The sequence below is a fragment of the Pseudomonas sp. REP124 genome (assembly GCF_020164475.1).
Taxonomy (GTDB): Bacteria; Pseudomonadota; Gammaproteobacteria; order Pseudomonadales; family Pseudomonadaceae; genus Aquipseudomonas.
In genome coordinates, this window is the sequence record NZ_JAIQWX010000008.1 from 1 (window position 1) to 57,671 (window position 57,671).

52 protein-coding genes and 1 other RNA gene (1 of these 53 running past the window's edge) are annotated in these 57,671 nt (G+C 61.3%); 16 read left to right on the forward strand and 37 right to left on the reverse strand.

Features of this window, described 5'->3' with window-relative positions:
- The first annotated feature begins 371 nt into the window (after positions 1 to 371).
- The 6 genes from K9857_RS03505 to K9857_RS03530 all read left to right on the forward strand — a co-directional run bounded on the left by K9857_RS03505 (position 372) and on the right by K9857_RS03530 (position 8,827).
- Entirely contained in the window at positions 372 to 1,532 is a 1,161-nt protein-coding gene (locus K9857_RS03505) for an efflux RND transporter periplasmic adaptor subunit (protein ID WP_175377818.1), read from the forward strand.
- Positions 1,529 to 4,630 carry a multidrug efflux RND transporter permease subunit gene (locus K9857_RS03510; protein ID WP_224533518.1) on the forward strand — a complete coding sequence of 1,034 codons (3,102 nt, stop codon included), beginning with the start codon at positions 1,529 to 1,531 and terminating at the stop codon, positions 4,628 to 4,630. Before K9857_RS03505 ends, K9857_RS03510 begins: the two co-directional genes overlap by 4 nt.
- A 9-nt stretch (positions 4,631 to 4,639) precedes the next feature.
- Positions 4,640 to 5,317, forward strand: coding sequence for a heavy metal response regulator transcription factor (locus tag K9857_RS03515; protein WP_007916978.1), 678 nt, complete (start codon positions 4,640 to 4,642; stop codon positions 5,315 to 5,317).
- Positions 5,307 to 6,671 carry a heavy metal sensor histidine kinase gene (locus K9857_RS03520; RefSeq protein WP_224533519.1) on the forward strand — a complete coding sequence of 455 codons (1,365 nt, stop codon included), beginning with the start codon at positions 5,307 to 5,309 and terminating at the stop codon, positions 6,669 to 6,671. The genes K9857_RS03515 and K9857_RS03520 overlap by 11 nt, the downstream gene beginning before the upstream one ends.
- Positions 6,672 to 6,794: 123 nt before the next feature.
- The gene (locus K9857_RS03525; protein WP_224533520.1) at positions 6,795 to 7,019 is read left to right on the forward strand and encodes a hypothetical protein; all 225 of its coding nucleotides are present in this window, start codon (positions 6,795 to 6,797) and stop codon (positions 7,017 to 7,019) included.
- Positions 7,020 to 7,324: 305 nt separating this feature from the next.
- Complete coding sequence (locus K9857_RS03530; protein ID WP_224533521.1) at positions 7,325 to 8,827, forward strand: sensor domain-containing diguanylate cyclase; 1,503 nt, start codon at positions 7,325 to 7,327, stop codon at positions 8,825 to 8,827.
- 181 nt (positions 8,828 to 9,008) lie between these two features.
- Here the strand turns inward: K9857_RS03530 and lpxC are convergent, their stop codons facing one another.
- The 18 genes from lpxC to rsmI form a co-directional block, all read right to left on the reverse strand.
- Positions 9,009 to 9,920 (reverse strand): UDP-3-O-acyl-N-acetylglucosamine deacetylase, encoded by a 912-nt coding sequence (gene lpxC, locus K9857_RS03535; RefSeq protein ID WP_175377813.1) that lies wholly within the window; start codon positions 9,918 to 9,920, stop codon positions 9,009 to 9,011.
- Between the two features lie 112 nt (positions 9,921 to 10,032).
- Positions 10,033 to 11,226, reverse strand: coding sequence for a cell division protein FtsZ (ftsZ, locus tag K9857_RS03540; RefSeq protein ID WP_224533522.1), 1,194 nt, complete (start codon positions 11,224 to 11,226; stop codon positions 10,033 to 10,035).
- Positions 11,227 to 11,331: 105 nt separating this feature from the next.
- Entirely contained in the window at positions 11,332 to 12,591 is a 1,260-nt protein-coding gene (ftsA, locus tag K9857_RS03545) for a cell division protein FtsA (RefSeq protein WP_224533523.1), read from the reverse strand.
- 15 nt (positions 12,592 to 12,606) lie between these two features.
- A complete protein-coding gene (locus K9857_RS03550; protein ID WP_175377810.1) occupies positions 12,607 to 13,473 on the reverse strand; it encodes a cell division protein FtsQ/DivIB in 867 nt (288 codons plus the stop codon).
- Between the two features lie 4 nt (positions 13,474 to 13,477).
- Complete coding sequence (locus tag K9857_RS03555) at positions 13,478 to 14,458, reverse strand: D-alanine--D-alanine ligase (protein ID WP_224533524.1); 981 nt, start codon at positions 14,456 to 14,458, stop codon at positions 13,478 to 13,480.
- Positions 14,455 to 15,915, reverse strand: coding sequence for a UDP-N-acetylmuramate--L-alanine ligase (murC, locus tag K9857_RS03560; protein ID WP_224533525.1), 1,461 nt, complete (start codon positions 15,913 to 15,915; stop codon positions 14,455 to 14,457). The genes K9857_RS03555 and murC overlap by 4 nt, the downstream gene beginning before the upstream one ends.
- Positions 15,908 to 16,978: an undecaprenyldiphospho-muramoylpentapeptide beta-N-acetylglucosaminyltransferase gene (gene murG / locus K9857_RS03565; RefSeq protein WP_224533526.1), complete on the reverse strand. Its 1,071-nt coding sequence runs from the start codon at positions 16,976 to 16,978 to the stop codon at positions 15,908 to 15,910. The genes murC and murG overlap by 8 nt, the downstream gene beginning before the upstream one ends.
- Positions 16,968 to 18,185: a putative lipid II flippase FtsW gene (gene ftsW / locus K9857_RS03570; RefSeq protein WP_411961538.1), complete on the reverse strand. Its 1,218-nt coding sequence runs from the start codon at positions 18,183 to 18,185 to the stop codon at positions 16,968 to 16,970. Before ftsW ends, murG begins: the two co-directional genes overlap by 11 nt.
- Complete coding sequence (murD, locus tag K9857_RS03575) at positions 18,182 to 19,528, reverse strand: UDP-N-acetylmuramoyl-L-alanine--D-glutamate ligase (RefSeq protein ID WP_224533527.1); 1,347 nt, start codon at positions 19,526 to 19,528, stop codon at positions 18,182 to 18,184. The genes ftsW and murD overlap by 4 nt, the downstream gene beginning before the upstream one ends.
- 5 nt (positions 19,529 to 19,533) lie before the next feature.
- The gene (gene mraY, locus K9857_RS03580) at positions 19,534 to 20,616 is read right to left on the reverse strand and encodes a phospho-N-acetylmuramoyl-pentapeptide-transferase (protein WP_015096766.1); all 1,083 of its coding nucleotides are present in this window, start codon (positions 20,614 to 20,616) and stop codon (positions 19,534 to 19,536) included.
- On the reverse strand, positions 20,616 to 21,983 hold the full coding sequence (locus tag K9857_RS03585; protein ID WP_224533528.1) for a UDP-N-acetylmuramoyl-tripeptide--D-alanyl-D-alanine ligase: 1,368 nt from the start codon (positions 21,981 to 21,983) through the stop codon (positions 20,616 to 20,618). The genes mraY and K9857_RS03585 overlap by 1 nt, the downstream gene beginning before the upstream one ends.
- Positions 21,976 to 23,439, reverse strand: coding sequence for a UDP-N-acetylmuramoyl-L-alanyl-D-glutamate--2,6-diaminopimelate ligase (locus K9857_RS03590; RefSeq protein WP_224533529.1), 1,464 nt, complete (start codon positions 23,437 to 23,439; stop codon positions 21,976 to 21,978). Before K9857_RS03590 ends, K9857_RS03585 begins: the two co-directional genes overlap by 8 nt.
- On the reverse strand, positions 23,439 to 25,178 hold the full coding sequence (locus K9857_RS03595) for a peptidoglycan D,D-transpeptidase FtsI family protein (RefSeq protein WP_224533566.1): 1,740 nt from the start codon (positions 25,176 to 25,178) through the stop codon (positions 23,439 to 23,441). Before K9857_RS03595 ends, K9857_RS03590 begins: the two co-directional genes overlap by 1 nt.
- Positions 25,178 to 25,471 (reverse strand): cell division protein FtsL, encoded by a 294-nt coding sequence (gene ftsL / locus K9857_RS03600; protein WP_224533530.1) that lies wholly within the window; start codon positions 25,469 to 25,471, stop codon positions 25,178 to 25,180. Before ftsL ends, K9857_RS03595 begins: the two co-directional genes overlap by 1 nt.
- On the reverse strand, positions 25,468 to 26,415 hold the full coding sequence (rsmH, locus tag K9857_RS03605) for a 16S rRNA (cytosine(1402)-N(4))-methyltransferase RsmH (protein ID WP_411961539.1): 948 nt from the start codon (positions 26,413 to 26,415) through the stop codon (positions 25,468 to 25,470). Before rsmH ends, ftsL begins: the two co-directional genes overlap by 4 nt.
- Positions 26,412 to 26,867 (reverse strand): division/cell wall cluster transcriptional repressor MraZ, encoded by a 456-nt coding sequence (gene mraZ, locus K9857_RS03610; RefSeq protein WP_175377800.1) that lies wholly within the window; start codon positions 26,865 to 26,867, stop codon positions 26,412 to 26,414. Before mraZ ends, rsmH begins: the two co-directional genes overlap by 4 nt.
- A gap of 354 nt (positions 26,868 to 27,221) precedes the next feature.
- Positions 27,222 to 27,575, reverse strand: an RNA gene (gene rnpB, locus K9857_RS03615) — RNase P RNA component class A.
- A gap of 75 nt (positions 27,576 to 27,650) precedes the next feature.
- Positions 27,651 to 28,523 carry a 16S rRNA (cytidine(1402)-2'-O)-methyltransferase gene (rsmI, locus tag K9857_RS03620; protein WP_224533531.1) on the reverse strand — a complete coding sequence of 291 codons (873 nt, stop codon included), beginning with the start codon at positions 28,521 to 28,523 and terminating at the stop codon, positions 27,651 to 27,653.
- A gap of 209 nt (positions 28,524 to 28,732) precedes the next feature.
- On the opposite strand from rsmI, the gene K9857_RS03625 reads away from it, so the two are divergent.
- The 4 genes from K9857_RS03625 (at position 28,733) to K9857_RS03640 (ending at position 32,176) form a co-directional block, all read left to right on the forward strand.
- On the forward strand, positions 28,733 to 30,544 hold the full coding sequence (locus K9857_RS03625; RefSeq protein ID WP_224533532.1) for a penicillin-binding protein activator: 1,812 nt from the start codon (positions 28,733 to 28,735) through the stop codon (positions 30,542 to 30,544).
- Complete coding sequence (locus K9857_RS03630) at positions 30,544 to 30,906, forward strand: YraN family protein (RefSeq protein WP_175377797.1); 363 nt, start codon at positions 30,544 to 30,546, stop codon at positions 30,904 to 30,906. Before K9857_RS03625 ends, K9857_RS03630 begins: the two co-directional genes overlap by 1 nt.
- A gap of 101 nt (positions 30,907 to 31,007) precedes the next feature.
- Entirely contained in the window at positions 31,008 to 31,601 is a 594-nt protein-coding gene (locus tag K9857_RS03635) for a phosphoheptose isomerase (RefSeq protein WP_095192986.1), read from the forward strand.
- Complete coding sequence (locus K9857_RS03640) at positions 31,598 to 32,176, forward strand: BON domain-containing protein (protein WP_175377795.1); 579 nt, start codon at positions 31,598 to 31,600, stop codon at positions 32,174 to 32,176. Before K9857_RS03635 ends, K9857_RS03640 begins: the two co-directional genes overlap by 4 nt.
- A gap of 68 nt (positions 32,177 to 32,244) precedes the next feature.
- On the opposite strand, the gene K9857_RS03645 is transcribed toward K9857_RS03640, so the two are convergent.
- The 7 genes from K9857_RS03645 to rplM all read right to left on the reverse strand — a co-directional run bounded on the left by K9857_RS03645 (position 32,245) and on the right by rplM (position 37,133).
- On the reverse strand, positions 32,245 to 32,658 hold the full coding sequence (locus K9857_RS03645) for a ClpXP protease specificity-enhancing factor (RefSeq protein ID WP_110964812.1): 414 nt from the start codon (positions 32,656 to 32,658) through the stop codon (positions 32,245 to 32,247).
- Positions 32,659 to 32,674: 16 nt separating this feature from the next.
- A complete protein-coding gene (locus K9857_RS03650) occupies positions 32,675 to 33,292 on the reverse strand; it encodes a glutathione S-transferase N-terminal domain-containing protein (protein WP_007989864.1) in 618 nt (205 codons plus the stop codon).
- Between the two features lie 150 nt (positions 33,293 to 33,442).
- Positions 33,443 to 34,225, reverse strand: coding sequence for a cytochrome c1 (locus K9857_RS03655; RefSeq protein WP_224533533.1), 783 nt, complete (start codon positions 34,223 to 34,225; stop codon positions 33,443 to 33,445).
- Positions 34,225 to 35,436 carry a cytochrome b gene (locus K9857_RS03660; RefSeq protein ID WP_224533534.1) on the reverse strand — a complete coding sequence of 404 codons (1,212 nt, stop codon included), beginning with the start codon at positions 35,434 to 35,436 and terminating at the stop codon, positions 34,225 to 34,227. The genes K9857_RS03655 and K9857_RS03660 overlap by 1 nt, the downstream gene beginning before the upstream one ends.
- Entirely contained in the window at positions 35,436 to 36,029 is a 594-nt protein-coding gene (petA, locus tag K9857_RS03665) for a ubiquinol-cytochrome c reductase iron-sulfur subunit (protein ID WP_224533535.1), read from the reverse strand. Before petA ends, K9857_RS03660 begins: the two co-directional genes overlap by 1 nt.
- Before the next feature lie 268 nt (positions 36,030 to 36,297).
- A complete protein-coding gene (rpsI, locus tag K9857_RS03670) occupies positions 36,298 to 36,690 on the reverse strand; it encodes a 30S ribosomal protein S9 (RefSeq protein ID WP_119427677.1) in 393 nt (130 codons plus the stop codon).
- 14 nt (positions 36,691 to 36,704) lie between these two features.
- Positions 36,705 to 37,133 (reverse strand): 50S ribosomal protein L13, encoded by a 429-nt coding sequence (gene rplM / locus K9857_RS03675; protein ID WP_110964818.1) that lies wholly within the window; start codon positions 37,131 to 37,133, stop codon positions 36,705 to 36,707.
- Positions 37,134 to 37,377: 244 nt separating this feature from the next.
- Between rplM and K9857_RS03680 the strand changes: the two genes are divergently transcribed.
- On the forward strand, positions 37,378 to 38,418 hold the full coding sequence (locus K9857_RS03680) for an NADP(H)-dependent aldo-keto reductase (protein ID WP_224533536.1): 1,041 nt from the start codon (positions 37,378 to 37,380) through the stop codon (positions 38,416 to 38,418).
- Positions 38,419 to 38,563: 145 nt separating this feature from the next.
- Here K9857_RS03680 and K9857_RS03685 read toward each other — a convergent pair whose 3' ends face one another.
- Positions 38,564 to 39,700, reverse strand: coding sequence for an acyl-CoA dehydrogenase family protein (locus tag K9857_RS03685; RefSeq protein ID WP_224533537.1), 1,137 nt, complete (start codon positions 39,698 to 39,700; stop codon positions 38,564 to 38,566).
- A 222-nt stretch (positions 39,701 to 39,922) separates the two neighbouring features.
- On the opposite strand from K9857_RS03685, the gene K9857_RS03690 reads away from it, so the two are divergent.
- From K9857_RS03690 to K9857_RS03705, 4 genes are all read left to right on the forward strand, one after another.
- On the forward strand, positions 39,923 to 40,843 hold the full coding sequence (locus tag K9857_RS03690) for a GlxA family transcriptional regulator (RefSeq protein ID WP_224533568.1): 921 nt from the start codon (positions 39,923 to 39,925) through the stop codon (positions 40,841 to 40,843).
- 255 nt (positions 40,844 to 41,098) lie between these two features.
- The gene (locus K9857_RS03695) at positions 41,099 to 41,986 is read left to right on the forward strand and encodes a nitrilase family protein (protein ID WP_224533538.1); all 888 of its coding nucleotides are present in this window, start codon (positions 41,099 to 41,101) and stop codon (positions 41,984 to 41,986) included.
- A 13-nt stretch (positions 41,987 to 41,999) separates the two neighbouring features.
- A complete protein-coding gene (locus K9857_RS03700; RefSeq protein WP_224533539.1) occupies positions 42,000 to 43,184 on the forward strand; it encodes a hypothetical protein in 1,185 nt (394 codons plus the stop codon).
- 35 nt (positions 43,185 to 43,219) lie between these two features.
- A complete protein-coding gene (locus tag K9857_RS03705) occupies positions 43,220 to 44,215 on the forward strand; it encodes an asparaginase (RefSeq protein ID WP_224533540.1) in 996 nt (331 codons plus the stop codon).
- 144 nt (positions 44,216 to 44,359) lie between these two features.
- Here the strand turns inward: K9857_RS03705 and zapE are convergent, their stop codons facing one another.
- The 3 genes from zapE to K9857_RS03720 form a co-directional block, all read right to left on the reverse strand.
- Entirely contained in the window at positions 44,360 to 45,454 is a 1,095-nt protein-coding gene (gene zapE, locus K9857_RS03710) for a cell division protein ZapE (protein ID WP_224533541.1), read from the reverse strand.
- A gap of 90 nt (positions 45,455 to 45,544) precedes the next feature.
- The gene (locus tag K9857_RS03715) at positions 45,545 to 46,900 is read right to left on the reverse strand and encodes a tryptophan--tRNA ligase (RefSeq protein WP_224533542.1); all 1,356 of its coding nucleotides are present in this window, start codon (positions 46,898 to 46,900) and stop codon (positions 45,545 to 45,547) included.
- 24 nt (positions 46,901 to 46,924) lie between these two features.
- On the reverse strand, positions 46,925 to 47,569 hold the full coding sequence (locus K9857_RS03720) for an alpha/beta hydrolase (RefSeq protein WP_224533569.1): 645 nt from the start codon (positions 47,567 to 47,569) through the stop codon (positions 46,925 to 46,927).
- A 144-nt stretch (positions 47,570 to 47,713) separates the two neighbouring features.
- On the opposite strand from K9857_RS03720, the gene K9857_RS03725 reads away from it, so the two are divergent.
- The gene (locus K9857_RS03725; RefSeq protein WP_224533543.1) at positions 47,714 to 48,148 is read left to right on the forward strand and encodes a YhcB family protein; all 435 of its coding nucleotides are present in this window, start codon (positions 47,714 to 47,716) and stop codon (positions 48,146 to 48,148) included.
- A 216-nt stretch (positions 48,149 to 48,364) separates the two neighbouring features.
- Here the strand turns inward: K9857_RS03725 and K9857_RS03730 are convergent, their stop codons facing one another.
- The 8 genes from K9857_RS03730 to K9857_RS03765 form a co-directional block, all read right to left on the reverse strand.
- Positions 48,365 to 49,750, reverse strand: a complete 1,386-nt coding sequence (locus K9857_RS03730; protein ID WP_224533544.1) for an aspartate aminotransferase family protein — start codon at positions 49,748 to 49,750, stop codon at positions 48,365 to 48,367.
- A 20-nt stretch (positions 49,751 to 49,770) separates the two neighbouring features.
- Positions 49,771 to 51,243, reverse strand: coding sequence for an NAD-dependent succinate-semialdehyde dehydrogenase (locus K9857_RS03735; RefSeq protein ID WP_224533545.1), 1,473 nt, complete (start codon positions 51,241 to 51,243; stop codon positions 49,771 to 49,773).
- A 269-nt stretch (positions 51,244 to 51,512) separates the two neighbouring features.
- Positions 51,513 to 51,992: an Lrp/AsnC family transcriptional regulator gene (locus K9857_RS03740; RefSeq protein WP_175377780.1), complete on the reverse strand. Its 480-nt coding sequence runs from the start codon at positions 51,990 to 51,992 to the stop codon at positions 51,513 to 51,515.
- A gap of 153 nt (positions 51,993 to 52,145) precedes the next feature.
- Positions 52,146 to 53,147 (reverse strand): N(2)-acetyl-L-2,4-diaminobutanoate deacetylase DoeB, encoded by a 1,002-nt coding sequence (gene doeB, locus K9857_RS03745; protein WP_224533546.1) that lies wholly within the window; start codon positions 53,145 to 53,147, stop codon positions 52,146 to 52,148.
- Between the two features lie 3 nt (positions 53,148 to 53,150).
- Positions 53,151 to 54,341, reverse strand: coding sequence for an ectoine hydrolase DoeA (gene doeA / locus K9857_RS03750; protein WP_224533547.1), 1,191 nt, complete (start codon positions 54,339 to 54,341; stop codon positions 53,151 to 53,153).
- 54 nt (positions 54,342 to 54,395) lie between these two features.
- Positions 54,396 to 55,388, reverse strand: a complete 993-nt coding sequence (eutC, locus tag K9857_RS03755; protein WP_224533548.1) for an ectoine utilization protein EutC — start codon at positions 55,386 to 55,388, stop codon at positions 54,396 to 54,398.
- Between the two features lie 36 nt (positions 55,389 to 55,424).
- On the reverse strand, positions 55,425 to 56,396 hold the full coding sequence (gene eutB, locus K9857_RS03760) for a hydroxyectoine utilization dehydratase EutB (protein WP_224533549.1): 972 nt from the start codon (positions 56,394 to 56,396) through the stop codon (positions 55,425 to 55,427).
- A 106-nt stretch (positions 56,397 to 56,502) separates the two neighbouring features.
- Positions 56,503 to 57,671 carry the 3' portion of a PLP-dependent aminotransferase family protein gene (locus K9857_RS03765; protein ID WP_224533550.1) on the reverse strand. Its footprint extends 226 nt past the window's final position, so only the last 1,169 of its 1,395 coding nucleotides appear in the window; its start codon lies off the right edge, out of view; it ends in the stop codon at positions 56,503 to 56,505.

Consider the following 57,671-nt stretch of genomic DNA (forward strand, 5'->3'; position numbering starts at 1 on the left):
CACACATCGAGAGGAGGTGCAGCGAAGCAAACCGGAGGCGATGCCCCCGGATGGATGCCGGAGCGAAGGGATCCCGAGCCCCAGCGAGGGACCGAACGTCGGGGCGAGACCTTTTGGTTACTTTTGGCTGGGCCGGCATTCCGGGCGTTTGCCAAAAGTGACCCGACCGTCAGGGCGGAACCGACAGCCGCCGTTACCGCAGCAATGGATATACCCCCAATCCCCCCCCCCCTGGTCGGCCCAGAGGCCGCCAAGACCAAAGCGCAGAGAAAACTGACAACGCCGTCAGTTAGCAGTCACCTTCCTGACCGCCAAACAGGTTTATAAAGGAACATACCAATCCTATAACCCTGCCCTGGCGCCTCTCCCGAATGCGAATCCAGCAAAAGCCCGTCCTGCTCGTCGCCCTTCTGATCCTCCTGGCAGCGCTGGGCCTGTGGTATGCCACCAAACCCGCCAAGACCAAACTCGCCGCGCCCAACGCCATCCCCGTGCGGGTGATCAACGTCGCCGAAAAAGACGTGCCCCGCTACGTCAGCGGCATCGGCTCGGTGCTGTCGCTGCACAGCGTCGTGGTCCGTCCGCAGATCGACGGCATCCTGACCAGAATCATGGTCAAGGAAGGCCAACTGGTGACCAAGGGCGACCTGCTGGCCACCATCGACGACCGCTCGATCCGCGCCAGCCTCGACCAGGCTAGGGCGCAGCTCGGCGAGAGCCAGGCGCAACTGCAAGTGGCCCTGGTCAACCTCAAGCGCTACAAACTGCTGAGCGTCGACGACGGCGTCTCGAAACAGACCTACGACCAGCAACAGGCACTGGTCAACCAGCTCAAGGCCACCGCCCAGGGCAACCAGGCCTCGATTGACGCTGCTCAGGTGCAACTGTCCTACACCCAGATTCGCTCCCCGGTCACCGGCCGCGTCGGGATTCGCACGGTGGACGAAGGCAACTTCCTGCGCATGACCGACACCCAAGGCCTGTTCACCGTCACCCAGATCGACCCGATTGCCGTGGAGTTCTCCCTGCCGCAACAGATGCTGCCGACCCTGCAGGGCCTGATCAGCGATCCGCAGCACGCCCCGGTCAAGGCCTACATCGGTGCCGATACCGACGGTGAAACCGGCAACCTGCTGGGCGAAGGCCACCTGACTCTTATCGACAACCAGATCAACGCCAACACCGGGACCATCCGCGCCAAGGCCGAATTCAACAACGCCTCGCAGAAGCTCTGGCCGGGCCTGCTGGTGACGGTAAAAATTCAGACAGCCCTCGACAAGGATGCGCTGGTGGTGCCGCCCACTGTCGTACAGCGCGGCCTGGATCAGCCGTTCGTCTACCGCGTCCAGGGCGACAAGGTGGAAACGGTCCCGGTGGAAATGGTCTACCAGACCAGCGGCCAGAACATCATCAAGGGCGTGAAGCCCGGTGACGTACTGGTCAGCGACGGCCAGTCGCGGCTCAAGCCCGGTTCCACCGTGCAAGTGCTGACCGAGCCCGCGCAAGTGGTGCAATCGGAGGCCGCGCAATGAAAGGCCACGGTTCGGTATCGGCCTGGTGCATCGACCACCCGGTAGCCACGGTGCTACTGACCTTCGCCCTGGTGCTGCTGGGCGTCATCGCCTTCCCGCGGCTGCCGGTGGCGCCCTTGCCCGAAGCGGAATTCCCGACCATCCAGGTGGCGGCGCAACTGCCCGGCGCCAGCCCGGAAACCATGGCATCTTCGGTAGCCACGCCTCTTGAAGTGCAGTTCAGCGCCATTCCCGGCGTGACCCAGATGACCTCGAGCAGCGCGCTTGGCTCGACCAACCTGACCCTGCAATTCACCCTCGACAAGAGCATCGACACCGCCGCCCAGGAAGTGCAGGCGGCGATCAACACCGCCGCCGGCAAGCTGCCCAAGGACATGCCGAACCTGCCGACCTGGCGCAAGGTCAACCCGGCCGACAGCCCGGTGCTGATCCTCAGCGTCAACTCGTCGCTGATGCCCGGCCCCGAACTCAGCGACTTGACCGAAACCCTGCTGTCCCGTCAGATCAGCCAGATCGACGGTGTAGGACAGGTCAACATCACCGGTCAGCAACGTCCGGCGATTCGCGTCCAGGTCTCGGCGGACAAACTGGCGGCCATCGGCCTGACCCTGGCCGATATCCGTCTGGCGATTCAGCAGACCAGCCTCAACCTGGCCAAGGGTGCGCTGTACGGCGAGTCGAGCATTTCCACCCTGTCCACCAACGACCAGTTGTTTCATCCCGAGGACTACAGCCAACTGATCGTGTCCTACAAGGACGGTGCACCGGTCCACCTCAAGGACGTGGCCAAGGTGGTCAACGGCTCGGAAGATGCCTACGTCCAGGCCTGGGCGGGTTCGCAGCCTGGGGTCAACCTGGTGATCTTCCGCCAGCCGGGGGCCAACATCGTCGAGACCGTGGACCGCATTCAGGCCGCACTGCCGGGCCTGGAAGCGATGCTGCCGGCCTCGGTGCAGGTCAAGACCCTGATCGACCGCACTCAGACCATCCGCGCCTCGCTGCATGAAGTGGAAATCACCCTGCTGATCGCCATCATGCTGGTGGTGGCGGTGATGGCGCTGTTCCTGCGCCAGCTGTCGGCGACGCTGATTGTGTCGGCGGTGCTCGGCGTTTCGCTGGTTGCCAGTTTCGCCCTGATGTACGTCATGGGGTTCAGCCTGAACAACCTGACCCTGGTGGCGATCGTGGTCGCCGTGGGCTTTGTGGTCGACGATGCAATTGTGGTGGTGGAGAACATTCACCGGCATCTGGAGGCCGGCGACGGCATGCGCGAGGCGGCGATCAAGGGCGCCGGGGAAATCGGCTTCACCGTGGTCTCGATCAGTTTCTCGCTGGTGGCGGCGTTCATTCCGCTGCTGTTCATGGGCGGCGTGGTCGGGCGGCTGTTCAAGGAGTTCGCCCTGACCGCGACCTCGACCATTCTGATTTCGGTGGTGGTGTCCCTGACCCTGGCGCCGACCCTGGCTGCGCTGTTCATGCGCGCCCCGGTGCACGATGCCCACGCTAAACCGGGCTTCGGCGAACGCCTGCTGGCCCTGTATGAGAAAGGTCTGCGCCGCGCGCTGGTGCATCAGAAACTGATGCTCGGCATATTCGGCCTGTCGGTAGCCCTGGCGGTTGGCGGATACATCTTCATTCCCAAAGGCTTCTTCCCGGTGCAGGACACCGGTTTCGTCCTCGGCACCACCGAAGCGGCCGCGGATATTTCCTACGGCGACATGGTGAAAAAACACCTGGCGATGGCCGAAATCGTCGCGGCCGACCCGGCGGTCCAGACGTTCTCGCACTCGGTCGGCGTCTCGGGCAGCAATCAGACCATCGCCAACGGCCGCTTCTGGATCGCCCTGAAAAAACGCGGCGATCGCGATGTGTCCGCCAGTCAGTTCATCGACCGGATTCGCCCGCAACTGATGAAAGTCCCCGGCATCGTCCTGTACCTGCGCGCCGGCCAGGACATCAACCTCAGCTCCGGCCCGAGCCGTGCCCAATACCAGTATGTGCTCAAGAGCAACGACGGCGCGGTGCTGAGCACCTGGACTCAGCGCCTGACGGAAAAACTGCGCGGCAACCCGGCGTTCCGCGATGTTTCCAACGACTTGCAACTGGGCGGCAGCATCACTCACATCAGCATCGACCGCAGCGCCGCGGCGCGCTTCGGCCTGACCGCCAGCGATGTCGACGAAGCGCTGTACGACGCCTTCGGCCAACGCCAGATCAACGAATTCCAGACCCAGGTCAACCAGTACAACGTGATTCTGGAACTGGACACCAAACAGCGCGGCAAGGCCGAAAGCCTCAACTACTTCTATTTGCGCTCGCCGCTGAGTGGCGAGATGGTGCCGCTGTCGGCGCTGGCTCGCTTCGATGCGCCCACCGTCGGCCCGCTGTCCATCGCCCACGACGGCATGTTCCCGGCCGCCAACCTGTCGTTCAACCTCGCCCCCGGCGTGGCGCTGGGCGATGCGGTGATCATGCTCGACCAGGCCAAGGCCGACATCGGCATGCCGGTGGCGATCAGCGGCAACTTCCAGGGCGCGGCCCAGGCGTTCCAGAGTTCGCTGGCCAGTCAGCCATGGCTGATCCTCGCGGCGCTGGTGGCGGTGTACATCATTCTCGGCGTGCTCTACGAGAGCTTCGTGCACCCGCTGACCATCATCTCGACCCTGCCGGCGGCGGGACTCGGTGCGGTGATCATGCTGTGGATTTGCGGCCAGGACTTTTCGATCATGGCGCTGATCGGCCTGGTGCTGCTGATCGGTATCGTCAAGAAGAACGGCATCCTGATGATCGACTTCGCCCTGGAGGCGCAGCGCAAGGGCGGCCTGTCTCCGGAGGACGCGATCTTCCAGGCCTGTCTCACGCGGTTCCGGCCGATCATCATGACCACCCTCGCCGCCCTGCTCGGCGCCCTGCCGCTGATGCTCGGCTACGGCACCGGCGCCGAGCTGCGCCAACCGCTTGGGATCGCGGTGGTCGGCGGCCTGTTGGTTAGCCAGGCGCTGACGCTGTTCACCACGCCAGTCATATACTTATGGCTCGAGCGGCTATTTCATCGGCCCAAAACCACGCCCGTACCGGCGCTGGCGACCACAGACTGAGGCGGGGTCATGCGTGTCCTGATTATCGAAGACGAAGAAAAAACCGCGGACTATCTGCACCGCGGCCTGACGGAACAGGGTTACACCGTGGACCTGGCCCGCGATGGCGTGGAAGGCCTGCACCTGGCGCTGGAAAGCGACTACGCGGTGATCGTCCTCGACGTGATGCTGCCGGGCCTCGATGGCTTCGGCGTACTGCGCGCGCTGCGTGCGCGCAAACAGACACCGGTGATCATGCTCACCGCCCGCGAGCGCGTCGAAGATCGCATCAAGGGCCTGCGCGACGGTGCCGACGACTACCTGGGCAAACCCTTTTCCTTCCTCGAACTGGTGGCCCGCCTGCAGGCGCTGACCCGTCGCAGCGGCGGCCACGAACCGGTGCAGGTGAGCATCGCCGACCTGTGGATAGATCTGATCAGCCGCAAGGCCACCCGCGCCGGCACCCGCCTGGACCTGACCGCCAAGGAGTTCTCGCTGCTCAGCGTGCTGGCCCGGCGTCAGGGTGAAATCCTTTCGAAAACCGCCATCGCCGAGATGGTCTGGGACATCAATTTCGACAGCGACGCCAATGTCGTCGAAGTCGCGATCAAGCGTCTGCGGGCCAAGCTCGACGGCCCCTTCGATGAAAAACTGCTGCACACCATCCGTGGCATGGGTTATGTGCTGGAGAGCCGTGGTGTCCAGTAACAGCATCGCCCTGCGCCTGAGCGGCATGTTCACCCTGGTGGCGCTGCTGGTGTTCCTGTTGATCGGCTGGGCGCTGTACCAGCAGGTCGACAAGGGCCTGGGCCTGCTGCCCGAAGCAGAGCTGGATGCGCGTTACAGCGTGCTCGAATCCACGGTCGGGCGCTACGGCACGCCGGAGCATTGGGTGAAGATCAACAACAAGCTCAAGCTGCTCGGCGAAGAGGACAAGCGCATCAGTTTCTGGATCACCAGCGGAGATCCTCACTACGAATACGGCAACCTCACGCCGCAGATCCGCGAGTTTGCCCAAGGCCCGCTGGGCATGCGCGACATGTCCCTGCCCGGTCAGCCCTACCCGCTCAAAGTGCTGGTCAGCCAGTTCCCGGCCAAGGACCAACGACCGCCGCTGCGCTTCATGATCGGTATCGATACCGAGACGTTTTTCCACACCCAGCATCAGTTGCTGATCGCACTGATCAGCCTGGCGATTGTCGGCGTGCTGCTGGCCTCGGCCCTGGGTTACTGGGTGGCGCGGATCGGCCTCAAGCCGCTGATCAAACTGTCCCAGGAGGCCCAGCGCCTGGCGCCGCCGCTGCGTTCCGGACGCTTGCGACTGTCGCCGTTGCCGCCGGAATTGAATCAGTTCGTCAACTCGTTCAACGCCACTCTTGAGCGGGTCGAACAGGCTTACTCGCGGCTTGAATCCTTCAACGCCGACGTCGCCCATGAACTGCGTTCGCCATTGACCAACCTGATCGGCCAGACCCAGGTGGCGCTGACCCGGGGGCGTTCGGCGGAACATTATTTCGAGGTCCTGCAATCGAACCTCGAGGAGCTGGAGCGGCTGCGCTCGATCATCAATGACATGCTGTTTCTGGCCAGCGCGGACCAGGGCAGCAAGGCGACCAAACTCACCTCCACGTCCCTGGCCGATGAGGTGGCGACGACCCTGGAGTACCTGGATTTCATCCTCGAAGATGCCCAGGTTCAGGTGCAGGTCAGCGGCGATGCCCAGGTGGAAATCGAGATCGCCCATCTACGGCGGGCGCTGATCAACCTGCTGAACAATGCGGTGCAGCACACCGAGCCGGGCCAGGTGATTCAGGTGCAAATCCAGGCCGAGGAGCATCGGATCAGCATCGGCGTGGCCAACCCGGGTTCACCGATCTCCAACGAACACCTGTCACGGCTGTTCGAGCGTTTCTACCGGGTCGATGCCTCGCGCAGCAATAGCGGGCACAACCACGGCCTGGGGCTGGCGATCGTCAAGGCGATCGCGTTGATGCATGGCGGGGATGTGTTCGTGCGCAGTGACCACGGGATGAATACCTTCGGGATTCATTTGCCGGTTTGAGAAGGCTGCGATCTTTGCTTTTCACGTAACAGTCCTTTCATGAATCCGCTCTTTTTCCCATCGGCCGACATCCTTATCTTTGCTCGCACCAAACAGCACTTGCCAAGCAAGAAGGTTTTAAAGATGTCCAACAGTATGGGTATTGCCAGCGCTTTCGTTTTGTCCTCGTTGATCGCTTCTCCTTTCGTCATGGCTGAAGAGTCGCAAGCGTTCGTCGCCCAGAACGCCGCACGCGCCGCCGCTTACGAAGAGCACCAGACCGAGATGACGGCCAAGGCTCAGCAAGCCACTCAAGCCCCGCAGGCCTCCAGCTCCCAGTCTCGGGGCGAAGTCCTGAAGGACAGCTGATCCCCGCACATCGCACCAGTTTCCCCCGACATTTTCACGGCTCTTCCCGTGAAAATTGTCACCAGGGCCGCCCTCACCAGCGGCCTTTTTTTCGTTTGTTATTACAGTCATCGCAACGATTCGCGTTGCCCCATGGACGACGTATTACCTGTGGGAGCGTGGCTTGCCCGCGATGGTTGTTAACGATAACGCTGGAAACCTGATGCCCCGGGTTATCGTTGACCACCATCGCGAGCATGCTCGCTCCTACAGGGATCGGGGTATGGGGCTACGCTTAGTCAGTCACTCCCGCAGACCTGTGCCCCATGACCGTACGCCGTACCCCTCAACGTGCAAGCAGCGCCGGGCGGCCCGAGCTTCTGGTGATTCTCGGCAGCAGCCTGACCGTCATCGCGATTATCGCCATCGTCACCTTTCTGCTGATTCGCGAACACGCCAACGCTCATCAGACCGCCACCCGCAGCGCGACCACCATCGCGCAACTGATCGACGCCGATGTGCTGCGCACGGTGGAACTCTACGACCTGACCCTGCAAGGCCTGATCGCCGCCGCGCACAGGGATGATCTGAAGCAGGTGTCGGCGCAGGTTCGCCAACTGGTGCTGTTCGACCGCTCCGCCACTGCGCGCTTCAAAAGCGACATCCTGTTGCTCGACAAGCATGGCGAGGTGCTCGCCGACTCCTCATTGATCGAGCCCAAGCCGGGCAACTTCGCCGACAGGGAATACTTCCTCGCCCATGCCTTCAATCGTGACGTCGGCCTGTTCATCAGCCGCCCGTACAAGACCCGCTGCGACTGCGAGTTCAACGACGAATGGCAAATAAGTTTCAGCCGGCGCGTATCCTCGGCGAGCGGTGAGTTCCTGGGCGTCGCGGTGGCTTCGATGCGTCTGGAGTACTTCGAGCAGTTGTTCAACAGCCTGGACATCGGCACCGACAGCACCCTGGCCATCATCAATGACGACGGCTTGCTGCTGGCACAGAAGCCTTTTCTGCAAGGCAGCTCGATCGGCAAGAGCTATGCCGGCCGGCCCAACGTCGTGCGTATGCTGCGGGAGCGCAGCGGCAGCTTTGACAGTGTGTCGAGCGTTGACCAGCGGCAACGGCTGTATACCTTCAGCCGGGTCGGCAACTTGCCGCTGACGGTAATCGTCGCCCTGTCCGGCGATGAAGTGTTCGCAGCCTGGAAACGCACGGCGATTGTCATCAGCGGCGCCACCGGGGTTCTGTGTCTGGCGTTGTTGTGGCTGACCTGGCTGCTCTGCCGCGAACTGCGTTTGCGCCACTGCATCGAGAAGGAGCTTGAACAACTGGCGGCCACTGACGCGCTGACCGGCGTGGCCAACCGTCGGACCCTCGATCAGACCCTGCGCCATGAATGGTTCCGCGCACAGCGCTCCGGCAAACCAATGTCGGTGCTGATGATCGATGCCGACCACTTCAAGGCCTTCAACGACCGTCATGGTCACCCGGCAGGCGATGAAGCCTTGCGCTCGCTGGCCGAGGTCATCAGCGCCAACGTCCACCGCCCGACCGACCTGGTGGCCCGCTATGGGGGCGAGGAGTTTTCGGTGATCCTGGCGGAAACCGACAACGACGGCGCCCGGCAGATCGCCGAGCGCATTCGAGAACAGGTCGAAGAATTGCCGGTGGTAGCCGGTGATGAACGGCCCATGACAGTGAGCATCGGCATCAGTACCTGGACCACCGCCAGTGATATCAGTCTTGAGCAGCTGCTGTTTGCAGCGGACAAGGCGCTGTACCAGGCCAAGGATGGAGGGCGTAATCAGGTATTCAGCCTACCTTGACCCCTGTAGGAGCGAGCATGCTCGCGATGGTCTCCAACGATAACGTGGGAAACCTGATGCCCCGCGGTGTTCCGTCCTCCATCGCGAGCATGCTCGCTCCTACAGGGGGTCGAGACCAAATTTCGGAAATAAAAAAAGGCCACCCGAAGGCAGCCTTTAAAAAACTAGAGAGGTTTTTTACTTACACGGCCGCAACAGGGCGCATGTAAGAGATCGGTGCAGTGCTGGCGTCTTCAAACGTCACGACTTCCCAGGCATCTGTCTGCTCAATCAACTTGCGCAGCAGCTGGTTGTTCAGTGCGTGGCCGGACTTGAAGCCCTTGAACTCACCAATCAGGCTGTTGCCCAGCAGGTAGAGGTCACCAATTGCATCGAGAATCTTGTGCTTCACGAATTCGTCTTCATAGCGAAGGCCGTCTTCGTTCAGTACGCCATCGGAGTCAACCACGATCGCGTTTTCAACGCTGCCGCCGAGTGCGAGGTTGTGCTTGCGCAGGTACTCGATGTCACTCATGAAACCAAAGGTACGGGCGCGGCTGACTTCTTTTACGAACGAAGTGCTGGAAAAATCCACGCTTGCACTTTGTGTGCGGTTACGGAAAACCGGGTGATCGAAATCGATCTCGAAGCTCACCTTGAACCCGTCGAAAGGGACGAAAGTGGCGCGCTTGTCGCCGTCTTCCACTGTCACTTCCCGCAGGATGCGGATGAACTTCTTGGCTGCGTCCTGTTCTTCCAGGCCAGCCGACTGAATCAGAAATACGAAGGGTCCAGCGCTACCATCCATGATCGGGACTTCGGACGCGGAGAGCTCGACGTAGGCGTTATCGATGCCCAGGCCAGCCATGGCCGAGAGCAAGTGCTCCACCGTGTCCACTTTCACGTCACCGTTGACCAGCGTCGTCGACATGGTTGTCTCGCCGACGTTGGCTGCACGAGCCGGGATCTCGACCACAGGATCGAGGTCGGCACGGCGAAAGACGATTCCGGTGTCGATCGGTGCAGGCTTGAGGGTCAGGTAAACCTTTTCCCCGGAGTGCAGGCCTACACCTGTGGCACGGATAATATTTTTCAGTGTGCGTTGTTTAATCATGGCTTGGGCCGCTTCAGCGCAATTTGCGAACTGGTATCAACAAAGGCTGGCGATGATAGCAGACCACGCCTTTGCTGAACACCAATCACCTTCATAGCCCTGATACATTTCATCAATCGGCCTGACGACGCAGGAAAGCCGGGATGTCCAGGTAGTCCAGATCATCTTGCGGATTCAGCTTCGCGGCAGCCGCAGCACCGGCCTGAGCCTGGTTGCGCATGACGGTCGGACGGTCCAGGTCACGGTAGTTCACCGCTGGAGCTTCCTGACGAACAGGGGCCTGTTGTTGTGGCTGTGGAGCCATGGTGGTGTGAACGGTATTGTCGATCACCTTCATCGGCTTCTCGATTTTCGCGCCCAGACCGGTGGCGACCACGGTGACGTGCAGCTCGTCGCGCATGTCCGGATCGATAACGGTACCGACCTTGACCATGGCGTGCTCGGAAGCGAAGGCTTCGATGATGCTACCCACGTCGGAGTACTCACCCAGGGACAGGTCAGGACCGGCGGTGATGTTCACCAGGATGCCGCGTGCACCTTGCAGGTTCACGTCTTCGAGCAACGGGTTGCGAATGGCCGCTTCAGTGGCTTCGCGAGCACGGTTCGGACCGCTTGCGCAGCCGGTACCCATCATCGCCATGCCCATTTCGCTCATCACGGTACGCACGTCGGCGAAGTCGACGTTGATCATGCCCGGACGCTTGATGATGTCGGAGATACCGCGAACGGCACCGGCCAGTACATCGTCAGCCTTGGCGAAAGCCGACAGCAGGCTTGCGTCTTTACCCAGGATGGTCAGCAGCTTCTCGTTGGGAATGGTGATCAACGAGTCGACGCTTTCGGACAGCAGACGAATGCCTTCGTCGGCCAGCTGCATACGCTTGCGGCCTTCGAACGGGAACGGACGGGTCACCACCGCAACGGTGAGAATGCCCATTTCCTTGGCCACTTCGGCGATGATCGGCGCAGCACCGGTACCGGTACCGCCGCCCATGCCAGTGGTGATGAACACCATGTTGGTGCCCTGCAGGACCTCGGCGATGCGCTCACGATCTTCGAGAGCGGCCTGACGACCCACTTCAGGGTTGGCGCCGGCGCCCAGACCTTTGGTCACGCCGGTACCCAGTTGCAGGATGGTCCGCGCGCTGATGCTCTTCAGCGCCTGGGCATCAGTGTTGGCGCAGATGAATTCGACGCCTTCAATGTTGCTCTTGACCATGTGATTCACGGCGTTGCCGCCGCCACCGCCTACACCGATAACTTTAATGACCGGGCTTGCGGGGATGTTGTCTACGAGTTCGAACATTTTCCCTCTCCTTTACGTTCTCTAGTTTTTTTCGCCTACTGCTTTTACTGCCTGTCACTTCTACCGCTCTTTCTCGCCGCTTGAAGCTCGCGGCTCGAAGCTGCTTTAAAAGTTGCCCTGTACCCAGCTCTTGATGCGATCGAGCAAGGCGCCTTTCGGCTCTTCGTTGCTGTAGCTGTCGCGGCTGCCGATACCCGAGAACGAAATGCCATCGGATTGTTTCTGCAGGCCGTACATCAACAGGCCAACGCCAGTGGAATAAATCGGGTTGCGCACCACGTCATCCAGACCGTTCACGCCATGCGGCACGCCCAGGCGTACCGGCATATGGAAGATTTCCTCGGCCAGTTCAGTGGCGCCTTCCATCTTCGCGGTACCGCCGGTCAGCACGATGCCGGCCGGGATCAGGTCTTCGTAGCCGCTGCGACGCAGTTCGGCCTGGATCAGCGTGAACAGCTCGTCGTAACGCGGCTCGACCACTTCGGCCAGGGCCTGACGGGACAGCTCGCGCGGAGGACGGTCGCCAACGCTTGGCACTTTGATGGTTTCACCGGCACCGGCCAGCTTGGCCAGGGCGCAGGCATAGCGAATCTTGATTTCTTCGGCGTACTGGGTCGGGGTGCGCAACGCCATGGCGATGTCGTTGGTCACCTGATCGCCGGCGATCGGGATCACCGCAGTGTGACGGATCGCACCTTCAGTGAAGATCGCGATGTCGGTGGTGCCGCCGCCGATGTCCACCAGGCAAACGCCCAGCTCTTTTTCGTCGTCGGTCAGTACCGAGTACGCGGACGCCAGTTGCTCGAGAATGATGTCGTCGATTTCCAGGCCGCAGCGGCGCACGCATTTTTCAATGTTCTGTGCGGCGTTGACGGCGCAGGTGACCACGTGGACCTTGGCTTCCAGACGCACGCCGGACATGCCCAGAGGCTCGCGAACGCCTTCCTGGTTATCGATCACGTAGTCCTGCGGCAGGGTGTGCAGGACGCGCTGGTCAGCGGGGATCGCCACGGCCTGGGCGGCGTCGAGAACGCGCTCCAGGTCGGCGGAGCTGACTTCGCGATCACGGATCGCCACGATGCCGTGGGAATTCAGGCTTCGGATGTGATTGCCGGCCACGCCAACGAAGGCCGAGTGGATGCGGCAGCCAGCCATCAGCTGCGCTTCTTCGATAGCGCGCTGGATCGACTGCACGGTGGACTCGATGTTCACCACCACGCCCTTCTTCAGGCCACGGGAGGGGTGAGTACCGATTCCGACGATATTCAGCGTGCCGTTGTCCTCGACCTCGCCTACCAGCGCCACCACCTTGGAGGTGCCGATATCGAGACCGACGATCATTTTGCCGCTTTGCACGTTTGCCATGGGTCCTGCCTCTTCTTAATTCTTCGCGACAGCGGGTTGGGCTGCCGGAGGCGCTACAGGTTCCCGCCAGCCAACAGCAAGGCCGTTGGCGTAGCGCAGATCGATGCGCGCAATGTTCGTAATCTGTTCTTTAAGCGTCTTGTCGTAGATGGCGATGAAACGGCGCATCTTTTCTACCTGGTTGCCGCGTCCCAGCAGCAGCTCGATGCCGGGGCCCGCGCTGCCGGGGCCGGTGGTCAGAAACCAGCTGCCTCGGTCACGCAACTCCAAACGTGCGATGGAGAAGCCCAGCGGCCTGAGCATCTGACTCAGTACCTGGTATTGCTGCATCACCTGCTGCTGGGCCCGTTGTGGGCCGAACAGCTGCGGCAGGTGTTCGTAATTGGCCAGTTCACGCGGCGTGAACGCCTGACCCTGGTTATTCAACAGCGACTCATCGCCCCAACGAGCCACCGGCAGTTGCTCTTCGAGGCGAATCACCACCTGATCCGGCCATACCCGGCGCACTTCGGCGTGGGCGATCCATGGCATCTGTTCCAGCTCGGTGCGCATGCTCTCAAGGTCGATGGTGAAGAAGCTCGACGCCACGTACGGGGCGATTCGCTGCTGCACCGCCTGCTGGCTGATGTAGCTCAGGTCGCCCTGAACGTTAATCTTGGTGATCGGTCGGTCGGCGTACGGCATCAAACGCTGCGCGCCTTCGTAAGTACCGAACCCCAATGCCACCAACAGCACCGGCCAGAACAGGCTTTTCAGAAAGCCGAAATTGGCTTTGGGCAGGCGCGCGGACATCGGCTCTTTGGCCACCATTCGGCTGGCACCCCGTGGCACCGGCTTGCGGCCGGTAGCGGGAGGCTGATGTCTCAACTGTGCGCCTTGCATGGTCTTAACCTCGCGACTCTTGCTTGTCGGCGGCGTTGCGGGCAACGCTTTCGGCGAGAATGGCCAGAACCAGTTGCTGGAAATCCAGACCGGCGGCACGGGCCGCCATCGGCACCAGGCTGTGATCGGTCATGCCCGGTGCGGTGTTGACTTCCAGGAACCAGAACTGCCCGTCGGCGTCCTGCATCACGTCCGCCCTGCCCCAGCCGGCGATACCCAGCGCCTCACAGGCTTTGGCCGTGAGGTCCATGAGTTCCTGTTCCTTGGCACTGTCCAGCCCGCACGGAATGCGGTACTGGGTATCGTTGGCGATGTACTTGGCGTCGTAGTCGTAAAAGCTGTGGGTCGTGCCCAGGGCAATCGGAGGCAACACCTGGTCACGCAGGGTGGCGATGGTGAACTCCGGACCATGAATCCATTGCTCGACCAACACTTGCGAATCATAGGTACTGGCCGCTTTCCAGGCGTCGATCAACTCGGACGCGGAAGTCACTTTGGCCATCCCGATACTTGAACCTTCATGGGCCGGTTTGACGATCAAAGGGAAGCCCAGTTCCGCGGCGGCGGAAATACAATCGGCCTCGCTGCTCAACACCGCGTGACGTGGCGTCGGAATACCCAGGCTGTGCCAGACCTGCTTGGTGCGAAGCTTGTCCATGGCCAGGGCCGAGGCCAGGATGCCGCTGCCGGTGTACGGAATGCCCAGGCATTCGAGCAGGCCCTGCATGCTGCCGTCTTCACCGCCACGACCGTGGAGGATGATGAAGGCGCGGTCGATCTTTTCGTTCAGCAGACGCTGCAGCAGGTCATCGCCGACATCGAGACCGAACGCATCCACACCGGCGCTCTGCAGCGCATCGAGGACAGCGTTGCCCGATTTCAGGGAGACTTCGCGCTCGGCACTCTTGCCGCCGAACAGCACGGCGACGCGGCCGAAATCCTTCGGCGCGACGGTGGAGACGAGGTTGGCGTAGGCAGCGGTCATTTCAACTTCCCCTCGACCGGCGCAGCCACGGCGCCGGTGAACAACGGACTCTTCAACAAACTCGGGGCAAGGCCGCCGACATCACCGGCGCCCTGGCACAGCAGGATGTCGCCGGCACGCAGCAGCGGCTTGACCAGTGGTGCCAGGTCGACGCCACGCTCGATGTAGATCGGGTCGAGCTGGCCGCGCTGGCGGATGCTGTTGCACAGCTTGCGGCTGTCGGCACCCGGAATCGGCTCTTCGCCGGCCGGATAGACTTCCATCAACAGCAGGACGTTGGCGTCGGCCAGTACATTGACGAAATCGTCGTACAGATCGCGCGTGCGGCTGTAGCGGTGCGGCTGGTAGACCATCACCAGACGGCGCTCCGGCCAGCCACCGCGCACGGCCTTGATCACCGCCGCGACTTCGGTCGGGTGGTGGCCATAGTCATCGACCAGCATCACGTTGCCGCCTTCGACCGGCAGTTCGCCGTAGACCTGGAAGCGCCGGCCGACGCCCTGGAAGCCCGACAGGCCCTGGACGATGGCTTCATCGCTGACGCCTTCGTCGCTGGCGATGCAGATGGTCGCCAGTGCGTTGAGTACGTTGTGGTTGCCCGGCATGTTCACCGAGACATCCAGCGGCTCGCGATCCGGACGCAGCACGGTGAAGAAGGTCTGCATGCCCTGCTGACGCACATTGATGGCGCGCACGTCGCAGTCTTCGCCGAAACCGTAGGTCACGGTCGGACGCTTGACCTGAGGCAGGATTTCACGCACGACCGGGTCGTCCAGGCAAACCACGGCCAGACCATAGAACGGCAGGTTATGGAGGAATTCGACGAAGGTTTTCTTCAGTTTGTTGAAGTCACCGTCGTAGGTTGCCATGTGGTCGGCATCGATGTTGGTGACCACAGCGACCAGCGGCTGCAGGTGCAGGAAACTGGCATCGCTTTCGTCGGCTTCGGCGATCAGGTAACGGCTGGTGCCGAGCTGGGCATTGGTGCCCGCTGCATTCAGACGGCCACCGATCACGAAGGTCGGATCCAGGCCACCGGCGGCAAACACCGAAGCGATCAGGCTGGTGGTGGTGGTTTTGCCGTGGGTACCGGCGACGGCGATGCCGTGGCGATAGCGCATCAGCTCGGCCAGCATCTCGGCGCGCGGCACCACAGGGATGCGGCGCTCCAGGGCGTTGGCGACTTCCGGGTTGGAGGTGTTGACGGCGCTCGACACTACCAGCACGTCGGCAGCGGCAGCGTTCTCGGCGCGGTGGCCGATGAAGATCTGCGCGCCGAAGGATTCCAGGCGCTCGGTAACCGGTGAAGCTTTAAGGTCCGAGCCGGACACTTCATAGCCCAGGTTCAACAGCACTTCGGCGATCCCGCACATGCCCACGCCGCCGATACCGACGAAGTGGATGCGACGGATGCGGCGCATTTCCGGTTGTGGCATGGCTTTCTGATTCTCAACCATGGGCCACCTCCAGGCAGGTATCGACCACGTTACGGGTGGCATCGGGTTTTGCCAGGCGGCGGGCCGCAGTGGCCATATCGTTCAGTCGTTGCGGTTGCATCAGGACCTCTGTCAGGCGCGCGGCAAGATCCGCTGCGCCGGTCGTTCTTTGCGGCATCAGGAAGGCAGCGCCTTCACGGGCCAAATAATCGGCGTTGCGGGTCTGGTGATCGTCGATCGCGTGGGGCAAGGGCACCAGCATCGAGGGCAGACCGGCGGCAGCCAGTTCACTGATGGTCAATGCGCCTGCGCGGCACACCACCAGGTCGGCCCAGCCATAGGCTTGGGCCATGTCTTTGATGAAAGGCTGCACCTGCGCTTCGACGCCAGCCGCGCGATAGCGCTCTGCAGTCACTTCATCGTGGTTTTTGCCGGCCTGATGGAACACTTCCGGGCGCAGGTCGGGAGCGACTTGCGACAGGGCTTCAGGCAGCAACTTGTTCAACGGCTCTGCCCCCAGGCTTCCGCCCAGGACCAGCAAACGCGCCTTGCGACCGCCCAGGGCGGCTCGCGGTGTTTCGAGGAACAGCTCGGTGCGCACCGGGTTACCGGTGGTCCGTCGGCTGCTCGACAGGGTAAAGGTGTCGGGGAACGCTTCACAGACTCGAGCGGCCAACGGCACCAGCAACCGATTGGCGGTACCGGCCACGGCGTTCTGCTCGTGAACGATCACCGGCACACCAGCCAGTTTGGCGGCGACACCGCCAGGACCGGTCACATAACCACCGAATCCGACCACGCAGACCGGCTGCAACTGGCGAATGATCGCCCGTGCCTGCCAGACCGACTTGAGCAGCATGAACGGTGCCTTGAGCAGCGACAGCTTGCCCTTGCCCCGCAGGCCGCTGGCGTTGATACGGTGCAGTTCGATGCCGGACATCGGCACCAGTTCGTTTTCGATGCCGCGCGGCGTGCCGAGCCAGTGCACGGTGTAACCGCGCGCCTGGAATTCGCGGGCACAGGCCAGCGCCGGGAATACGTGGCCGCCGGTACCGCCGGCCATGATCAATACGTTAGCGCCCATGATTCGGCTCCTCGGCGAAGTCGCTCTCATGGAATTCCATCTCTTCGCTGCCCAGGTGGGTTCGACTCTCCCACTCGATGCGCAGCAGCAGGCCAAGACAGGCACAGCAGATCACCAGCGAGCTGCCGCCATAACTGAGGAAAGGCAAGGTCAGACCCTTGGTCGGCAGCAGACCGACGTTCACCCCGATATTGATCAGAAATTGACCAATCCACAGGAACGACAGGCCGTAAGCGACATAGGCCGCAAAGAACTGTTTGGCTTTCTCGGCCCACAGGCCGATGTACATGCCACGAATACAGACGAAGACGAACAGCGCGACCGTGCACAGCGAGCCCACGGCGCCCAGTTCTTCGGCAAGGACGGAGAACACGAAGTCGGTGTGGGCTTCCGGCAGGTAGAACTGCTTCTGCACGCTGTTGCCCAGGCCGACGCCCAGCCACTCGCCGCGACCGAAGGCGATCAGCGCCTGGGACAATTGATAACCGGCACCGAACTGGTCGGCCCAAGGGTCGGCAAAGTTGGTCAGACGCGCCATACGATAGGGCTGCATCTGAATCAACAGCACCACGGCACCGACCGCCAACACCACCATCAGGGAGAAACGGAACAGCCCGACCCCGCCCAAGAACAGCATCGCCGCTGCGGCGCCCATCATCACGACGGTGGCACCGAAGTCCGGCTCCATCAGCAGCAGACCCGCCATCGGCAGCAGCACGATGAACGGCTTGAAGAAGCCCATCCAGCTCTCGCGCACTTCTTTCTGACGACGTACCAGGTAACCGGCCAGATAAATCACCACGAACACCTTGGCGATTTCGGACGGCTGTACGTTAAAGAAGCTGAAGCCGATCCAGCGCATCGAACCGTTCACCTCACGGCCGATGCCCGGAATGATCACCATCACCAGCAGGCCGAAGGCACCAATGAGCATCAACCAGCCCAGGCGCTGCCAGGTGGCGATCGGAATCATCATGGTGACGATGCAGGCACCAAGGCCCAGCACCACGTAGATCAGGTGACGAATCATGTAATACAGCGGGCTGCCCGACTGCACGGCCGCCACTTCGGTCGATGCCGAGGCGATCATGATCAGGCCCAGACCCAACAGCGCCAGGCAACCGGCGAGCATCGGGAAGTCGAGATCGATACCGCGTCCGGTAATCAGCGGTGATGGATACGGCTTAATGATGCCCTTCAGGCTCATGCCAGATCCTCCACGGCGCGGACGAACTGGTGACCACGGTCTTCGTAGTTCTTGAACATGTCGAAGCTGGCGCAGGCTGGCGACAGCAGCACTACATCGCCCGGCTGGGCAGCGGCGCGGCACTGTTCAACGGCTTCGACCAGAGAGCCTGCGCGAATCAGCGGCACGGCGTCGCCAATGGCTTCACCGATCTTGTCGGAATCACGGCCCATCAGAATGACGGCGCGGCAGTTGGCGGCCACCGGACCACGCAGATCCTTGAATTCGGCACCCTTGCCGTCGCCGCCGGCGATCAGCACGATCTTGCCGTCGATGTCCGCGCCAAGACCTTCGATGGCAGCCAGGGCGGCGCCGACGTTGGTGGCTTTGGAATCGTTGTAGTAGCCGACGCCATCCAGGTCACGGACCCACTGGCAACGGTGTTCGAGCCCGGCGAAGTTGCGCAGGGCCGAGAGCATGGCATCGAACGGCAGGCCGACCGCATGGCCGAGGGCCAGGGCCGCCAGGGCGTTGGACTGATTATGGGCGCCGCGGATTTTCAGCTCGCGCACCGGCATCAGGTTCTGGAATTCGAAGGCCAGGTATTTCTCGCCATCTTCCTCACGCAGACCGAAAGCCTTGAAGTCCGGCTTGGTCAGTCCGAAGGTCCAGCAAGGCTGGCCCTCGCCCATCAGCGGACGGCTGAGGGCGTCCTGGCGATTGACCACGAACTGTTTCGCGCCACGGAAGATCCGGTGCTTGGCCAGATGGTAGGCCGGCAGGCCGCTGTAGCGGTCCATGTGGTCTTCGCTGATGTTGAGCACGGTCGCGACTTCGGCGTTGAGTTGGTCGGTGGTTTCCAGCTGGAAGCTCGACAACTCCATCACGTACAGCTCGACGTCGTCGCGCAGCAGGTCCAGCGCCGGCGTGCCGAGGTTGCCGCCGACGGCGACGCGCTTGCCGGCCGCGGCCGCCATTTCGCCGACCAGGGTGGTCACGGTGCTTTTCGCGTTGGAACCGCTGATGGCCACGATCGGCGCCTTCGCGTTACGCGCGAACAGCTCGATGTCGCCGGACAGCTTCACGCCACGGGCAGCTGCAGCCTGCAGGGCCGGAGTCGCCAGCGCCAGGCCGGGGCTCACGTAGAGCTCGTCGGCACGGCACAGGAACTCTACATCCAGCTCGCCACAACGCACTTCCACGTGCGGATAGTCACGTTTGAGCGTGGCCAGTTCCGGTGGATTTTCCCGCGTATCGGCCACGGCAAACGCCACGCCCCGGTTCGCCAGGAAGCGAACCAGGGACATGCCGCTCTTGCCGAGGCCGACAACGATGCGGAAGTGGTCAGAAGCTATCAGGGACACGGGTTCTACCTCAGCTTCAGCGTGGCAAGGCCGATCAGCACGAGAATCACGGTGATGATCCAGAAACGGACGATCACGCGCGGCTCGGGCCAGCCCTTGAGTTCAAAGTGGTGGTGAATCGGAGCCATGCGGAACACACGGCGACCGGTCAGCTTGAAGGAGGCGACCTGAATGACGACAGACAGGGTTTCCATCACGAACACGCCGCCCATGATGAACAGGACGATTTCCTGACGGACGATCACCGCGATGGTGCCCAGCGCGGCACCCAGTGCCAGTGCGCCGACGTCACCCATGAAGACTTGTGCCGGGTAGGTGTTGAACCACAGGAAGCCCAGGCCCGCACCGATCAGTGCGCCGCAGAACACGATCAGTTCGCCCGCGCCCGGTACATAAGGAATCAGCAGGTATTCGGCGAACTTCACGTTACCCGACAGGTAGCAGAAGATCCCCAGGCCACCGCCGACCATCACGGTCGGCATGATCGCCAGGCCGTCGAGGCCGTCGGTCAGGTTGACCGCGTTGCTCGAGCCGACGATCACGAAGTAGGTCAGGACGATGAAGCCTGCGCCCAGCGGAATGCTGTAGTCCTTGAGCATCGGCAGGATCAGGGTGGTTTCCACCGGTGTGGCGGCAGTCATGTAAAGGAAGATCGCCGCGCCCAGGCCGAACACCGATTGCCAGAAGTACTTCCAGCGACTCGGCAGACCACGGGAGTTCTTCTCGATCACCTTGCGATAGTCATCGACCCAGCCGATGGCGCCGAACAGCAGGGTGACCAGCAGAACCACCCAGACATAACGGTTGCTCAGGTCAGCCCACAGCAGGGTGCTGACGCCGATCGAAGACAGAATCAGGGCGCCGCCCATGGTCGGGGTGCCCGACTTGGACAGGTGCGATTGCGGACCGTCGTTGCGAACGGACTGGCCGATCTGACGGTTCTGCAGGGTGCGGATCATCCACGGGCCATAGCACAGCGACAAAACCAGCGCGGTCAGTACACCGAGAATCCCGCGCAGGGTCAGGTACTGGAAGACCGCGAAGCCTTTGTAGAACTGTTGCAGATACTCCGCTAGCAGCAGCAGCATTAATGTTTCTCCAAACTGGAACCGCACAGTGCGGCAACGATGTTTTCCATCGCTGCGCTGCGCGAGCCTTTGATCAAAATGGTGGTGTTTGTGTCTTGCTCGGCGCCAAGCGCCTTGATCAGTTCAGCCTGCGTGCTGAAGTGATAAGCCTGTGGGCCGAAGGCGTCGACGGCGTGCTGCATCATCGGTCCGACGGCGTACAGCGCGGAAACCTTGCCACGGGCGTATGCGCCCACGTCGCGGTGCCCCTGCTGCGCCCAATCGCCCAATTCGCCGATATCCCCGAGCACCAGGACGGTGCGGCCGGAAAAGCCGGCGAGTATATCAACGGCGGCGCACATCGAGGTGGGGTTCGCGTTGTAAGTGTCATCGATCACACGCATGCCATTGCTGGCCAGTTGCGCGACGGTGCGGCCCTTGACCGGCTGCACCGCGCCAAGGCCCGTGGCGATGCCGAACAGCGACACGCCCAATGCATGGGCGGCAGCCGCGGCGGCCATGGCGTTGGCGACGTTATGGGTGCCGAGCAGATTCAGTTGAACATGCTCCACACCTTCAGGCGTGTGCAGGTTGAACGACGGGCAGCCGCGCGCGTCGGTCGCCAGGTCACTGGCGTAAAAGTCGGCTTGGCTGTTGGTCAGAGCGAAGGTCAGCACCTTGCGACCATCTGCGCGCTTCTTCCAGATTTCGAAGGCCTTGTCGTCAAGATTGAGAACGGCGACGCCATCGGCTGCCAGCCCTTCAATGATCTCGCCTTTGGCTTCGACGATCTTTTCCGGACCGCCGAACTCGCCAACGTGGGCGGTCCCGGCGTTGTTCAGAATGGCCACGTGGGGTTTGGTCATGCCGACGGTGTAGGCAATTTCACCCAGACGCGAAGCGCCCAGCTCGATGACCGCGGCAGTGTGTTCCGGTGCCAGTTCGAGCAGAGTCAGCGGCGCGCCGAGGTCGTTGTTCAGGTTGCCACGGGTAGCCAGCACCGAACCGCGGGTGCGCAGGATGCTCGCGAGCATTTCCTTGACCGTGGTCTTGCCGCTGGAACCGGTGATCGCAGCCACTGGCTGGGTAAATGCGGCGCGGTTCAACGCACCGAGTTGCCCCAGCGCCTGACGGGTATCGCTGACCAGCAATTGCGGCAGGGTGCTGTCCTTGATTTCGCGCTCGACCAATGCCGCAACGGCGCCTTTGGCCGCCACGTCGTTCAAGTAGTCGTGACCGTCGAAACGCGGACCGGTAAGGGCAACGAACAACTGGCCCGGCTTGATAGCGCGACTGTCAATGCTGACGCCGTCGAAGCTGGCATCGGCGCCGATCAAACGGCCATTGAGCGCACTGGTCAGTTCGCTGACTTTCAGAGCCTTAAGCATGGGCCACCTCCCAGGCGGTCAGGGCATGATCAGCCTCGACCAGATCGGAGAAGGCGTGGCGCACGCCGTTGATTTCCTGGTAGTCCTCGTGGCCTTTGCCCGCTAGGACGATCACGTCATCGGCCGAAGCTTCAGCGACCAACTGGGCTATCGCCTTGCCACGACCGGCCACGAAAGTGACTTTATCCACAGTCGCAAATCCGGCGCGGATGTCATCGAAAATGATTGCCGGGTCTTCGGTACGCGGGTTGTCGTCGGTGACCAGGACGCCATCGGCCAGACGCTCGACCACTTCAGCCATCAGCGGGCGCTTGCCGCGATCACGATCGCCACCACAGCCGAACAGGCACAGCAAACGGCCTTTGACGTGGGGACGCAGAGCGGTCAGGACTTTTTCCAGGGCATCCGGGGTGTGGGCGTAATCGACCACCACCAGAGGCTGAGTGCCGCCGCCCAGGCGCTGCATGCGACCGGCCGGACCTTCGAGCTTCGGCAATACCTTGAGGATTTCGTCGAGGGCATAGTCCAGGCCGAGCAAGGCACCGACGGCAGCCAATACGTTGCTCAGGTTGAAACGGCCGAGCAAGGTGCTGCGCAGGTGGTGTTCGCCCTGAGGCGTTACCAATGTGGCGCGCACGCCTTCGTCGTCGAAAGTTGCTTCGCGGCAATAAAGGTAGGCGCTGCTGTCGAGCAGACTGTAAGTGATCAGTCGCGATTCACGTTTCTCGGCAGCCAACTGGCGGCCGAAATCGTCATCGAGGTTAACCACCCTGCATTTCAAATCGTTCCAGGCAAACAGCTTGGCCTTGGCTTCGCCGTAGGCCTGCATGGTGCCGTGGTAATCCAGGTGATCCCGGGAAAGGTTGGTCATCACCGCCACGTCGAAGGCCAGCGCGGTGACCCGGCCCTGGTCCAGACCGTGGGACGAAACTTCCATGGCGACGGCCTTGGCACCGGCCTTTTTCAGGTCGCCGAGGGTCGCTTGCATGGCAATCGGATTCGGCGTGGTGTGCAGGCCGCTTTCCAGCGCGCCGTAGAAACCGCAGCCCAGGGTGCCGACGATGCCGCAGTGCTGACCGAGCAGGTCTAGCGCCTGGGCGACCAGTTGGGTCACGCTGGTTTTGCCGTTGGTGCCGGTCACACCGACCATGTTCAGGTGGTGGCTGGGCTCGCCATAGAAGCGGCCCGCGATATCCGACAGTTGCGCCGCCAGGCCTTTGACCGGAATCAATGGCACTTCGGTGATCGGCAGCACGGTGGCGCCTTCGACTTCATAAGCCACGGCAGCAGCGCCGCGCTGCAAGGCGTCGGCAATGTGCGCACGGCCGTCGAACTTGCCGCCCGGGACCGCGAGGAACAGATCGCCTGCGCGGACATTGCGGCTGTCGAGCGCCAATTCACGGATCAACAGATCGTGGCCGGCGTGGGGAAAGATTTTATTCAGACTCAATGACATCAGCCGCGCCCTCCATTGGCTTTCAGCGGAACGACCGGGGTGGCGTTGACTTGTTGAACAGGTGGCAGGTTGTCGGGGGTGACGTTCATCAGGCGCAGGGTCCCGGACATCACGCGGCTGAACACCGGCGCCGATACCAGGCCACCGAAGTAACCGGCCTTGGTCGGTTCGTCGATGACCACCACGATGGCGTAACGCGGATCGTTCATCGGCCCGAAACCGGCGAACAGCGAGCGGTAGGAGTTCTCGGCGTAGCCTTTGGTGCCGACCGAAGTTTTACGCGCGGTCCCCGACTTGCCGCCCACGTGATAAGCCGGCACCTGGGCACGGAACACACCGCGCGGGGCTTCGATCACTTGTTGCAGCATGCCTTGCATGGTTTTCGCGACGGTTTCCGGCAGGACCTGGGTGGTCTGCGGCGCCTTGTCGGTTTTGATCAGCGTCAGTGGCGCCAGACGACCGTTGTTCGCCAGGGCCGAGAAGGCATGCACCAGCTGGATCGCGGTCACGGAAATACCATAGCCGTAGGACAGCGTGGCCGTCTCGGCCTTGCGCCACTCGCGGTAGTTCGGCAGGTTGCCGACACGCTCACCCGGGAAACCGAGGCCGGTGTCCTGGCCGAGGCCGAGTTTCTGCGCCAGACGGAAGATGGTTTCGCCGCCGATATCGAACGCGACCTTACTCATGCCGACGTTACTGGAATTGATCAGAATGCCGGTCATGTCCAGCACCGGACCTTCGGTCTTGGAAACGTCCTTGATGGTGTACTTGCCGATCTGCAAGGTCCCCGGATACACCTCGACGCTGTCGCTCGGTTTCCAGCGCCCGGTCTCGATGGCGGCGCTCATGGAGATCGCCTTCATGGTCGAACCCGGCTCGAACACGTCGATCATCGCGCGGTTACGCATCATCGCCGGTTGCAGGTTGCGACGGTTGTTCGGGTTGTAGGTCGGCTGGTTGACCATGGCGAGAATTTCACCGGTCTTCACGTCCATGATCACCAGGCTGCCGGCCTTCGCGCCGTTCTCGATGATCGCGTTACGCAGCTCGCGGTTGGCCAGATATTGCAGGCGCAGGTCAATGGACAACGCCAAGGGCTTTCCGGCCTTGGCGTTTTTGGTGACCTGGACATCCTTGATCAGCCGGCCTCGCCGATCCTTGATCACTTGCCGTTTGCCCGGCACCCCGGCCAGCCATTCGTCATAGGCCAGTTCGACACCTTCGCGCCCGTGGTCGTCGATATCGGTAAAGCCGACCATATGCGCGGTGACTTCACCTGCCGGATAGAAACGGCGGAACTCTTCGATGCCGTAGACACCCGGTACTTTCAGATCGAGTACGGCCTGACCCTGCTCAGGCGTCAGCCCGCGCACCAGATAGATGAACTCTTTATTGGCTTGTGCTTCGAGACGCTCGGCCAGGGCTTTCGGATCCTGTCCCAGCGCGGCGGCGAGTGCCGGCCACTTTTCCTTGGCCAGCTGCATTTCCTTGGCGTTGGCCCACAGGGTGGTGACCGGCGTACTGACGGCCAACGGCTCGCCGTTACGGTCGGTGATCAGACCACGGTGAGCCGGAATAGGAATATGACGGACGCTGCGCGCATCGCCCTGACCTTTGAGGAAGTCACGGTCGACGACTTGCAGATCGATGATCCGCCACGCGATCGCAGCCACCATCACGCCGAGCAAGCCCACCACCAGGCGGAAGCGCCAGGGAAAGAGTGCGCCTTCGAGTTTCATCATGGCGCCACCATCTGCACTTCGGCGGCACCGGGAATGCGCATTTTCAGTTGTTCGGTGGCCAGCACTTCGATACGGCTGTGAGCGGTCCAGGTGCTCTGCTCAAGAATCAACCGGCCCCATTCGGCCTGCGCCTTGTCGCGCACGCTCAGCTCGTTGTAAAGCGAGTTCAGCAACTGACGGTTCCAGTGCGCGCTGTAGGACACGCCGATGGCAGAAATGAGCACGCCAACGAACAGCAGCAGCATGAAAAAGCTGCCGCCGGGCAGTGGCTTGGCGAAAAGCTTGCTCACCGCAACTTCTCCGCGACACGCATGACGGCGCTACGGGAACGTGGGTTGGCTTTGAGTTCGGCGTCGGAGGCCGTCTGCGCTTTGCCGTGGATTTTGATTTTCGGTTCGAACGCGACGTGCCGAACCGGCAGGTTGCGCGGCAGGTTGTCGGCTTCGCCTTTCACCAGCTTGCGCATGAACAGTTTGACGATGCGGTCTTCCAGCGAGTGGAAGCTGATTACGACCAGGCGACCGCCCACTTCCAGACAATCCAGGGCGGCTTCGAGTCCGGCTTCCAGATCGCCCAATTCGTTGTTGACGTGAATGCGCAGGCCCTGGAACGCACGGGTCGCCGGATTCTTGCCTTTTTCCCAGGCAGGATTGGCGACCTTCAGCACTTCGGCCAGGTCAGCGGTGCGCTCGAACGGCTTGATGTCGCGACGCTCGACCACTGCACGGGCCATGCGTCCGGAAAAACGCTCTTCGCCGTATTCCTTGAACACGCGGGCAATTTCTTCCGCAGATGCGGTGTTGACGAACTCGGCCGCGCTGATCCCGCGGGACGGGTCCATGCGCATGTCCAGAGGACCGTCATTGAGGAAACTGAAGCCGCGCTCAGGGTCGTCGAGCTGCGGTGAGGACACGCCGAGGTCGAGCAGAATTCCGCTGACCTTGCCGTGCAGACCGCGCTGGGCGACTTCGGATCCAAGCTCGGCAAAGCTGCGCTGCACAACGACAAAGCGGCCGTCTTCGGCCGCTAGCGTCTGCCCGGTGGCAATCGCTTGAGGGTCTTTGTCGAATCCGAGCAGTCGACCGTCCGGACCGAGCCGGCTGAGGATCAACCGGCTGTGCCCGCCGCGCCCGAACGTGCCATCCAGATAGCAGCCATCAGGGCGTACGGCGAGAGCCTCGACGGCTTCGTCAAGCAGTACGGTGATGTGGTTAAAGCCGCTATCAATAGTCACAGGATCAAATCACGCAGTTCATCAGGCATCGCGCCCGGTTGTTGAATAGCTGCCAGGTCAGCGGCAGCAACCGCGTTCCAGGCATCCTCGTCCCACAGTTGGAACTTGTTCAGTTGGCCTACCAACATCGCGCGCTTATCCAACTTGGCATATTCACGAAGACGCGGCGGAACCAGAAAACGACCACTGCCATCGAGCTCGAGGTCGACGGCATTACCAATCAATAAACGTTGCAGACGGCGGTTCTCTTCGCGAAGCGAAGGCAGTGCGCGCAATTTGGTTTCGATAATTTCCCACTCATCGAGTGGGTAAACACACAAACATGGATCAACGGCATCAATGGTGACGATCAACTGACCGGAACTGCGCGAATCGAGCTCGTCACGGTACCGACTCGGCATGGCGAGACGGCCCTTTGCATCGAGACTGATTGCATTGGCTCCGCGAAACACGTCAGCGTTTCTCCAAATGTTAGCGTTTTGCGCTCAAAAAACCCACTTCGTGCCACTTTCCGCCACTTGTGCACACTATAGGAATGCGCCCACCGCACCGTCAAGGCGCGCATTAAAGGAAAACCCTTACAGAACTGAGATTTAGGAGCGTAAAAGGAGGAGACACGAGAATCGGGCAGAGAAAACCGACCAATAACTTCAATTAACACAGAGATCTGCGCGCGGAAGTTAAGGTGATTTATTAAGAGTAAGATTTTTTCGGTATTACGAAAGTGCTACGCCGACGATTCTGAAAGGAGGGAAATTGCTATCACTGGCACCCTGCTCAATGATTCAAGCAGAGGAAAGAAAAAGGTGGAGAGTCGATCTGTAAGCCGGGTTCTGTCTTGAACAGTCATTCGTCTACGATGGCCATCACTGGACATCTTTAGCAACCTACCCGGTCCCAGCGCGGGCCACGCCTTGGGACCCTATTTGGTCTTGCTCCAAGTGGGGTTTACCTAGCCACGAACTGTTGCCAGACGTGCGGTGCGCTCTTACCGCACCTTTTCACCCTTACCGGCGCCGAAGCGCTTAGGCGGTTATTTTCTGTGGCACTTTCCGTAGGCTCACGCCTCCCAGGCATTACCTGGCACTTCGCCCTATGGAGCCCGGACTTTCCTCCCCCCTCTAATTTTCATAGAGGGCAGCGACTGTCCGATCGACTCTCCGCCGCGCAGGTTAACGGCAGAGCGCCTGAAGAACAAGCGCTAAAAGCCTTCAGCCATGCCTTTGCGTCGGTTTTTACTCGCCCTTCTGTTTATCCAGCGCAACCTGATAGAGAACGTTCTTGCGCTCGCCGGTAATTTGCGCCGCCAAGGCTGCCGCACGCTTGAGTGGCATTTCTTCGAGCAACAGATTGAGCACGCGCATCGCCTCGCTGCTGACCGCATCTTCGCTCTCGGGAGCGGACCAGCCCGCGACCAGCACCACACACTCGCCACGCTGCTGATTGCTGTCGGACTCGACGAACTGGCGCAGTTCGCTCAGCGGCAGCCCTTTGAGGGTTTCGAAGGTCTTGGTCAGTTCGCGCGCCAGTAAGGCAGGACGCTCGGCGCCGAACACCAGCTCCATATCCTGCAGGCATTCGAGAATGCGGTGCGGGGCCTCATAAAAGATCAGCGTGCGCGGCTCTTCCTTTATAGCTTCGAGACGCGCGCGCCTTCCCACGGCCTTCGCCGGCAGGAAACCCTCGAAGATGAAGCGATCGGACGGCAGCCCCGCCGCCGACAGCGCTGCGATCAAGGCACAGGCGCCCGGAACCGGCACCACATTGATCCCGGCGGCGCGGGCCTGGCGCACCAGGTGATAGCCCGGATCGGAAATCAGCGGCGTGCCGGCGTCGGAGATCAGCGCGACATTGTCGCCCGCCAGCAGACGGGTAATGAAGCGGCTGCCTTCATCGCGCTCGTTGTGCTCGTGGCAAGCCGCCAGCGGCGTGGAAATGCCGAAGTGCTGCATCAGGCGCTGGGAGTGGCGTGTATCTTCGGCCGCGATCAGCGCGACTTCGCGCAAGATCTTCAGCGCGCGCGCACTGATGTCATCCAGGTTGCCGATGGGCGTCGCCACCACATAAAGCGAGCCCGCAGCGGAATTCAAAGCACCTGGAGCAGTCAAAGCGCACACCTCATGATCGATAAAGCGGCCATTGTAGCGCGTAGCGGCACTCGCGACAGACACAGGCAACACCTGGTTTTGCCGTCGTTTGTGGCGCAGCGCAACATTTGCACCAGCTAAATTGATCGATTAACGCCTGCAACATCGCGCCCCGGCCAGCGCTTGGGTACAATTCCACGCTAATTTGATCGAGTATCAGGAACGCTTACATGATCGCTTGCCTGCGGCTGTTCACTGCCCTCTGCCTCGCTGCCTTGCTGGCTGCTTGCGCCAGCTCGCCCTCCTCCAGCCTTGGCGAACTCCCACGGACCCCGGATGCCAGTATCGAGCAACTGCTGGAAAAGGCCGCCCAAAGCAAATCCCCGGAAGATGCCGCCCTGTTGCGCCTGAGCGCAGCGGATCTGGCCTATCGCCAGGGCAATGCCGCCCAATCCGCGCAAATTCTGCAGCAAGTACCCGTGGAGCAGCTCAAGCCTGGTCAGCAGGTTTTCGCCAGCACTTTGGCCGCGGAACTGGCCATGACCCGCAACCAGCCGAAAGCCGCCCTGACCGCCCTGAACCATCCGAGCATGCAGCGTCTGGGTGAATTGCCGGAAGAGCAGCAAGTACGCACCGGCACCGTACGTGCCCGCGCCCTTGAAGCCGACGGCCAGACCCTGGCTGCCGCGCGCGAGCGGATCTTCATTGCACCGATGCTCAGCGGTGAAGCCGCCAGCAAGAACCACGAAGCCATCTGGGCGCTGATCGCCTCGTTGCCGACCGACCAATTGCAACCGAACACCACCGACGACCTCGGTGGCTGGATGAGCCTGGCACTGGCGGTCAAATCCGCCGGCACCGTGGAACAGCAACAGGCCGCCATCGACAAATGGCGCGCGGACAATCCGAAACACCCTGCCGCCGTTCAACTGCCGTTGCCTCTGACCAAACTCAAGGAACTGGCCAGCCAGCCCCTGAGCAAAATTGCCCTGCTGCTGCCACAGGATGGCCCACTGGCCTCGGTTGGCAAGGCATTGCGCGAAGGCTTCATGGCTGCTCACTACCAGGCCCAACAAGCCGGGCAGAAGCCGCCAGCTATCGAATTCTATGACAGCTCGAAGCTCACCTCTCTGGACGAGTTCTATCGCAAGGCCCAAGCCGATGGCGTGCAGCTGGTCGTCGGCCCGCTGGAAAAACCGCTGGTCAAACAGCTGAGCACTCGCCCGCAACTGCCCATCACCACTCTGGCCTTGAACTACAGTGAAGGCGATCAAGGTCCGGCCCAACTGTTCCAGTTCGGCCTGGCCGCTGAAGACGAAGCCCGCGAAGTGTCCCGCCGCGCCCGTGCCGACGGCCTGCACCGCGCCGCCATCATGGTTCCGAAAGGTGAATGGGGCGACCGCGTGATGCGTGCCTTCAGCCAGGACTGGCAAGCCAACGGCGGCACTATCGTTGCCACCGAGCGCGTCGATCAGCCGGTGCAACTGGCCCAGCAGATTGCCGACATGTTCCAGCTGCGTCAGAGCGAAGGTCGCGCCAAGAGCCTGCAAAGCACTGTAGGTTCGCAGGTTGCCGCCCAGCCGTCCCGTCGCCAGGACATCGAATTCATCTTCCTGGCTGCCACACCGCAACAGGCTCAACAGATCAAACCGACCCTGAACTTCCAGTACGCAGGCGACGTTCCGGTCTACGCCACTTCCCACGTGTTCAGCGCCAGCGGCGACGTCAACCAGTACAACGACATGAACGGTATCCGCTTCTGCGAAACCCCATGGTTGCTGGACGCCAATGACCCGCTACGCAAGCAGGTCACCGCTCAATGGCCACAAGCTGCCAGCAGCCTGGGCCGCCTGTATGCAATGGGCGTCGACGCCTATCGCCTGGCGCCACGCCTGGGGCAACTCAAGGCCCTGCCGGACAGCCGCATCGAAGGTCAGTCGGGCAGCCTGGGCATGTCGCAGAACCAGCGGGTCGTGCGTCAGTTGCCATGGGCCGAGTTCGTCAACGGTCAGGTCCAGCGCCTGCCGGACACCTCGCGCTGATGCCTGACAGGTCACGCCAACAAAGCGGTAAGGATGCCGAGCGCCAGGCGCTCGAGCATCTTCAACAACAGGGTCTGCGCCTGGTGGCGCAGAACTGGTTGTGTAAACGCGGCGAGCTTGATCTGGTCATGTTGGATGGCGATACAGTAGTATTCGTTGAAGTTCGTTACAGAAAAAACACTCAATGGGGTGGCGCGCTCGATAGCATCGATGGGCGCAAACGGCAGAAACTGATTTTTGCCGCGCAATTTTTTCTTCAGCGCGAATCGCGCTGGGCCAATTCCCCTTGCCGTTTCGATGTGGTTGCCATTGATAGCGACCTCGATCAGTTGAACTGGTTACAAAATGCCTTCGACAGCTGATCGCCTGCACCCCGAACCGGAAACCGCCCAACACTTTTGCTCTTTGCTTTGCGGGCTGCACATTCACGTGCCGGACAGCCGCGCTCATTAAGGTCACACAGATGGACATGCAATCCCGAATTCGCCAGCTTTTTCAGGCCAGTATCGACACCAAGCAACAGGCGATGGAAGTACTTGCACCGCACATCGAGCAAGCCAGCCAGGTGATGGTCAACGCCCTGCTCAACGAAGGCAAAATGCTCTCATGCGGCAATGGCGGCTCCGCCGGCGACGCCCAGCACTTCTCCTCCGAGCTGCTCAACCGCTTCGAGCGCGAGCGTCCGAGCCTGCCGGCCATCGCGCTGACCACCGACAGCTCGACCATTACCTCGATCGCCAACGACTACAGCTACAACGAAGTCTTTTCCAAGCAGATCCGCGCCCTCGGCCAGCCGGGCGATGTTCTGCTGGCGATTTCCACCAGCGGCAACTCGGCGAACATAATTCAAGCGATCCAGGCCGCACATGATCGCGAAATGATTGTCGTAGCATTGACCGGTCGCGATGGCGGCGGCATGGCGTCGCTGCTATTGCCCGAAGACGTGGAGATTCGCGTACCCGCCAACGTCACCGCTCGTATTCAGGAAGTCCACCTGCTGGCGATCCACTGCCTTTGCGACTTGATCGACAGCCAATTGTTCGGGAGTGAAGAATGACCCCTAATCGCCTCGGCCTACTGGCCCTGACCCTGTGCCTCGGCATCAGCGGCTGCACCTCGGTGGTTAATGCCAGCCGTGAAGCGCCCATTGAAGATGACCGCGGCACCCGCACCTTCGGCAGCAAGATCGATGACTCCCTGATCGATACCAAAGTCGGCGTGAACGTCGCCAAGGCCGATCCTGCCCTGGATAACGACTCGCACATCGTGGTCACCAGCTTCAACGGCGTCGTATTGCTCGCCGGCCAGACCCCACGCGCCGACCTCAAGGCCAAGGCCGAACAGGCCGCTGCCGCCGTTCAGCGGGTAAAGACCGTACACAACGAATTGCAGGTCCTGCCGCCCTCCTCGCTGCTGGCGCGCCAGAACGACACTTGGCTGACCACCAAGATCAAGACCCAGATGCTCACCGACCCGAACATCCCTGGTTCGCGGATCAAGGTCGTGACCGAGAACGGCATCGTTTATCTGCTGGGCCTGCTGACCAAGCAGGAAGCTGCCCAGGCGACCAATCTGGTGCAGGGCGTATCCGGTGTGCAGAAGATCGTGAAGCTGTTCGAATACATCGACTGATACACGCGCATTCCGGCAATGCCGGAATGCAGACAAATAAAAAGGCGATCCTTTCGGATCGCCTTTTTTTATTTCACCACTTTCAGACTGGGTCGACCGCTTGGGCGCGGCGGCTCGCTATCCGGTGGCGGAATATCGTCATCCGGCTCGATCTCGTCCTCATCACCCATAGGCGACTCCAGATCGAACACCATGCCTTGGCCGTTCTCCCGGGCGTAGATACCCAGGATCGATGCGATAGGCACATACAGCGTATGCGGCACGCCGCCAAAGCGGCCTTCGAAGCTGACTGCCTCGTTGTCCATGTGCAGGTGACGCACAGCCTGAGGCGATACGTTCAGGACGATTTGCCCATCACTGGCAAACCCCTGCGGCACCTGAACCGACGGATACTCGGAGTTCACGAGTATGTGCGGGGTGCAGTCGTTGTCCACAATCCACTCATAGAGCGCGCGGACCAGATAAGGTCGACTGGAGTTCATAGCGGCTCCTTAAGCCTTAGCGCATATCGCGTTCGACGCCAGACAGACTCGCCTGGAAAGCCTCACGCGCAAACTGGCGCTCCATGTAATCAAGCAGCGGCTTGGCAGGCCGCGGCAGTTCAATACCCAGAATCGGCAATCGCCAGAGTATTGGCAATAGGCAGCAATCCACCAGGCTTTGTTCCTCACTGAGGAAAAACGGCTTGTCGGCGAACAACGGCGACACGCCGGTCAGGCTTTCACGCAGCTCCTTGCGCGCAACGGCACGAGCCGCTTCCTTGGTGCGCGAATCCAGAATCAGATCCACCAGACCACACCAGTCACGCTGGATGCGGTGCATCAGCAGACGACTGTTGGCACGCGCCACCGGATACACCGGCAACAGTGGCGGATGCGGATAGCGCTCATCCAGGTATTCCATCACCACCGTGGACTCCCATAACGCCAGGTCCCGATCGACCAGGGTGGGCAAGCTGCCATAAGGGTTCACTTCGATCAGTTTAGGCGGCTGGCGACCCGCTTCCACGTAGATGATCTCGGCGCTGACACCCTTCTCTGCCAGTACGATTCGCACTCGGTGGGAATAGTGGTCGGCGGGGTCGGAGTAACAGGCCAACCGATTGGTCACGCCCATGGCGGTCCTCCTCGCTTGTAGAAATGATCGAAAGCGGAAAAACGAACGCGCCCAGAGGGCGCCTCCGGTAACGACTGGCAGACCAGACTCGTTACACCTTCAGAGGCGCCCTTGGGCGCGCGCGATTAACAGCAAATGCTTGAAGCTTTATCAGTGCACGTCTTTCCAGTATTCACGCTTGAGCAGATATGCAAATACGAAGAAGAACGCCAGGTACAGCAATACATATGTACCGATGCGCTGATGCTGCAGCTTAACCGGGTTAGCCGAGTAAGCCAGGAAGGTTACCAGATTCTTGACCTTCTCATCGAACTGCTCTTCGTTCAAAGTGCCGCTCTTCGGCACGATCGTCAGTTGATCGCACGCCTCATGAGTCAGCGGCGTACCGGTCAACGGGTCGAATTGCTTCTTGCCGTCTTCGACGATCTGGACCTGTTTGCAACCGACCACCTGACGACCTTGCAGGCCGACCAGGACGTTAGGCATGCCGACGTTCGGGAAGACCTTGTTGTTCACGCCCCAAGGACGCGATGGATCTTCGTAGAACGACTTCAGGTAGCCGTAGAGCCAGTCGGTACCGCGAACGCGAGCCACCAGGGTCAGGTCGGGCGGAGCCGCACCGAACCAGGTCTTGGCGTCAGCCGGCTGCATGCCGATGTTCATGTGGTCGCCGATCTTGGCGCCGGTGAACACCAGCTTCTCGAGCATCAGTTCATGAGGAATACCGAGGTCATCGGCAACACGCTCATAACGCTGGAACTTGGCGCTGTGGCAACCCATGCAATAGTTGGCAAAAGTACGCGCGCCATCCTGCATGGCAGCCTTGTCCGATACGTCGATGTCGACTTTTTCCAGCTCCGGACCACCGTGTTCAGCAGCGAAAGCGAACACCGGCAGTGCCGCGAGCATCAATACCGCAAATAGTTTTTTCATCAGCCAGTCACCCTTTCCGGAACCGGTTTGGTCTTCTCGAGCCGGGTATAGAACGGCATCAGAATGAAGTAGGCGAAGTACAGGAAGGTACATACCTGCGACAGCAACGTACGCCCAGGAGTAGGCGCCAATACGCCCAGAACACCCAAAATCACGAACGAAATGCAGAATACCCAGAGCCAGATCTTGCTCATCCAGCCTTTGTAGCGCATCGACTTGACCGGACTGCGGTCCAGCCACGGCAGGACGAACAGCACCGCGATGGCCGCACCCATGGCGATTACGCCGAAGAGCTTGTCCGGAACCGCACGCAAGATCGCGTAGAACGGGGTGAAGTACCAGACCGGAGCGATGTGCTCTGGAGTCTTGAAGGCGTTCGCCACTTCAAAGTTCGGCTTCTCGAGGAAATAACCACCCATCTCCGGGAAGAAGAACACGATCGAGCAGAAGATGAACAGGAACACCACCACACCGACGATATCCTTCACGGTGTAGTACGGATGGAAGGCAATGCCGTCCAGCGGTATGCCGTTCTCGTCCTTGTGTTTCTTGATGTCCACGCCGTCCGGGTTGTTCGAACCCACTTCGTGCAGCGCCAGGATGTGCAGCACCACCAGACCGAGAATCACGATCGGAAGGGCAACAACGTGCAAGGCGAAGAAGCGGTTCAGGGTAATACCGGAAATCAGGTAGTCACCACGGATCCACTGGGTCAGGTCGTTGCCGATGACCGGGATCGCACCGAACAGCGAGATGATCACCTGGGCGCCCCAGTAGGACATCTGCCCCCATGGCAGCAGGTAACCCATGAAGGCTTCAGCCATCAGCGCCAGGTAGATCAGCATGCCGAAGACCCACACCAGTTCACGCGGCTTCTGGTACGAACCGTAGAGCAGGCCACGGAACATGTGCAGATAGACCACGATGAAGAACGCCGAAGCGCCGGTGGAGTGCAGCAGACGCAGAATCGAGCCGTACTCGACGTCGCGCATGATGTATTCGACGGAAGCGAATGCCTCTTCCGCCGACGGGGTGTAGCTCATGGTCAGCCAGACACCGGTAACGATCTGGTTGACCAGAACGAGCAGTGCGAGGGAACCAAAGAAATAGAAGAAGTTGAAGTTCTTCGGGGCGTAGTACTTGCTGAGATGGTCTTCCCACATTTTGGTCGCGGGGAAGCGCGCATCAACCCAATCCATGAACTTGCTCATCACGCGTTCTCCTTATCGACGCCAATGACAATGATTTCATCGGTCTCATAGGAATGCGGGGGAACTGGCAGGTTCAAAGGCGCAGGTTGCGACTTGTAGACGCGACCAGCCAGGTCGTAGTGGGAGCCGTGGCAAGGGCAGAAATAACCACCTACCCAGTCCTTGCCCAGATCTGCGGGGGCGACTTCGGGACGGAATGTCGGCGAACAACCCAGGTGCGTGCAGATACCGATCAGCAGCAAAACCTCAGGTTTGATCGACCGGGTTTCCGGATCGACATAGGTCGGTTGAGTCGAGTTCTTGGAGTCCGGGTCAGACAGTTGACCCTCGATCTTTTTCAGATTCCCCAGGATTTCCGGAGTACGGCGGACGATGAATACCGGCTGGCCACGCCATTCAGCAATCATCTGCTGGCCTGGCTCGACTTTGCTGACATTCACTTTCACCGGTGCACCTGCGGCTTTCGCCTTGGCACTGGGAAACCATGACCCCACGAACGGGACCGCAGCCCCCACCGCTCCTGCAGCACCCACCACGGATGTAGCTGCTACCAGGAAGCGACGCCGGCCTGCATTCACGCCGTCATTGCTCATTCAGTCCTCTCCCATCAGCTTTGTGGCCTGTTAAATCAGGCATCTACTAAGTGAAACTCTGTACTTATAAAAATTTTGCCGAATGGTAATGAAAACCCCCAATTCTGACAAGGTAATTACCGGGAGCCACTCCCCCCAAGCCTTGTAGTATAGGGCGTCTACGGATGTGGCAAGTTGTCACAGAGCAATTCTTTTAAAAATCGCAGGCACAAAAAAACGCCCAGCTCCGTGAGGAAACTGGGCGTTCTTTTTTGAACGTGGAAGCGAATTAACGCTTCGAGTACTGCGGACGCTTACGCGCTTTACGCAGACCAACTTTCTTACGTTCAACTTCACGGGCGTCGCGAGTAACGAAGCCAGCTTTGCGCAGAGCGCTACGCAGAGTTTCGTCGTAGTCCATCAGAGCACGAGTGATACCGTGGCGGATTGCGCCAGCCTGACCACTTACACCACCGCCGATCACGGTGACGTAGATGTCGAACTTCTCGACAGTCTCGGTCAGCTCCAGCGGCTGACGAACTACCATGCGGGCAGTTTCGCGACCGAAGAAGGTTTCCAGCGAACGGTTGTTGATGGAGATGTTACCAGTACCCGGACGCAGGAAAACGCGAGCGGTTGCGGTCTTGCGACGGCCAGTGCCGTAATTTTGAGTCGCCGACATAATGAACTATTCCGTTAAATCTTCAGTTCTTGGGGCTGCTGAGCAGTATGAGGGTGAGCAGCGCCCGCATAGACTTTCAGCTTACGGTACATGTCGCGACCCAGCGGGTTCTTAGGCAGCATGCCTTTTACCGCGGTCTCGATCACGCGCTCAGGGGCCTTGGCGATCAGCTTTTCAAAGTTGATCGACTTGATGCCGCCCGGGAAACCGGAGTGGGAGTAGTACATTTTGTCGCTGGTTTTAGCGCCAGTAACACGGATCTGCTCAGCATTGATAACGACGATGTAGTCGCCGGTGTCAACGTGAGGAGTGTACTCAGGCTTGTGCTTGCCACGCAGACGGCTGGCGATTTCGGTGGCCAGACGACCCAGGGTCTGACCAGCAGCGTCGACGACAAACCAGTCGCGCTTTACTGTTTCCGGTTTAGCAGTAAAAGTTTTCATTCTTTATAGCCTCAGGGGCCGCCTGTAAATAAGACGGCGGATCTTACTGAATAGTGCGTACTTTGACAAGTCAAAGGCAGCCGGATACAGACGCTTTCGGGGGCTCGGGTCGGCGCGTCCGTTCAACGGCAAGATTCTTCGGCGGCGGCGCATCACTTCCACTGCAGAAAGAGGTGCGCAATTATGCAGATTGCGAAAAATATTTCAACCTGCTTTTATGATTGCTTTGCCCAAGGAGGACTCGATGGAGTATCGCCAGTTAGGCCGGACCAATCTGAACGTCAGCGCGATTTGCCTGGGCACCATGACCTGGGGCGAGCAGAACAGCGAAGCAGACGCCTTCGCCCAGATTGAGCGGGCCAAGAGCGCCGGAATCAATTTCATCGACACCGCCGAGATGTACCCGGTACCGCCCAAGGCCGAAACCTACGCCACCACCGAACGCTACATCGGCAATTACTTCAAGAGCCGCGACGATCGCGCCGACTGGATCCTGGCCAGCAAGATCGCCGGCCCGGGCAACACCATCGACTATATCCGTGACAAGAATCTGCGGCACAACCGCCAGCACATCACCGAAGCCTTGGATGGCAGCCTCAAGCGCCTGCAGACCGACTACATCGACCTCTACCAGTTGCACTGGCCCGAGCGCAGCACCAATTTTTTCGGACAATTGGGCTACAAGCACAAGATCGAAGCCAACCTGACGCCACTGGAAGACACCCTCGAAGCGCTGGACGAGCAGGTCAAGGCCGGCAAGATCCGCCACATCGGTCTGTCCAACGAAACACCCTGGGGCACCATGCGCTTCCTCGCCCTGGCCGAAGCCCGTGGCTGGCCACGCGCGGTATCGATCCAGAACCCCTACAACCTGCTCAACCGCAGCTTTGAAGTCGGTCTGGCGGAAATTGCCATCCGCGAACAATGTGGATTGCTCGCCTATTCGCCGCTGGCGTTCGGTTTCCTGTCAGGCAAGTACGAAGGTGGCGCCCGTCCGCCGAAAGGCCGCCTGAGTCTCTACAGCCGCTTCAGCCGCTATTTCAACCCGCAGTCGGAAGCCGCCTGCAGCCGCTATGTGGCGCTGGCCCGCGAGCACGGTCTGGATCCGGCGCAAATGGCCCTGGCCTTTGTGACGCAGCAGCCGTTCGTCACCAGCAACATCATTGGGGCCACGACGCTGGAGCAACTGGACAGCAACATTGCCAGTTTTGATCTGAAATTGTCGGATGAAGTGCTGCAGGGGATCGAGGCGATTCACAAGGATCATCCGAATCCGGCGCCGTAACTGAGAGGAACGCGGAGCGTCCCCGGCTGCATTCCCACGCAGAGCGTGGGAACGATCTTCGCGGGCAAGCCATGCTCCTACAAGGATTCGTTGAACCTGTGGGAGCGTGGCTTGCCCGCGATGACGTCGGCCCTGACAAAACCAATTACAGCGACCGCGCAATAATCTCCTTCATGATCTCATTGGTCCCCGCATAAATCCGCTGCACCCGCGCATCCGCCCACGCCCGCGCAACCGGGTACTCCCACATGAAGCCGTAACCGCCATGCAACTGCACGCACTCGTCGAGGACCTTGCATTGCAGGTCGGTGCCCCAGTACTTGGCCATCGCCGCCGTCGGCACGTCCAGCTTGCCTTGCAGATGCAGCTCCATGCAGCGGTCGACGAAGACCCGGCCGATCTGGATTTCAGTCGCCATCTCCGCCAGCTTGAATCGAGTGTTCTGGAAGTCGGCAATCGATTTGCCGAAAGCCTTGCGCTCGCGGGTGTATTCCAGCGTCCACTCCAGCGCCGCTTCGGCTGAAGCCAGACCGCCAATCGCCACGGTCAGACGCTCCTGCGGCAATTCCTGCATCAGGTAAGCAAAACCCATCCCGGCCTGCCCCAACAGGTTTTCCTTCGGTACCCGGACGTCCTGGAAGAACAGCTCCGAGGTGTCCTGGGCCTTCATGCCGACCTTCTCCAAGCGCTTGCCTTTGTCGAAGCCCAGCGTGTCAGCCTCTACCAGAAACAGGCTGGTGCCCTTGGCGCCTGCCTTCGGATCGGTCTTGGCGACGACAATCACCAGATCGGCGAGATAGCCGTTGGTAATGAAGGTTTTCGAGCCGTTGATCACATACTCGTCACCATCCAGCACCGCTGTGGTCTTCACCCCTTGCAGGTCGGAACCGGCACCAGGCTCGGTCATGGCGATGGCAGTGACCATCTCCCCGGAGACCAGTTTCGGCAGGTATTTTTGTTTCAGCATTTCACTGCCGTAATGCAGGATGTACGGCGCCACGATGTCCGAATGCAGGGAGAAACCGATGCCGGTCAGCCCCAGCCGCCCCACCTCTTCGATCACCACCGCGCTGTACAGAAAGTCCGCCCCCAGGCCGCCGTATTCTTCCGGCAGGTGTGAGCACAACATCCCCGCCTCCCCGGCCTTGTTCCAGAGTTTGCGATCGATGAAACCCTGTTTTTCCCACTGTCCATGGAACGGTACCGCTTCTTTTTCGAGAAAGGTTCGCACGCTGTCACGGAAGAGTTCGTGCTCGGAACTGAACAAGGTTCTGGGGATCATGCGGCACCTGTCGTTAATTTTTGGAAGAAGTTGACCTTCAGAGACTAAGCCGCAGGTCCGATACAGGACACTGGACACATCCGACAAAAAATAAGACGATCCAGCCGTCTGGTGACCACTTTCCCCTATAAGAACAAAAGTTGAATTATGTCTAACCAAGCCTCCACGCCCCTGCGGCGCGTCAGCATCCTGGCCTTCGACCGGGTTTTCGCTTCCACCCTCATGCAAGCCAAGGATTTCTTCCACCTCGCCAGCCTGCGCTACGGCAAGCAGTTGGGCCACGGTCTGGTACCGGCCTTCGAAACCCGGCTGGTCAGCCCCGACGGCAAACCGGTGCAGAGTTTCAGCAATGTGCTGATGCCGGTGGACGGCGGACTGGAAAATGCCGACATCATCGTCATTCCCGCGTTCTGGGACGATTTCGAAATCCTCTGCCAGCGTTATCCACAGGTCCTGCCGTGGCTGCGCCAGCAACATGCCCGCGGCGCAGTACTGTGCGGCGAGGCCACCGGGGTGTTCTGGCTGGCGGAAGCCGGGCTGCTCGACGGCAAGGAAGCGACCACCTACTGGCGCTTCTTCAATGCCTTCGCCGAACGCTTCCCGCGTGTTTACCTGAATCAGGACAAGCACCTGACCGACGCCGACAATCTGTACTGCGCCGGCGGCACCACCTCCGCCTGCGATTTGTACATTTATCTGATCGAACGCTTCTGCGGCGCCAACGTGTCTCAGGCCGTGGCACGAGACATTCTCTATGAAGTGCAGCGCAGCTACTCGCCGGGACGCATCGGCTTCGGCGGCCAGAAACTGCATCAGGATGTGATCATCCTGCAGATCCAGCACTGGCTCGAAGAACACTTCGCCGACAAATTCCGCTTCGAAGACGTCGCCCGCGAGCACGGCATGAGCATCCGCAACTTCATGCGCCGCTTCCAGACCGCCACCGGCGACAAGCCTTTGCACTACCTGCAGCGCCTGCGCATCGAAACCGCCAAGGGCCTGCTGTCGGGCAGCCGCAAGAGCATCAAGACCATCAGCTACGAAGTCGGCTACGACGACGCCAGCTTCTTCGCCCGCCTGTTCCGCCAGCACACCGAGCTTTCGCCGAACCAGTATCGCCAGCAGTTCCAGCAAGCGGCCTAACCCCTCCCCCTTGTAGGAGCAAGGCTTGCCCGCGAAGACGGAGTGACATTCAACATCTCCGTTGGCTGACACGCCGCCTTCGCGGGCAAGCCTCGCTCCCACAGGGATTCCGGGTGCCTAGGCAATTTGGTACACATTTTCGGAAACAGACTACAACCCGAACAGAATCGCCTGACTTACACCCACCTGCGACTTCACCTTTTATTGGCACGCCACTGAAACAGCGTGAACAACAATAAAAAGAGGTCATCAGGAATGAGCGAGCCAACAAGCCCCGTTCGTGTCGCCGTCGTGCAATTCGATCCTCAGGTCGGCGTCGAGAACCATGAAGCCAACCTGAGCCAGAGTCTTGAACTGGCGCAGGAAGCGGTAAACGGCGGGGCAAATCTCATCGTGCTGCCGGAGCTGTGCAACACGGGTTATCTCTTCACCAACCGGCAGGATGCCTTCGCCCATGCCGAGCGGGTTCCCGACGGGCCGAGCGTTCAACTCTGGATCGACTTCGCCCGCAAACAAAAGGTTTACCTGGTAGCCGGTGTCGCCGAACGCGATGGCATGCGGCTGTTCAATACGGGCGTCCTGCTCGGTCCATGCGGCTTTATCGGCAAATATCGCAAGGCCCATCTCTGGAATCTGGAGAAGCTCTGGTTCACGCCCGGTGATCTGGGCTTTCCGGTATTCGATACGCCCATCGGCCGCATTGGGCTGCTGATCTGCTGGGACATCTGGTTCCCTGAAGTGCCGCGAATCCTCAGCCAGCAGGGCGCGGACATCATTTGCAGCCTGAACAACTGGGTCTGGACGCCACCTCCGCTGTTCGACGATGCCGGCAAGTGCATGGCGTCGTACCTGACCATGACTGCGGCGCACGTCAATAACGTGTTTATCGCGGCAGCCAGCCGGATCGGCGAGGAACGAGGCGCCCGTTATCTAGGATGTTCACTGATTGCCGGCACCAACGGCTGGCCGATCGGCGCCGTGGCCTCGGCAGATCAGCAGGAGATACTGTTCGCCGATATCGACCTGACCAGTTCGCGCAGCGCGCCGATCTGGAATGCCCTCAACGATCTGCATCGTGATCGGCGCACCGATCTGTACGACCCGATGCTCGGTTACACCCATCACCCTCGCCTCCCGCGTTGAAGGAGGCCTGACCATGGATTTTTCCACCGCAAGAAACCAACGTGTCAGTCCTACGGACAAAACCGTTGCCCTGCTGTTCATCGGCGCGATATTGCTTATTGTCTGCCTGTGGCTGGACAACCGAGCCCTGGGGGCGACGCACTGGCCGGGCTACGGCGAGATGGTCTCGGCACTCCCCGATCCGCTTGCCTGGTTACGCTGGGTACTAGGTGATATCAGCGAGGTGGCGTTCTACAAGCACGAGTTCGCCTCGATCGGTCTGCTGGCTGGCGCCTATCTCGCCTACTATGCAAGTCGAACGGGCAAGTCCTGGCAGGGCTTTGCCATTTCCTATGGCACGGGGCTTTGGCCGTGGCTGGTCACCAGTTCGTTGCTGGGGTTGCTCTTGAGCAATCTACTGTGGGGGTGGACAGTCAGCGCCGGCGACTGGCAGCCCACCTTCGTCGCCTTCGTTTCGTTGCCGGCGGCGATGGTGCTGATGTTCGGTGGCGGCTGGAAGGTCACGATCAACGCCGCAATCATGGGAGCACTGCTGGTCACGCCGATGTGCCTGTTGATAGTCAACTATGTTTGCAATCCATTGGCCCTGCCAGCGGTGATCGGCAACGTAGCGGGTATGGCCATCGCCAGCGTAGTAGCGTTTCTGATCTGCCGATATTGGCCGAGTTTGGTGAGGACAACGCGACCCGAGAAACCAGCCGCCACCCCTGCTCCCAAAACACCTGGCTACGGCGTGATCTGGACCCTGCGCCGGGTATTGGCGGACTTTTCCGAGGCCCCCTTCTTCGGCAACGAGTGGGCCAGTCTTGGCCTGCTATTGGGCGCAGTACTGGCCTACAGCCTTAACCCCCTGAGCCCGGCATACGGTTCCGGCCTGCTGTTGCACATCATCGCCGCCCAGGCGCTGACCTCCGCCATTGGCGTGCTGTTCTGGCGTCACCAATGGATGGCGCACGGCTGGTATCCCACCTACATCCCGCTGGTGTCGGTCGTGCCCGCATCGATCCTGACCCACGGCGCCAGCTGGGGAGTCATGGTGACGAGCGCGTGGCTGGGCGCATTGCTGGCCCCTCCCCTGGCCCATGCAATCGCCAAACGCCTGCCGGCCGACATGCACACCTACATCGCCAATGTCCTGTCGATGGCCATCAGCACGCTTCTGATCGTGCCGCTGATCGGCTTCATGTTCGGGGAATAACCAACCCTTCCCATCTCAAACGAGCGAGGTATCACATGGACCTGCCAAAACTGGCCATCGCGGCACTCGGCGGCACGGTGAGCATGCAAACCGGCAAGACCGGTAAAGGGGTGACGCCGTCGGTCAGCGGCGAAACCCTGCTGGCCTCCATTCCGGGGCTCAATACGCTGGCCCGGGTGACGGTGGAAACCCTGGGCCTGCTGCCCAGCGCTTCGCAGGATTTCGAGTTTTTGCTGAGTGTGTTGGCCTGGGCGAAGTTTCAGATCAAGCAGGGTGCCGCGGGGGTGGTGATTACCCAGGGCACCGACACTCTCGAAGAGGCCGCGCAGTTCTTCGATTATCTGTGGCCCCACGACCAGCCCCTGGTGCTGACCGGTGCGATGCGTTCCGCTGTACAGCCGGGTGCAGACGGGCCTGCGAACTTGCTGGATGCCTGTCGTGTCGCCCTGGCGGAGAACAGCCGGCAGCGCGGGGTTCAGGTGGTGATGAACGGGCAGATTCATATGGCGCACAGCATACGCAAGACCGACTCGCTGGCCCTGCAGGCATTCACTTCACCCAACATGGGCCCGGCGGGGCTGTTGCTGGAGGATCGGGTTTGCTACCTGCGCTCGTCGGACCCGCGCGTCGTGTTGCCTTTGCCGCAACAGACCAGCCACAAAGTCGCGCTGCTCGAGGCATCGCTGTCGGCCGACATTCTGCTGCTGGAAAACATCGTTGCGCTGGGGTACGACGGGCTGGTTATCGCAGGTTTCGGTGCCGGTCACGTCTCGCCGGACTGGGCGACGGAGATTGGGCATATCGCCAAGGACATTCCGGTGATCGTCGCTACGCGTACCGGCTCCGGGTCTACGGCGCGGGCTACTTATGGTTTCAGAGGTGGCGAGATGGATTTGATTCGCAAGGGAGTGTCGATGGCGGGGTTTGTGTGTCCGCGCAAGGCGAGGATTCTGTTGTGGCTGCTGATCGGGTGTCAGCAGCAGGATGAGGTGGGGCGGTATCTGAATGGTGATTCCTTTCCCAAAAACTAAACATGACCCTGTAGGAGCGAGGCTTGCCCGCGAAGGCGGTGTGCCTGCTGCCTTGATGCTGAATGTGCCGCCGTCTTCGCGGGCAAGCCTCGCTCCTACAGTGGGCAATATGAAAAAGGCCTGCGATTGCAGGCCTTTTCTTTGTTACGGCTTGTGCGCCCGCGACAGGAACTCGTGGGACTGCATTTCCAGCAACCGGCTGAGGGTCCGCTGGAACTCGAATGTCAGGCGTCCGCCGGTGTAGAGGTCTTTGAGCTCCACTTCGGCAGAAATGATCAGTTTCACGTTACGGTCGTAGAACTCGTCGACCATGTTGATGAAACGACGGGCGATGTCGTCGGTGGTGACGCTCATCTGCTCGACGCCGCTGAGCAGCACGGCGTGGAAGATCTTGCCCAGTTCGATGTAGTCGTTCTGGCTGCGCGGGCCGTCGCACAGTTCGCGGAAGTCGAACCAGGCCACGTCGTCGCAGGTGCGCAAGGCGCGGATTTCGCGGTTTTCAATGATCAGCACATCGTTCTCGACCGCTGCCGTGCATTCCGGCGTCAGCGCGCGGAAGCTCTTGCGCAGGCTTTCGTGGGCGGCTTCGTCGAGTGGGAAGTGGAACAGTTCCGCCTGCTCGAGGTGGCGCAGACGATAGTCGACGCCGCTGTCCACATTGACGATATCGGTGTGCAGCTTGATCAGCGCGATGGCCGGCAGGAAACGCGCACGTTGCAGACCGTCCTTGTACAAGCCGTCCGGCACGATGTTCGAGGTCGCGACCAGGGTCACGCCGTTCTTGAACAGTTCTTCCATCAGAGTGCCGAGAATCATGGCGTCGGTGATGTCGGAAACGAAGAATTCATCGAAGCAGATCACCCGGGTCTCGGCGGCGAAACGCTTGGCGATGATGGTCAGCGGGTTTTTCTCGCCGCCCAGGGTCTTCATTTCTTCGTGCACGCGCTTCATGAAGCGGTGGAAGTGGGTACGGGTCTTTTCCTTGAACGGCAGCGCTTCAAAGAAGGTGTCGACCAGGTAAGTCTTGCCGCGGCCTACGCCGCCCCAGAAATACAGGCCCTTGACCGGGGTCTGATCTTTCTTGCCAAACAGTTTGCCCAGCAGGCCCGGTTTGTTCTGCTCGGCCGCGACCAGATCGTCGTAAAGGCGCTGCAAATGACGCACGGCAGTTTCCTGCGCAGCGTCATGGAAGAACTCCGGGCGTTTCAGATCAGCTTGATATCGTTCTAGGGGCGTCATAATTCGTTAGCAAGGCAACAAAAACGGGCCGTCACTTTAGCGATGGCCCGTGGGAATGGCAATCAGCCCTTGGTCGGGGCGAGCCGTTGGTTAGTCCTGAGTCGGCGTCAGGGCAATGCGCAGAGCGTCGATCGCCATGTCGCGGGCGGCGCTGTCGGCGAAAGCCGGGCTGTCGGCAACGCACTCGCCTTCCAGCCAGACGCTGAAGCTCAGGTCTTCGCTGCGCACGTCCAGTGGCTGGCCCGCTTGCAGTTGCTTGGTCACCTGGCCTGCGGTTTTACCGTCGGCGAAGTTGCGGGACAGCAGCAGTTGTTCGCCATCGGCCGCCAGCAGACGGAAGCGGAAACTGCCGTCGTCTTCGCGGAAGCTGACGAAACGCGCAGCTTTGGCTGCTTTCTTCTTGGTGGTCGCCGCCACTTGTGTCTGGGCGACAAAGGAGCGCAGGCCCACCGCTTCACGCAGCTCCTGAAGGAAAGGCGTCGCCACCGCACGGGCTTTTTTCGCGCCGTGTTGCAGGATGTCTTCCAGGTCCGCCGGGCGCTCGATCAGCTGTTGATAACGTTCGCGGGACTCGCCCAGCTCGTTGTCCAGCAACTGGAACAGACGGTTCTTCGCCTCGCCCCAACCCAGCCCCTGCAGCAGTTCGCCGCGGAACTCGTCGGCTTGCGCCGGGGTGGCGAAGGCCTGGAACAGGGTGAACAGGTGCGAATTGTCCGGATCTTTCGCTTCGCCCGGGGCACGGGAGTCGGTGACGATCCGCGAAATCGCGTCTTTCATTTCCTTGGCGCTGCTGAACAACGGAATGGTGTTGTCGTAGCTCTTGGACATCTTGCGACCGTCCAGGCCCGGCAAGGTGGCCACGCTTTCCTCGATCAGCGCTTCGGGCATGGTGAAGAACTCCTTGCCCTGGCCGAACAGGTGGTTGAAGCGCTGGCCGATGTCGCGGGCCATTTCCACGTGCTGGATCTGGTCGCGACCGACCGGCACCTTGTGCGCGTTGAACATCAGGATGTCCGCGGCCATCAGCACCGGGTAGCTGTACAGGCCCATGGTGATACCGGCATCCGGGTCTTCACCGGTCTCGACGTTCTTGTCCACCGAAGCCTTGTAGGCGTGGGCGCGGTTGAGCAGGCCCTTGGCGGCGACGCAGGTCAAAAGCCATGTCAGCTCGGGGATTTCCGGGATGTCCGACTGGCGGTAGAACGTCACGCGATCCACATCCAGGCCACCGGCCAGCCAGGTCGCGGCGATTTCCAGACGCGAGCGCTGGATGCGCAGCGGGTCATCGCACTTGATCAGGGCGTGATAGTCGGCCAGGAAATAGAACGAGTCGGCGTTGCTGTCGCAGCTGGCGACGATCGCCGGGCGGATGGCGCCAGCGTAGTTGCCCAGGTGCGGCGTGCCGGTGGTAGTGATGCCGGTGAGGATACGGGTACGAGTCGTCATGGGTAATCGCTTGTCAGACTGCAATCAATTCGAAAGACGCGGCAGGATAAGATCCTTGAGATCGGTCAGCTTGCCATGAAAAAAGTGTCCGCATTCTGCCACTTTCAGCAGCTCATGGGGGCGTTCAAGTTGTTCGGACCAGTCGTAGACGACCTGCGGAACGATGACTTCGTCGGTTTCCGGCTGGATCACGGTCAGTTCGCCCTGCTGCGGCAGCTGATCCTGATCCCCCAGGCGCATCACCGCCGGGGCGACCATGAACAGGTGTTTGATCTGCTCGCCCCGGGATTCCAGGCGTCCACCAAGGCTGGCGGCGACGAAACCGCCGAAGGAGAAACCGAACAAAGTCAGCGGCAGATCCGGGTGTTTTTCCCGAAACCATGCCGCGGCGGCCTGAGCGTCGTCGACTTCGCCGGTGCCCATGTCGTGCGTGCCTTCGCTGGCGCCGACGCCACGGTAGTTGAAGCGCAGGGTGATCAGGCCGGCATCGCGCGCCGTGCGTTGCAGGGTCGAGACCACCTTGTTGAGCATGGTGCCGCCCTGCACCGGGTTGGGGTGGCAGATGAGCGCCAGGCCGCGCGGCTGCTCGTTATCAAGGCTCTTGTTTTCCAGAAGCAGGGCTTCCAGTTGGCCGACCGGGCCATCAATCACTACAGGGGTTTCACGCATCAGCAAGGAAAGAACTCCGTGACCTTGAATCGGGTCGACTCGTCTAGCAAATTGTCTGTGCCTGTCTATTGCGAGCGAATCGCGGTATACAGCACAGGTTCGAGCCGTTAACGTAAAGCAAAGCCGTTTATAGAGGAAGGACTCGTGGAACACTCGCTCTTAGTTTGGTTGTTGCCGACTCTTGCCCTGGTTGTGGGTGTCGCCATTGGATTCCTGATCGCTCGCCTTGCGCCGAATGCCGCGCCTAGCAGCACGCAACGTCAGCTGGACGATATTCAGGAACGTTTCGACAGTTATCAGAACGAGGTGGTGACCCACTTCAACAGCACTGCGACGCTGGTCAAGAAACTGACTCAGAGCTATCAGGAAGTGCAGGAACATCTCGCCGAGGGCGCCAACCGCCTGGCCCTGGACGAGCAGACCCGCCAACGCTTGCTGGCCTCCCTGCACGCCGACGCGACGCAGGCTCCACGGGAACGCCTGACCCCACCGCGCAGCCAGGAACCGCCGCGCGACTACGCGCCAAAAGCCCCGAACTCCCCGGGCATGCTCGATGAGCATTATGGTTTGAAGAAGTAATCGGTCTTCGCGCCAACAAAAAGCCCCCGGACATGTGAATGTCAGGGGGCTTTTTTTGTGCCTGATGGTTTGGTGGTGGCTGGTCTGGCCTCTTCGCGAGCAAGCCCGCTCCCACAGGTGACCGTGTTGTGTCAGACACATGCGGTCCAAGGTGGGAGCGGGCTTGCCCGCGAAGGGGCCAGAATCAGCAACACAAAATGCTCAGACTGATAGCACTCAACCCAGCACCTCCCCCGCCACCTGATCAATCGCATCCTTGGTAATGCCCACAATCAGATCCGCCTCAGCCTCAGTCAGCACCAGCGGCGGCGCGAAGCCGAGGATGTCGCCGTGGGGCATCGCCCGGGCGACCATGCCGCGCTCAAGGCAAGCGGCGGACACCTTCGGACCGACCTTCAATGCGGCATCGAATGGCGTGCGCTGTTCGCGATCTGCCATGAACTCCACGGCGGCGAGCATGCCGTCGCCACGCACTTCACCCACCAGCGGGTGGCCTTCGAGGGTTTCGCGCATCCGGCGGTTGAGGTAGGCACCCACCTTGTCGGCATTGGCCGTGAGGTTTTCCCGCTCCAGGATGTCGAGGTTGGCGAGGGCCGCCGCCGCACAAATCGGATGCCCGGAGTAGGTCCAGCCATGGCCCATCGGACCGTGGGATTCGGAGGCTTTTTCGATCACGTCCCAGACCTTTTCACCGACGATCACCGCCGACAGCGGCGCATAGGCGCTGGTCAGCCCTTTTGCGGTGGTGATCAGGTCCGGACGCATGCCATAACGCTGGCTGCCCATCTTCGAACCCAGGCGACCGAAGGCGCAGACCACTTCGTCGGCGATCAGCAACACGTCGTACTTGTTCAGTACCGCCTGGATCGCCGCCCAGTAGCCCGACGGTGGAACGATGATGCCGCCAGTGCCCATCAACGGCTCGCCGATGAACGCGGCCACGGTGTCCGGGCCTTCGGCCAGGATCATTTTCTCCAGCTCGTCGGCGCAATAGCGCACGAACGCCGCTTCATCCATGCCGGTCGGCGCCTTGCGGTACCAGTGCGGGCAGACGGTGTGCTTGATGCCCTCGGCCGGCAGGTCGAAATGCTGATGGAAGCTCGGCAGGCCGGTCAGGCTGCCGGTCATGATGCCCGAGCCATGGTAGCCACGGTCGCGGGAGATGATTTTCTTCTTCTGCGGCCGGCCCAGCACGTTGTTGTAGTAGCGCACCAGCTTGATCTGGGTTTCGTTGGCGTCGGAACCGGACAGGCCGTAGTAGACCTTCTTCATGCCTTCCGGCGCCCAGTCGATGATGCGGCTCGACAGTTCGATGATCGCCTCGGTCGAGTGGCCGACGTAGGTGTGGTAGTACGCCAGTTCCTTGGCCTGCTTGTAGATGGCGTCCGCCACTTCGGTGCGGCCATAGCCGATGTTGACGCAGTACAGGCCGGCGAAGGCGTCGATCAGCTCGCGGCCTTCGTGGTCGCGGATGCGGATGCCCGATGCGCCCTTGATGATGCGTCCCTTCAGCGCACCGCTGGCATGGTCGTGGGCGTGGGTCGAAGGGTGCATGAAGTGGGCACGGTCTTGCTCGAACAGCGCGTCGAATTCTTGGTTCATGGCAATCTCCTTAAGGGGCCTCAGAACTGGCCTTGATGGTGCAGACAGAAGTATTTGGTTTCGACAAAGGCTTCGAAGCCCTCGGTGCCGCCTTCACGGCCCAGCCCCGAGGCTTTCATGCCACCGAAGGGAATCGGATGGCCGGTGAACTTGACGCCGTTGACCGCGACCATGGCGTGGTCGAGTCGGCGGATCAGCGGGTAGATCAGGTCCAGGCGATTGGAACAAATGTAGGCCGCCAGACCGTACTCGGTGTCGTTGGCCATCTCGACGGCCTCATCGAGGCTGTCGAACGGCATCACCCCGGCAATCGGCGCGAAGTTCTCTTCGCGGTAGATGCGCATTTGCGGGGTGACATCGGCCAGTACCGTGGGCTGGTAGAACAGGCCGCCGAGGGCATGGGCTTCGCCGCCCACCAGCCGTTGCGCGCCCAGTTGCAACGCATCGGCCACACGCTCGGCGGTGACGTCGAACGCGGCCTGGTGCATCAACGGACCGACATCTACCTGTTGCTCCCGCTCGCCGATCATCGCCGGGCCGACCCGCAGCTCGCGCACGGCCTCGGCAAAGCGCTTGAGAAATTCCGGATAGACCGCACGCTCGACCATGATCCGGTTGGCGGCGCAGCAGTCCTGGCCGGAAGTCTGGAACTTGGCGGCCACCGCGACTTTCACCGCCAGTTGCAGATCGGCATCGGCGCAGACAATGAACGGCGCGTTGCCACCCAACTCCAGCGAGACTTTCTTCACGTCCTGGGCGGCGGCTTGCAGGACCAACTTACCGACACGGGTGGAACCGGTGAAACTCACCGAGCGCACGCGGGTGTCCTGCACCAGGGTTTGCATGGCCATCTGCGGTTCGCCCAGCACCACGTTGAATACCCCCGCAGGGAACCCGGCCTCCTCTGCCAGTTGCGCCAGGGCGAACGCCGAGTACGGGGTTTCGTGGGCCGGTTTGACAACCACGGTGCAACCGGCGGCCAGGGCGGCGGCGGCTTTGCGGGTGATCATGGCCGAGGGGAAATTCCAGGGTGTCAGCAGTGCGCAAACGCCGACCGGCTCCTTGACCGTGCCCAGATGCGCGCCGGGAATGTGGCTGGGAATGTTCTGCCCATAAAGTCGCCGAGCTTCTTCGGCGAACCACGGAATGAAGCTGGCGGCGTAAGCGATTTCACCCCGGGATTCGGCCAGGGACTTGCCCTGCTCCAGGCTGAGAATCCGCGCCAGGTCCTCCTGATGTTCCAGGATCAGCGCCGCCCAACGCCGCAGAATCGCCCCACGGGTCTCCAGGCTCTGCTCACGCCAATCGGCAAACGCCCGGTGCGCAGCATCGACGGCGGCGACGATCTGCGGTGGATCGAGCATTGGCACATGGCCGATCAGTGTCTGATCCGCCGGGTTGTGCACGGCGATGCTGTGGCCACTGTCGCTGTGCACCCAATGGCCATCGACATAGCAGAGGGCTTTGAACAGCAGGGGATGTTTGTAGGTCATGGCATTGACTCCGAACCGTGTGCGTGGAGTCCATGCTAGGTCAGCGAGGGGTTGGGGAATTGGGGTTTGGAGGGGGTTGGGCAGGTGGTTTTTTCTGATTGAGCGGGGGTGATTCGGAGGTTTTTGCGGTGGGGCTACCAACATCACTTCCCCCCTGTGGGAGCGAGCCTGCTCGCGATGAGACCAGCAATTTCAACATCACTGTTGCATGAGATACCGCCATCGCGAGCAGGCTCGCTCCCACAGTTTGTTGTGTGGTGATCTGAAGATCAGGATTCCTGAGACAACTCCGCCGGCAAGGCCCCGGCCGTCTTGATGGTCTTGGTGACGATGTAGGTGAAGTACCGCTCGATCCCCAGGTCATCGAGCAGTAGCTGATCAATGAAGCGCTGGTAGTGATCGATGTCCGGCGCCTGGATCATCGCCATGTAATCCACACCACCACCGGTGGCGTAACAGAAGGCCACTTCCGGCGCGTCGTTCATGCGTTGTTCGAAGCGCCGCATGTCCTGCGCGGTGTGGCGGGCCAGGGTGATTTCCACCAGCACCTGCTGGCTCTTGAACACCGCGCCCCAATCGATCTGCGCCCGGTAGCCCTTGATCAGGCCGAGGGATTCGAGTTTGCGCACGCGCTCCCAGGCCGGGGTGACCGACAGGTTGATCGCCTCGGCCAGGCTCGACTTGGTGATACGCCCGTCGTCAGCGAGGATTCGCAGGATTTTCAGGTCATAGCGATCGAGTTTGTGCATGGGCCGGGAAGCTCCTGAATGAATGGAAAACCCCTGTGGGAAATGAACCAGTGGGAGCGAGCCTGCTCGCGATGCGGTGTGTCAGTCGCAACCATGTTGACTGACATTGCGCTATCGCGAGCAGGCTCGCTCCCACAGGGCGGGGACGGTGTATTACTCCAATATGTCCGCGATTACGGCAAGGGTATCGCCACACTGCACCAACCCCGGGAAATGCCGAGCCGCCAGCAGGCCGCTACGTGCTGCGCGATACTCCACCGGCGCCACGCCGCTTCGAGTGGCGTCGTAGACCCGGGCGATGACTTCGCCCTTCTCCACGGTGTCGCCAAGGTCGCGGCACATTTCCAGCAAGCCGTCGTGCTCGCTGGCGATGAAGCAATCGCCGTCAGGCATGTCGAGCATCACCGACGGCCCCGTCTGAACCTCGCCCTGAAGAATCCCGGCATGCACCAGCAGGTTGCGCACGCCTCGCTCGGCAATGGCGACACTGCGCGCGGTGGAAGAACCGCCACCGCCCAGTTCGGTGGTGACGAACACCTTGCCTTGGGACTCGGCGGCGGTGTCGTACATCGCCCCGGCATCCAGCTCCAGCATGCGCATGCTGTACGGCGCATTGAACGCGCGCATGCCAGCCTCGCAGCGGGCCTGCTGTTGCTTGTCCGGCAGCACATGGCAGGCGGCGAACGGCAGGAAATCCAGGGTGCGCCCGCCGGAGTGGATGTCCAGCACGATGTCCGCCAGAGGCAGCAAGGTGCGGGTGAAGTAGTCGGCGATTTTCTCGGTGACCGTGCCGTCCGGCTTGCCGGGAAAGCTGCGGTTGAGGTTGCCCTTGTCGATGGGCGACGTGCGCCGCCCGGCATGGAACGCCGGGGTGTTCATGAATGGAATGATGATGACCCGCCCGCTGACCTCGGCGGCCGTCAGGCCCTGAGCCAGCTTGCTCAGGGCCACCGGGCCTTCGTATTCGTCTCCGTGGTTGCCGCCGGTAAGCAGCGCGGTTGGACCTTCGCCCCGCGCGATCACCGTGACCGGAATCATCACCGCGCCCCAGGCCGAATCGTCCCGGGAATACGGCAGCTTGAGAAACCCGTGCTGCACGCCTTCACGAGTGAAATCCACGGTGGCGCTGATCGGGTTGGCAGGCAGATCGCTCATGGTTCAATCCTTCACGAACAGTTGGCGTGGCACGTTGCACAGCGTCTCGACGCCGGTGTCGGTGATCAGAATGCTCTCGGTGATTTCCAGCCCCCAATCGTCCATCCACAGGCCCGGCATGAAGTGGAACGTCATGCCCGGTTGCAACACGCTGGTGTCGCCGGGACGCAGGCTCATGGTGCGCTCGCCCCAATCAGGCGGATAACTGATACCGATCGGGTAGCCACAACGGCTGTCCTTGTGGATGCCGAACTTCTCCAGCACCTTGAAAAACGCCATGGCGATGTCACCGGTGGTGTTGCCCGGCTTGGCTGCTTCCAGACCGGCGGCGATGCCTTCGACCACGGCTTTCTCGCCCTCGAGGAAATGCTGCGGCGGCTTGCCCAAAAACACGGTGCGCGACAGCGGGCAGTGGTAACGCTTGTAGCAACCGGCGATCTCGAAAAAGGTGCCGGCGCCCTTTTCGAACGGCGAATCGTCCCAGGTCAGGTGCGGCGCGCTGGCATCGGCGCCGGTGGGCAACAACGGCACGATGGCCGGGTAATCACCGCCATGGCCGTCGGCGCCCTGGATGCCGCTGCTGTAGATCTCGGCCACCAGGTCGTTCTTGCGCATGCCCGGCTCGATCCGCTCGAGGATCCGTCCGTGCATCTTTTCGACGATGCGCGCGGCGATGCGCATGTATTCGATTTCCTGCGGCGACTTGACCGCCCGCTGCCAGTTCACCAGCCCCACCGCATCGATCAGCCGGGCCTTGGGCAGATTCTTCTGCAGCGACAGGAAGGCCGCTGCGCTGAAGTAGTAGTTATCCATTTCGACGCCGATGGTCAGCGCGTCCCAGCCACGGGCGGCGATCACTTCCCGGGACAGGTAGTCCATCGGATGGCGCTCGCGGGACTGCACGTAGATGTCCGGGTAACCGACGATGTTCTGCTGCTGCATGAAGACCGTGCGCTTGGCGCCGTTGGCGTCCTGGCCGCGACCGAACCACACCGGCTCGCCATCCAGCGCCAGCAGCACGCACTGGTGCACATAAAACGACCAACCGTCATAGCCGGTCAGCCAGGCCATGTTCGACGGATCGGTGACCAGCAGCAGCTCGATGCCCTGGGCCTGCATGGCCACTCGCACCTTGGCCAGCCGCTGGGCGTATTCCTCCCGGCTGAACGGGAGATTGACGACTATCTCAGACATGCACCTGCCCTCTTGTAGATGAAGCGGGATAAATGACGCGCGGATAAAAAATCTTTAGCTGCCGAACTGAAAACCCTTGCCCGCCGAGCGCGCACGCTCGAACGCAAGATTGGCCATGGCCGTGTCCTGGGCCCCGGTGCCGGTGAGATCACACAGGGTGACCTGCGTGGCGTCCGTGCGACCGGGGCGTTGGCCGGCCAGTACCTGCCCCAGCTCGGCGAAGTTCGATTCGTCGCTGACCACGCCGGCATCGAGGGCGTGATGTAACTCGCCGAGGATGCGGGTCTGGCTCAGGCGATCGGCCACGTAACGGTCGACCTGCGCCAGCGCCTGCGGGGAAATTTCATTCTTGTGCTCGGCGTCCGAGCCCATGGCGGTGATGTGCAGGCCCGGATGCAGATGGCGCACATCGATCAACGGCTCGCGGCTCGGCGTGCAGGTGATGGCGATGTCGACCTCGGCCATGGCTTCGTCGATGCTCGCGCACGGCTGGACGGCAAGGCCGGTGTCACGGGCCAGTTCGACACTGAAGGCCCGGGACTTGGCCGAGTCCCGCGCCCAGACCCGCACGTTGTCGATCGGCCGCACCAGGCGCAGGGCCTGCAACTGCAAGGCGGCCTGCTCGCCGGCGCCGATCAGCGCCACGCTGCGGCTGTCGGCCCGGGACAATGCCCGCGCCGCCACTGCCCCGGCGGCCGCCGTACGCACGGCGGTCAGGTAACCGTTATCCAGCAGCAAGGCATCCAGCAGACCGGTGCGCGCCGACAGCAGCATCATCATGCCGTTGAGGCTGGGCAGACCGAGTTTCGGGTTGTCGAAAAAGCCCGGGCTGACCTTGATCGCAAAGCGCTCCAGCCCCGGCAGGTAAGCGGTCTTCACGTCCACCTCGCCGTTGTGCTCGGGAATGTCCAGACGCAGGATCGGCGGCATCGCCACGGCGGCGGTGGCCAGCAGCACGAAGGCTTGCTCGATGGCTTCGATGCTGGGCAGATCCAGCGCCACGCAGGCGCGCAGATCGGCTTCGCTCAACAGGGTGATTTCACTCATCAACGGGCGCTCCCATGGCGTCGTTATTGTTCGGTTTCAGGCCTCGGCTCCGGCGAGCACCCGCAGGTGCTGGTCGGTGTCGACGTTGCGTCCGCTGACCACCACCACGATCGGGCCGCGAGGCTCGATCAGACCATCGAGCAGCGCGGCGATCCCCACCGCAGCCGCGCCTTCCAGTACCAAGCGTTCTTCGCGATAGGCATGGCGGATGGCGTTGGCGATGGAGGCTTCGCTGAGCAAATGCAGGTGATCGCAGGTGTCGCGGGTCATGCTGAAGGTGTACCGGTTATCCAGGCCGATGCCGCCGCCGAGGGAGTCGGCCAGGGTCGGCAACTCCTCGACTTCCAGCGGATGGCCGGCCTCGAGGCTGGCGTACATCGCCGCGCCGCGCTGCATGCTGATCCCGTGGGTGACGATCAGGGGACTGACGGTTTTCAGCGCCAGCGCCACGCCGGCGAACAGGCCGCCACCGGACAACGGCACCAGCACCTGGGCGACGTCCGGCTGCTGCTCTAGGATCTCCAGCCCCAGCGTGCCCTGCCCGGCGATGATCGCCGGATGATCGAACGGCGGCAGCAGGATCGCGCCCTGTTCGGCGGCGATCCGCTCGGCCTCGCGCTGGGCGTCGTCCTGGGAACGGCCGACGATGCACACTTCGGCGCCCAGATCGCGAATGGCCTGGACCTTGTTCGCCGGCACCAGCTGCGACAGGCAGATGGTCGCCTTCACGCCCTGACGGGACGCGGCATAGGCCAACGCGCGACCGTGATTACCGGTGGACGCCGCCACGACGCCACGGCGCTTTTCCTCAGCACTGAGTTGCGCCACGGCATTGCTCGCACCGCGCAATTTGAAGCTGCCGGTGATCTGCTGGGATTCGAGCTTGAGGTAGACCGGCACACCCAGCAGCCGGGACAGGCTGGGCGAATGTTCCATGGGCGTGCGCCGCACCAGCGCTTCGATACGCTGGCGGGCGAGGTAGACATCGTTGAGCTGTGGCGTTGGCATGACCGCGTCCCGATGAGGTGTTGGGCGCAGTCTAAGAGGGCGGGATTGTCGCGCTGAATGTACTAGGGCAATTTAGCGACAAATTTTTCGGCGTCTTTTTTCTCGCTCAAAAATCGTGGATCCGCGGGTACTGGCCGAAGATTTCACGCATGGTGATCAGGGCTTCGCGCGCCTCTTCGTCGCTGCATTCGGCGCCGACACACACCCTCACCGCCCGCGCCTTGGGCGTGCCGCGCACGGTGAACGGGTCCGGCGAGGTGACGGCGATGTGCCGATGACGCAGGGCCCGCACCAGGCTGTCGACCTCCCAATGCGACGGGATGCCAACCCAGGCATTCAAGGCATGGGGATGTTGGCCCAGCACGAACTCGCCCAGGTATTCGGTGACCATCGCCTGGCGCACCGAGAGCAACTGGCGCTGCAAGCGCAGCAGCGTGTCGGCGCGACCGTCGCGAATCCAGCGCGTGGCAATTTCCGAAACCATCGGCGTACCCATCCAGCTGTTGACCCGCAGGATGCTCTCGGTGCGCAACGCCAGGCGCTTGGGCATCACCAGATAACCCACGCGCAAACCGGTCAGCACCGACTTGGTCATGCTGGTGCAGTAGAAAGACAGCTCCGGCAGGTAATGACTGATCGGCGGAGCGTGGCGCTCTTCGAGCAACGGGCCGTACACATCGTCCTCGATGATGTGCACACCGAAGCGCCGGGCGATCTCGGCGATCTCCCGGCGGCGACTGTCCGGCATCAGCGTGGTGGTCGGGTTGTTCAGGTTCGGCGTGCACACCAGCGCGGTGATGCGCTCGTTGCTGCACATGTCTTCGAAGTGCTCGGGATCGATGCCGTAGCGGTCCATTTCCAGACCCTTGAGGGTGAACCCCAGCACCTGGGAATTGCCGATGACGCCGTGATCGGTGCTGCCTTCGCACAACACCACATCGTCGGGCCCGGCCAGTGAGGCCAGGGCGAGAAAGATCGCGTGGGCCGCGCCGTTGGTGATCAGGATGTCGTCACGCTCGACCTTGAGACCCTGGCGGCCGATCCAGTGCACGGCCGCTTCGCGGTGGGATTCGAACCCGGCGATGGGGCGAAAGGCGTGAATCCACGGCTGATCTTCTTCGGTGCTGAGCTCCCGGCAGGTGTCGCGCCAGAACTGGTCGTGCTCGCGGGTATGGAGGATGCGTGCGATGGAAAAATCCACCAGCGCCCGCTCGGGGCTGTCGAGAATGTAAGTAGCAACCCGGTCGCTCATGCGCCGCGAGACGAAACTGCCGC

Coding starts and splice junctions, on each gene's coding strand:
- K9857_RS03505 (WP_175377818.1), top strand. CDS start 372: ATGCGAATCCAGCAAAAGCCCGTCCTGCTCGTCGCCCTTCTGATCCTC.
- K9857_RS03510 (WP_224533518.1), top strand. CDS start 1,529: ATGAAAGGCCACGGTTCGGTATCGGCCTGGTGCATCGACCACCCGGTA.
- K9857_RS03515 (WP_007916978.1), top strand. CDS start 4,640: ATGCGTGTCCTGATTATCGAAGACGAAGAAAAAACCGCGGACTATCTG.
- K9857_RS03525 (WP_224533520.1), top strand. CDS start 6,795: ATGTCCAACAGTATGGGTATTGCCAGCGCTTTCGTTTTGTCCTCGTTG.
- K9857_RS03530 (WP_224533521.1), top strand. CDS start 7,325: ATGACCGTACGCCGTACCCCTCAACGTGCAAGCAGCGCCGGGCGGCCC.
- lpxC (WP_175377813.1), bottom strand. CDS start 9,920: ATGATTAAACAACGCACACTGAAAAATATTATCCGTGCCACAGGTGTA.
- ftsZ (WP_224533522.1), bottom strand. CDS start 11,226: ATGTTCGAACTCGTAGACAACATCCCCGCAAGCCCGGTCATTAAAGTT.
- ftsA (WP_224533523.1), bottom strand. CDS start 12,591: ATGGCAAACGTGCAAAGCGGCAAAATGATCGTCGGTCTCGATATCGGC.
- K9857_RS03550 (WP_175377810.1), bottom strand. CDS start 13,473: ATGCAAGGCGCACAGTTGAGACATCAGCCTCCCGCTACCGGCCGCAAG.
- K9857_RS03555 (WP_224533524.1), bottom strand. CDS start 14,458: ATGACCGCTGCCTACGCCAACCTCGTCTCCACCGTCGCGCCGAAGGAT.
- murC (WP_224533525.1), bottom strand. CDS start 15,915: ATGGTTGAGAATCAGAAAGCCATGCCACAACCGGAAATGCGCCGCATC.
- murG (WP_224533526.1), bottom strand. CDS start 16,978: ATGGGCGCTAACGTATTGATCATGGCCGGCGGTACCGGCGGCCACGTA.
- ftsW (WP_411961538.1), bottom strand. CDS start 18,185: ATGAGCCTGAAGGGCATCATTAAGCCGTATCCATCACCGCTGATTACC.
- mraY (WP_015096766.1), bottom strand. CDS start 20,616: ATGCTGCTGCTGCTAGCGGAGTATCTGCAACAGTTCTACAAAGGCTTC.
- K9857_RS03585 (WP_224533528.1), bottom strand. CDS start 21,983: ATGCTTAAGGCTCTGAAAGTCAGCGAACTGACCAGTGCGCTCAATGGC.
- K9857_RS03590 (WP_224533529.1), bottom strand. CDS start 23,439: ATGTCATTGAGTCTGAATAAAATCTTTCCCCACGCCGGCCACGATCTG.
- K9857_RS03595 (WP_224533566.1), bottom strand. CDS start 25,178: ATGAAACTCGAAGGCGCACTCTTTCCCTGGCGCTTCCGCCTGGTGGTG.
- K9857_RS03625 (WP_224533532.1), top strand. CDS start 28,733: ATGATCGCTTGCCTGCGGCTGTTCACTGCCCTCTGCCTCGCTGCCTTG.
- K9857_RS03630 (WP_175377797.1), top strand. CDS start 30,544: ATGCCTGACAGGTCACGCCAACAAAGCGGTAAGGATGCCGAGCGCCAG.
- K9857_RS03635 (WP_095192986.1), top strand. CDS start 31,008: ATGGACATGCAATCCCGAATTCGCCAGCTTTTTCAGGCCAGTATCGAC.
- K9857_RS03640 (WP_175377795.1), top strand. CDS start 31,598: ATGACCCCTAATCGCCTCGGCCTACTGGCCCTGACCCTGTGCCTCGGC.
- K9857_RS03645 (WP_110964812.1), bottom strand. CDS start 32,658: ATGAACTCCAGTCGACCTTATCTGGTCCGCGCGCTCTATGAGTGGATT.
- K9857_RS03650 (WP_007989864.1), bottom strand. CDS start 33,292: ATGGGCGTGACCAATCGGTTGGCCTGTTACTCCGACCCCGCCGACCAC.
- K9857_RS03655 (WP_224533533.1), bottom strand. CDS start 34,225: ATGAAAAAACTATTTGCGGTATTGATGCTCGCGGCACTGCCGGTGTTC.
- K9857_RS03660 (WP_224533534.1), bottom strand. CDS start 35,436: ATGAGCAAGTTCATGGATTGGGTTGATGCGCGCTTCCCCGCGACCAAA.
- petA (WP_224533535.1), bottom strand. CDS start 36,029: ATGAGCAATGACGGCGTGAATGCAGGCCGGCGTCGCTTCCTGGTAGCA.
- rpsI (WP_119427677.1), bottom strand. CDS start 36,690: ATGTCGGCGACTCAAAATTACGGCACTGGCCGTCGCAAGACCGCAACC.
- rplM (WP_110964818.1), bottom strand. CDS start 37,133: ATGAAAACTTTTACTGCTAAACCGGAAACAGTAAAGCGCGACTGGTTT.
- K9857_RS03680 (WP_224533536.1), top strand. CDS start 37,378: ATGGAGTATCGCCAGTTAGGCCGGACCAATCTGAACGTCAGCGCGATT.
- K9857_RS03685 (WP_224533537.1), bottom strand. CDS start 39,700: ATGATCCCCAGAACCTTGTTCAGTTCCGAGCACGAACTCTTCCGTGAC.
- K9857_RS03690 (WP_224533568.1), top strand. CDS start 39,923: ATGCAAGCCAAGGATTTCTTCCACCTCGCCAGCCTGCGCTACGGCAAG.
- K9857_RS03695 (WP_224533538.1), top strand. CDS start 41,099: ATGAGCGAGCCAACAAGCCCCGTTCGTGTCGCCGTCGTGCAATTCGAT.
- K9857_RS03700 (WP_224533539.1), top strand. CDS start 42,000: ATGGATTTTTCCACCGCAAGAAACCAACGTGTCAGTCCTACGGACAAA.
- K9857_RS03705 (WP_224533540.1), top strand. CDS start 43,220: ATGGACCTGCCAAAACTGGCCATCGCGGCACTCGGCGGCACGGTGAGC.
- zapE (WP_224533541.1), bottom strand. CDS start 45,454: ATGACGCCCCTAGAACGATATCAAGCTGATCTGAAACGCCCGGAGTTC.
- K9857_RS03715 (WP_224533542.1), bottom strand. CDS start 46,900: ATGACGACTCGTACCCGTATCCTCACCGGCATCACTACCACCGGCACG.
- K9857_RS03720 (WP_224533569.1), bottom strand. CDS start 47,569: ATGCGTGAAACCCCTGTAGTGATTGATGGCCCGGTCGGCCAACTGGAA.
- K9857_RS03730 (WP_224533544.1), bottom strand. CDS start 49,750: ATGAACCAAGAATTCGACGCGCTGTTCGAGCAAGACCGTGCCCACTTC.
- K9857_RS03735 (WP_224533545.1), bottom strand. CDS start 51,243: ATGACCTACAAACATCCCCTGCTGTTCAAAGCCCTCTGCTATGTCGAT.
- K9857_RS03740 (WP_175377780.1), bottom strand. CDS start 51,992: ATGCACAAACTCGATCGCTATGACCTGAAAATCCTGCGAATCCTCGCT.
- doeB (WP_224533546.1), bottom strand. CDS start 53,147: ATGAGCGATCTGCCTGCCAACCCGATCAGCGCCACCGTGGATTTCACT.
- doeA (WP_224533547.1), bottom strand. CDS start 54,341: ATGTCTGAGATAGTCGTCAATCTCCCGTTCAGCCGGGAGGAATACGCC.
- eutC (WP_224533548.1), bottom strand. CDS start 55,388: ATGAGTGAAATCACCCTGTTGAGCGAAGCCGATCTGCGCGCCTGCGTG.
- eutB (WP_224533549.1), bottom strand. CDS start 56,396: ATGCCAACGCCACAGCTCAACGATGTCTACCTCGCCCGCCAGCGTATC.